This is a genomic window from Pseudomonas sp. efr-133-TYG-23 (assembly GCF_030209215.1).
Classification (GTDB): Bacteria; Pseudomonadota; Gammaproteobacteria; order Pseudomonadales; family Pseudomonadaceae; genus Aquipseudomonas; species Aquipseudomonas rhodesiae.
Genome location: NZ_JARVSL010000002.1, coordinates 227,246 through 272,304, shown reverse-complemented (window position 1 = coordinate 272,304; position 45,059 = coordinate 227,246). Strand labels below are relative to the sequence as shown.

43 protein-coding genes (1 of these 43 cut by a window edge) are annotated in these 45,059 nt (G+C 61.8%); 14 read left to right on the top strand and 29 right to left on the bottom strand.

Features of this window, described 5'->3' with window-relative positions:
- Positions 1–104: 104 nt before the first annotated feature.
- The 13 genes from QRN41_RS01960 to QRN41_RS01900 form a co-directional block, all read right to left on the bottom strand.
- Entirely contained in the window at positions 105–524 is a 420-nt protein-coding gene (locus QRN41_RS01960; protein WP_047881593.1) for a group I truncated hemoglobin, read from the bottom strand.
- On the bottom strand, positions 524–1,354 hold the full coding sequence (locus QRN41_RS01955) for a DUF3034 family protein (RefSeq protein WP_167417320.1): 831 nt from the start codon (positions 1,352–1,354) through the stop codon (positions 524–526). Before QRN41_RS01955 ends, QRN41_RS01960 begins: the two co-directional genes overlap by 1 nt.
- 37 nt (positions 1,355–1,391) lie before the next feature.
- Positions 1,392–3,743, bottom strand: a complete 2,352-nt coding sequence (locus QRN41_RS01950) for a putative bifunctional diguanylate cyclase/phosphodiesterase (RefSeq protein WP_167417227.1) — start codon at positions 3,741–3,743, stop codon at positions 1,392–1,394.
- The gene (locus QRN41_RS01945; protein WP_123480615.1) at positions 3,727–4,404 is read right to left on the bottom strand and encodes a methylamine utilization protein; all 678 of its coding nucleotides are present in this window, start codon (positions 4,402–4,404) and stop codon (positions 3,727–3,729) included. The genes QRN41_RS01950 and QRN41_RS01945 overlap by 17 nt, the downstream gene beginning before the upstream one ends.
- Positions 4,405–4,598: 194 nt before the next feature.
- Positions 4,599–6,935 (bottom strand): putative bifunctional diguanylate cyclase/phosphodiesterase, encoded by a 2,337-nt coding sequence (locus QRN41_RS01940; RefSeq protein WP_285421111.1) that lies wholly within the window; start codon positions 6,933–6,935, stop codon positions 4,599–4,601.
- A 210-nt stretch (positions 6,936–7,145) separates the two neighbouring features.
- A complete protein-coding gene (locus QRN41_RS01935; protein ID WP_034137133.1) occupies positions 7,146–8,324 on the bottom strand; it encodes an ABC transporter substrate-binding protein in 1,179 nt (392 codons plus the stop codon).
- On the bottom strand, positions 8,321–9,295 hold the full coding sequence (locus QRN41_RS01930) for a CobW family GTP-binding protein (protein WP_285421110.1): 975 nt from the start codon (positions 9,293–9,295) through the stop codon (positions 8,321–8,323). The genes QRN41_RS01935 and QRN41_RS01930 overlap by 4 nt, the downstream gene beginning before the upstream one ends.
- Complete coding sequence (locus tag QRN41_RS01925) at positions 9,292–9,591, bottom strand: hypothetical protein (RefSeq protein ID WP_034096069.1); 300 nt, start codon at positions 9,589–9,591, stop codon at positions 9,292–9,294. Before QRN41_RS01925 ends, QRN41_RS01930 begins: the two co-directional genes overlap by 4 nt.
- Before the next feature lie 13 nt (positions 9,592–9,604).
- Positions 9,605–10,354, bottom strand: a complete 750-nt coding sequence (locus QRN41_RS01920; protein WP_034111902.1) for an SDR family NAD(P)-dependent oxidoreductase — start codon at positions 10,352–10,354, stop codon at positions 9,605–9,607.
- Positions 10,355–10,837: 483 nt separating this feature from the next.
- Positions 10,838–11,599 (bottom strand): SDR family NAD(P)-dependent oxidoreductase, encoded by a 762-nt coding sequence (locus QRN41_RS01915; protein ID WP_123480618.1) that lies wholly within the window; start codon positions 11,597–11,599, stop codon positions 10,838–10,840.
- A 10-nt stretch (positions 11,600–11,609) separates the two neighbouring features.
- Complete coding sequence (locus QRN41_RS01910; RefSeq protein WP_040267372.1) at positions 11,610–12,950, bottom strand: MFS transporter; 1,341 nt, start codon at positions 12,948–12,950, stop codon at positions 11,610–11,612.
- A gap of 23 nt (positions 12,951–12,973) precedes the next feature.
- Positions 12,974–13,852: a polysaccharide deacetylase family protein gene (locus QRN41_RS01905; RefSeq protein ID WP_034096065.1), complete on the bottom strand. Its 879-nt coding sequence runs from the start codon at positions 13,850–13,852 to the stop codon at positions 12,974–12,976.
- A gap of 11 nt (positions 13,853–13,863) precedes the next feature.
- Positions 13,864–15,195, bottom strand: coding sequence for an amidase (locus QRN41_RS01900; protein ID WP_285421109.1), 1,332 nt, complete (start codon positions 15,193–15,195; stop codon positions 13,864–13,866).
- A 336-nt stretch (positions 15,196–15,531) separates the two neighbouring features.
- On the opposite strand from QRN41_RS01900, the gene QRN41_RS01895 reads away from it, so the two are divergent.
- The 7 genes from QRN41_RS01895 to cmoB all read left to right on the top strand — a co-directional run bounded on the left by QRN41_RS01895 (position 15,532) and on the right by cmoB (position 22,704).
- Entirely contained in the window at positions 15,532–16,521 is a 990-nt protein-coding gene (locus QRN41_RS01895) for a GntR family transcriptional regulator (protein WP_034137128.1), read from the top strand.
- A gap of 117 nt (positions 16,522–16,638) precedes the next feature.
- On the top strand, positions 16,639–19,059 hold the full coding sequence (gene lon / locus QRN41_RS01890; protein ID WP_034137127.1) for an endopeptidase La: 2,421 nt from the start codon (positions 16,639–16,641) through the stop codon (positions 19,057–19,059).
- A 190-nt stretch (positions 19,060–19,249) separates the two neighbouring features.
- On the top strand, positions 19,250–19,639 hold the full coding sequence (locus QRN41_RS01885) for a protease inhibitor I42 family protein (protein WP_034096061.1): 390 nt from the start codon (positions 19,250–19,252) through the stop codon (positions 19,637–19,639).
- 1 nt (position 19,640) lies between these two features.
- A complete protein-coding gene (locus tag QRN41_RS01880; RefSeq protein WP_034137126.1) occupies positions 19,641–20,288 on the top strand; it encodes a lysoplasmalogenase in 648 nt (215 codons plus the stop codon).
- Positions 20,289–20,450: 162 nt separating this feature from the next.
- The gene (locus QRN41_RS01875) at positions 20,451–20,855 is read left to right on the top strand and encodes a hypothetical protein (RefSeq protein ID WP_285421108.1); all 405 of its coding nucleotides are present in this window, start codon (positions 20,451–20,453) and stop codon (positions 20,853–20,855) included.
- 152 nt (positions 20,856–21,007) lie between these two features.
- The gene (gene cmoA, locus QRN41_RS01870) at positions 21,008–21,751 is read left to right on the top strand and encodes a carboxy-S-adenosyl-L-methionine synthase CmoA (RefSeq protein WP_285421107.1); all 744 of its coding nucleotides are present in this window, start codon (positions 21,008–21,010) and stop codon (positions 21,749–21,751) included.
- Complete coding sequence (cmoB, locus tag QRN41_RS01865) at positions 21,748–22,704, top strand: tRNA 5-methoxyuridine(34)/uridine 5-oxyacetic acid(34) synthase CmoB (RefSeq protein WP_094065380.1); 957 nt, start codon at positions 21,748–21,750, stop codon at positions 22,702–22,704. The genes cmoA and cmoB overlap by 4 nt, the downstream gene beginning before the upstream one ends.
- A gap of 140 nt (positions 22,705–22,844) precedes the next feature.
- Here the strand turns inward: cmoB and tadA are convergent, their stop codons facing one another.
- From tadA to lptF, 10 genes are all read right to left on the bottom strand, one after another.
- The gene (gene tadA, locus QRN41_RS01860) at positions 22,845–23,342 is read right to left on the bottom strand and encodes a tRNA adenosine(34) deaminase TadA (RefSeq protein WP_034096057.1); all 498 of its coding nucleotides are present in this window, start codon (positions 23,340–23,342) and stop codon (positions 22,845–22,847) included.
- Positions 23,342–24,724, bottom strand: a complete 1,383-nt coding sequence (locus tag QRN41_RS01855; RefSeq protein ID WP_285421106.1) for a multicopper oxidase family protein — start codon at positions 24,722–24,724, stop codon at positions 23,342–23,344. The genes tadA and QRN41_RS01855 overlap by 1 nt, the downstream gene beginning before the upstream one ends.
- 128 nt (positions 24,725–24,852) lie before the next feature.
- Positions 24,853–25,596, bottom strand: a complete 744-nt coding sequence (gene pdxJ, locus QRN41_RS01850) for a pyridoxine 5'-phosphate synthase (RefSeq protein ID WP_285421105.1) — start codon at positions 25,594–25,596, stop codon at positions 24,853–24,855.
- Positions 25,597–25,648: 52 nt separating this feature from the next.
- Entirely contained in the window at positions 25,649–26,338 is a 690-nt protein-coding gene (gene recO / locus QRN41_RS01845) for a DNA repair protein RecO (protein ID WP_285421104.1), read from the bottom strand.
- A gap of 141 nt (positions 26,339–26,479) precedes the next feature.
- Positions 26,480–27,382: a GTPase Era gene (era, locus tag QRN41_RS01840; RefSeq protein ID WP_016978271.1), complete on the bottom strand. Its 903-nt coding sequence runs from the start codon at positions 27,380–27,382 to the stop codon at positions 26,480–26,482.
- Positions 27,375–28,064, bottom strand: coding sequence for a ribonuclease III (rnc, locus tag QRN41_RS01835; protein WP_033902449.1), 690 nt, complete (start codon positions 28,062–28,064; stop codon positions 27,375–27,377). Before rnc ends, era begins: the two co-directional genes overlap by 8 nt.
- 146 nt (positions 28,065–28,210) lie before the next feature.
- Complete coding sequence (gene lepB, locus QRN41_RS01830) at positions 28,211–29,065, bottom strand: signal peptidase I (protein ID WP_034137120.1); 855 nt, start codon at positions 29,063–29,065, stop codon at positions 28,211–28,213.
- 5 nt (positions 29,066–29,070) lie between these two features.
- Positions 29,071–30,870 carry a translation elongation factor 4 gene (lepA, locus tag QRN41_RS01825; RefSeq protein ID WP_034137119.1) on the bottom strand — a complete coding sequence of 600 codons (1,800 nt, stop codon included), beginning with the start codon at positions 30,868–30,870 and terminating at the stop codon, positions 29,071–29,073.
- A 151-nt stretch (positions 30,871–31,021) separates the two neighbouring features.
- Complete coding sequence (lptG, locus tag QRN41_RS01820; RefSeq protein ID WP_285421103.1) at positions 31,022–32,101, bottom strand: LPS export ABC transporter permease LptG; 1,080 nt, start codon at positions 32,099–32,101, stop codon at positions 31,022–31,024.
- A complete protein-coding gene (gene lptF / locus QRN41_RS01815; protein WP_034111890.1) occupies positions 32,094–33,212 on the bottom strand; it encodes an LPS export ABC transporter permease LptF in 1,119 nt (372 codons plus the stop codon). Before lptF ends, lptG begins: the two co-directional genes overlap by 8 nt.
- Positions 33,213–33,497: 285 nt before the next feature.
- Between lptF and QRN41_RS01810 the strand changes: the two genes are divergently transcribed.
- The 5 genes from QRN41_RS01810 (at position 33,498) to rlmF (ending at position 40,026) form a co-directional block, all read left to right on the top strand.
- Positions 33,498–34,988, top strand: coding sequence for a leucyl aminopeptidase (locus QRN41_RS01810; RefSeq protein ID WP_285421102.1), 1,491 nt, complete (start codon positions 33,498–33,500; stop codon positions 34,986–34,988).
- Positions 34,989–35,048: 60 nt separating this feature from the next.
- Positions 35,049–35,477 carry a DNA polymerase III subunit chi gene (locus QRN41_RS01805; protein WP_034137116.1) on the top strand — a complete coding sequence of 143 codons (429 nt, stop codon included), beginning with the start codon at positions 35,049–35,051 and terminating at the stop codon, positions 35,475–35,477.
- A 7-nt stretch (positions 35,478–35,484) separates the two neighbouring features.
- A complete protein-coding gene (locus QRN41_RS01800) occupies positions 35,485–35,874 on the top strand; it encodes a DNA polymerase III subunit chi (RefSeq protein ID WP_167417238.1) in 390 nt (129 codons plus the stop codon).
- A gap of 123 nt (positions 35,875–35,997) precedes the next feature.
- Positions 35,998–38,844: a valine--tRNA ligase gene (locus QRN41_RS01795; protein ID WP_285421101.1), complete on the top strand. Its 2,847-nt coding sequence runs from the start codon at positions 35,998–36,000 to the stop codon at positions 38,842–38,844.
- Positions 38,845–39,006: 162 nt separating this feature from the next.
- Positions 39,007–40,026, top strand: coding sequence for a 23S rRNA (adenine(1618)-N(6))-methyltransferase RlmF (rlmF, locus tag QRN41_RS01790; RefSeq protein ID WP_285421100.1), 1,020 nt, complete (start codon positions 39,007–39,009; stop codon positions 40,024–40,026).
- Between the two features lie 102 nt (positions 40,027–40,128).
- On the opposite strand, the gene QRN41_RS01785 is transcribed toward rlmF, so the two are convergent.
- Both QRN41_RS01785 and QRN41_RS01780 read right to left on the bottom strand, forming a co-directional pair.
- A complete protein-coding gene (locus tag QRN41_RS01785) occupies positions 40,129–40,515 on the bottom strand; it encodes a hypothetical protein (RefSeq protein ID WP_285421099.1) in 387 nt (128 codons plus the stop codon).
- 285 nt (positions 40,516–40,800) lie between these two features.
- Positions 40,801–41,082: an HU family DNA-binding protein gene (locus tag QRN41_RS01780; protein ID WP_003188840.1), complete on the bottom strand. Its 282-nt coding sequence runs from the start codon at positions 41,080–41,082 to the stop codon at positions 40,801–40,803.
- 396 nt (positions 41,083–41,478) lie between these two features.
- Here QRN41_RS01780 and yejK point away from each other — a divergent pair, with 396 nt between their 5' ends.
- Entirely contained in the window at positions 41,479–42,483 is a 1,005-nt protein-coding gene (gene yejK / locus QRN41_RS01775) for a nucleoid-associated protein YejK (protein ID WP_010212893.1), read from the top strand.
- Positions 42,483–42,833: a glutaredoxin family protein gene (locus tag QRN41_RS01770; protein WP_034137113.1), complete on the top strand. Its 351-nt coding sequence runs from the start codon at positions 42,483–42,485 to the stop codon at positions 42,831–42,833. The genes yejK and QRN41_RS01770 overlap by 1 nt, the downstream gene beginning before the upstream one ends.
- Here QRN41_RS01770 and QRN41_RS01765 read toward each other — a convergent pair whose 3' ends face one another.
- The 4 genes in view from QRN41_RS01765 to QRN41_RS01750 are tightly spaced (at most 13 nt apart) and all read right to left on the bottom strand, a layout consistent with a single transcriptional unit that may run on beyond the window.
- Complete coding sequence (locus QRN41_RS01765; protein ID WP_285421098.1) at positions 42,834–43,811, bottom strand: FecR family protein; 978 nt, start codon at positions 43,809–43,811, stop codon at positions 42,834–42,836. It abuts the gene before it with no gap.
- Complete coding sequence (locus QRN41_RS01760) at positions 43,808–44,383, bottom strand: RNA polymerase sigma factor (protein WP_376782726.1); 576 nt, start codon at positions 44,381–44,383, stop codon at positions 43,808–43,810. The genes QRN41_RS01765 and QRN41_RS01760 overlap by 4 nt, the downstream gene beginning before the upstream one ends.
- Positions 44,384–44,396: 13 nt before the next feature.
- Positions 44,397–44,723 (bottom strand): DUF3325 domain-containing protein, encoded by a 327-nt coding sequence (locus QRN41_RS01755; protein WP_034137110.1) that lies wholly within the window; start codon positions 44,721–44,723, stop codon positions 44,397–44,399.
- Positions 44,724–45,059, bottom strand: partial view of a PepSY-associated TM helix domain-containing protein gene (locus tag QRN41_RS01750; protein WP_034137109.1) — the end only. 1,239 nt of this gene lie beyond the right edge of the window; the window shows 336 of its 1,575 coding nt (coding positions 1,240–1,575); its start codon lies beyond the right edge, outside the window; its stop codon occupies positions 44,724–44,726.

Sequence of the window (45,059 nt, the reverse complement as noted above, 5' to 3'; positions counted from 1 at the left end):
TCATACATGGACGCCCCCAGTATGCCAAGCACTCAATTCGTGAAAACACAGACGGCCATCGGGGGCAAGCCCCCTCCCACATTGGAATGGGGTTGGCGCTGGGATCAGTGCTCGATCACTTCGCCGCGCATGGGCGCCAGGCGGGCGAGCAGGCGGTTTTGCGTGGGCACTGGGATCCCTTCGCTGTCCATCGCTTTGATCAGATCCTCCACCAATGCGTTGAAATCACTGCGGCTGACGTTCTGGCCTTTGTGGCTCTCGGCCATGCTGTCGCCGGTGTAGGTGCATGGCCCGCCGGCTTCGACGCAGAACTGTTCGATCAGCTTGTTGCGCAGGCGCTGGATGTCGATACGCCGGAAGCGCTCGACGATGCGTTCGTCGCGGGCGATGTTGAGCAGCATGCCTTCGACGATGCGGGTGATGCCGGGCATGGCGCCGAGGTCGCGGTAGAGGCTGTCGTCCTTGGGCGGTTGCTGGGCGCAGGCGCTCAGCAGCACCAGCAGTAGCACGGGCAATACGCGCATCAGAAACTCCCCTGGACGGACAGGTAAGTGCCGTTCTGGTTATCCAACGTGGCGATTTCCCCCAGCCGTGCGTACGCCAGCACAAACGACACATGCTTGCTGGGGAAGTAAGCGAGGAACACGTCCGCCCAGTCGCTTTCTCCGGCGAAGGACAGGTTGTCGGGTTTCTCGCGGTACTCCACACCCAGCGCCCAGCGCGGGTTGAACAGCAGCGCCACCGAGCCTTCCTTTAGCAGGCTGCGGCGGTCGCGGCGGTCGCCGCCAAAACCGAGCAGGCCGGTTTCATTGGCGCGGCTGTAGCGCAGGCCGCCGTTGACCAGCACGTTGTAGCCAAAGGCCGCGCCCATGAACAGGCGGCTGGCGGCCAAGTAGCCTTCCACATCGCTGTCACGCTTGGCGCCGACCAGGCGCGGAATATCGAACGTGTTCTGATGCTTGTATTGCAGGCCCAACGAAACCTGGGGCAAGCGGTCGTAGATCACATCGCCGAACAGCCGCACTTTGACCCCCAGCACATCCTGGCCGAGGTGGTCGTCGGGCAGGTTCAGCTTGTGTACCAAGGTGCCCAGGTCAAAACGTTGCCGAGCGAAAGAGACTTCCACGCGGTTGTCGTAGGCCAGCGCCAACCCGGCGACATCGAGCCGGTAGTCCGGCAGGTCGACCGTGGTGGCAAACGCCGTGGCGCCCCATTCGTGTTGCTCGCCGTAACCGCTGAGCACCGCCCACGGGGTGATGCCGCCGCCCGCCGCGCCTTCCAGGCTGCTGGCGCCGCCGGTGGCGATCAGGCGACCGTTATCGGCCAGGGCGGCGGGCAGGCTCAGGCTGGCCATGCAACCGATCAGTAGAGAAAGACGCACGTCATAGCCCTCAATGCACCTGCGAAGTTTGCGCACTGAGAGGCAAGGCCACCCAGGCTTCGAAAGCGTCGGCGCTCAAGGGCCGACTGATCAGGTAACCCTGCGCCGTATCGCATTGCCAGCGCTCCAGCAGGCGCAGGCTGTGGGCGTACTCGACACCCTCGGCGACCACCTTGAGCCCCAGGTTATGGCTCATCTCGATGGTGGAACGCACGATCACTGCGTCTTCGCTGGTTTCGTCCAGGTTGCGCACAAACGACTGGTCGATCTTCAACTCTTGCACCGGCAGGCGCTTGAGGTGGGCCAACGACGAGTACCCGGTGCCAAAGTCATCCACCGACAGGCTGATGCCGCACTCGCGCAGCAGGTGCAGCACTTTCAAGGCCTTTTCCGGTTCGCGCATCACCGCGCTTTCGGTGATCTCGAACACCAGCTGTTCGGCCGGCAGCCCGTAGCGCCGCAACAGCGCCGAAACGCGGTGGGCCAGCTCATCGCCAAGCAAATCGTCGGCCGAGATGTTCAGCGACAGTTGCAGGTACAGGCCTCGGCGGTTCCATTCGCACAACTGGCGGATGCCCTCTTCGATCACCCACTGGGTCAGCAACTGGATGCTGCCCGAACGCTCGGCCAGAGGGATGAATTCCGCCGGCGAAACCATGCCGAACTGCGGATGCTGCCAGCGCAACAGGGCTTCAGCCTGACGCACATGGCCCAGACGAATATCCAGTTTGGGCTGGTAGTGCAGCAGCAACTGGCCTTGGCCGGGGGCGTGGCGCAGGTCGCGGATCAGGGTGATCTGGCGACGATGAGCAAGGTCGCGGCCCGGCTCGTACACCTGCAAGCGACCGGGCATTTGCGCGGCGTCCTTCATGGCAATCGCTGCGCGTTCCAGCAGGCTTTGTGCAGAGTCGCCATCGTCCGGGTACACAGCGATGCCCAAGCGGCAGTCGAGCGCCAGGTCGTGGCCGGCAATACGCTGGGGGCGCAATAGCAATTGCTGCAGCTTGTCGGCCAGGCCCACCGCCTCGTCACGACCGGCGCCATCAAGCAGCAGCAGGAACTCGTCGGCGATCAGATGCGCCAGGGTGTCCCGTGGGCGCAGCACGGCTTGCAAGCGTCGGCTGACATTGAGCAACAACTCATCCACGGCGTCCGGCCCGGCGGTTTCGCTGGCGGCGCGCAGGTTGTCGATGCCCAGGTAAATCAGCGCCATCGGCCGCTGGGTGGCAATCGCGCTGCCCAGGCGCTCCATGGCCAGCGCGCGGTTGGGCAAACCGGTGAGGCGATCATGCAGCGCGTTGTGGGCCAGTTGCTGTTCACGCTCGGCGATGCCGCTTTGCATCGCGTTGAGCGCCACGGCCAGGCGGCCCAGTTCGTCGCTGCGGGTCAGGATGACCGGGGTCTGGTAGTCGCCATGGCCAATGCGTTCGGCGGCCTGGGCCAAGGCTTGCACCGGACGCGACACGCCCCGCGCCAGCAGCAATGCGCCGACCAGCGACGCCGCCAACGCAACCAGTGCGATGGCCAGAATCTTTTCATCCAATGGCACAAAGGCTTGCATTGCCGAATCCAGCGGGCTTTGCAGCAAGGCCAGCACCTGGCTGTCGGCGTTGCTGGCCAACACCAGCGATTGGCTGAGAAAACGGTGTGCCAGATGCTCGGTGGTGGACACGCCCTCATGGGTGGACGCCCCCAGCATCAGACTGACGATACTGTCGCGCAGCACCTGGGGCTGAGTGCTGACCAGCGTCCCGGGCTGCTGGCGGTCGATGGCCAGGAACGACACTTCCAGATTGCTCAACGAACGCAGTTCATCGGCGAACGCCGTGTCCATGCTGAAGCCCATCACCACCCGCGCAATCGGCAACGGCGCCAACACCGGCGCTTCCACCAGCAGGTGCGGCGTGCCTTGCAGCGGCACGATCAACAACGCGGCCTGGCGCTGGCGGCGCATTTCGCGCAATGCCTGGTCGTAACGAAAGCTCGAACCCTCGGCGACTTCGTCGACGGTGCTGGCCAGGACTTTGCCGTCCATGCCCAGCAAGATCATGTCGCTGGCATTGATGCGTTTGCCATGGTTGAGCAGCACCGAGCGCATCGTCGCCGAATCGCCACTGGCCACGGCATCGCGAAAGCCAAAGTCGGCCGCCAGCAGTTGCACGCCATCGGCCAGGCGCCGGCCACGCACGTCCAGCAAACGCTCGAACACCCGCGTGCCCACCTGCAACTGGGCCAGCGCCTGGCCATGGACAGCCTGGCGGGTGGCCATCTTGACGCTGAAATACAGCGCGCCGATCACCACCAGCGACAGCAGGATCAGGACCGTGGCGACCCGCGCCTGGTAACTACTGCGCAGTTTCACGGGCAGCTCGATTGAAGGCGTCACCGAAGGCGGTCGGCGCCGGTGGCAGGTCTGCCGAGGCGGGTTGCAGGGTGAGCTGCACGCGGTGGCTCAGGCCGGCGGCGGGAATATGCAAGGTGCCGCCGTCCAGCGGCTGCATATCCGCCAGTTGCGGGTGCCACAGGGTGGCGTGGTAATCCCCCGGCGCCAATGGTTCCAGGCGCACACGGCCTTGGGCATCGCTGACACCGAAGTGAGGATCGTCGGTGACATAGATATAGCCGAGCATCCAGTCATGGATATTGCAGCCCAGCACCACCACGCCCGGTTTGTCGAACAGCAGTGGCGCGGTCGGCGTGCCTTCGTACAGGCGCAGTTCGAAACGCTTGGCGGCCGAAAATGAATACACCTGATGGCGAATATTGTCGCTATTGGGGAAGCGCACCTGGGTGCCGGTATGCACCGCCAGCACATGCGGGGCGAAGCGCTGGCCACGTTGGTCCATCTCCGCCTTGGGCGCGACGGCCGCCACAGCGGCCGGGCCTTGCAAAGTCACAACCGCATCGCTGACCGGGCTGCCATCGGCCTGCTGCACCAACACCTCAAGGGTGGCCGCCGAGACGGGCCCTGCCGCCGCCAGCAAGAGCATCATGCGAGATAACAGGTTTACACATCGGGCCATGGGAGATCCGGTAGAAAGCGGCCAGCCTTGGCGGAAAAGAACGGTTACGGCCATGATGCCGCAATCAAGGCAAAATGCCACTATTGAACACAGGAGGACGCTAAACCGTTGGTCGGTAAAAAACTGTGCAAACGGTCAGGCTCCGTAGAAGTTATCGACCATACCTAAAAAAGCTGTAGTCACCTGCAAGGTGTCTAGACCGCCGCGCGTTCGCGCCGCATCCACATCTCAAAAGCCATGGCGTTGAGCGGCCGGCTGATCAGGTAGCCCTGGGCGGTGTCGCAATTCCACTGCTTGAGCAGCTTCAGGCTGGGTTCGAACTCCACCCCTTCGGCCACCACTTTGAGCCCCAGGTTGTGGCTCATCTCGATGGTCGAACGCACGATCACGCCGTCGCCGCCCTCGTTGTCGAGGTTGCGCACGAAGGACTGGTCGATCTTCAGCTCCTGCACCGGCAGGCGTTGCAGTTGGGCGAGGGAGGAATAACCGGTGCCAAAGTCATCCACCGACAGGCTGATACCGCAGCCGCGCAGTTGCTCCAACACGCTAAGGGCCTGGCGAGGGTTGTGCATGATGGCGCTCTCGGTGATTTCGAACAGCAATTGCTCGGCTTGCACACCGTGCTGGGCAAGCAAAGTGGTCACGCGGATCGCCAGGTCGTCGTCGGCCAGGTCGTCCACCGAGATATTCACCGACAACTGGATCAACAGGCCGCGCCGCGCCCATTCGGCGATCTGGCGGATGGCTTCTTCGATCACCCAGTGGGTCAGGCTGGCCATGCTGCCGGTGCGCTCGGCCAGGGGAATGAACTCGGCCGGCGACACCAACCCCAAACTGGGGTGCTGCCAGCGCAGCAGGGCTTCGGCCTGGCGCACCTGGCCGTGCTTGAGGTCGAGTTTGGGCTGGTAACACAGGTGCAACGCGCCTTCGGTGGCGGCACGGCGCAAGTCGCGAATCAGGGTGATCTGGCGCTGATGGGCGAGGTCGCGGTCCTGCTGGTAGATCTGCAGATAGCCCGGCAGCATCGCCGCATCGTGGCGGGCGATGGCGGCGCGGCTGATCAATTCTTCCACGTGCTGGCCGTCATTGGGGTAGACCGCAATGCCGATGCTCACTTCGTGGCGCAGCTCGTCGTTGCCAATGCGTTGAGGCTCGGTGAGCAGCGCATAGAGGCGGTCGGCGCGGGCCACGGCGCGGTCGATGCCGATATTTTCCAGCAACAGCAGAAATTCGCTGCCGGACACCCGCGCCGCGGTGTCGCTCGCCAACAGGCTCATGGACAGGCACCGGCTGGCTTCGCGCAACATGTCTTCAACCCCCTCCGGGCCGAAGCCTTCGTTGATTGCGCGGTAGTTTTCGATGCCCAGGTACAGCAGCGCCACCGGCCGCCGCGCACTGATCGCACTGCCCAAGCGCTCCATGGCCAGGGCGCGATTGGGCAGCCCGGTAAGGGGGTCGTGCAGGGCGTTATGGGCCAGTTGCCGTTCACGCATGGCGATGCCGCTTTGCATGGCGTTGAAGGCGCGGGCCAGCAGGCCGAACTCATCGTGGCCACGCACCCGCACCGGTGTGCGGTAGTCACCGGCACCGATCCGCCCGGCGGCGTCCACCAAGGCATTGAGCGGCCGCGACACGCGTCGCGCCAGAAACAACGCGCCAGCCAACGACACCACCAACACCGCCAGGGCAATCCCGAGGAACTGCCGGTCCAGCGGCGCAAAGGATTCCAGGGCATGATCCAGCGGGCTTTGCAGCAACACCCGCACGTCATCGCCCTCACCGGTATTGGCCAGCGTCAGCACCTGGCTGAGCACACGCTCGCCGTAGAACCGATGGATATGCGCCTCGGGGTCCGGACGGGCCCCACGCAACAGGTTGATCACCGTGGCCTGATAAGCGTCGGGCTGGGTGCTGAATAATTGGCCGACATGCCCGTTGCGCATGCTGAGGAACGACACCTCCAGGTTGCTCATGGAGCGCAGTTCATTGGCGAACAAAGTGTCCATGGGAAAGCCCATGACCACGCGAGCGATGGGCGTTGTGTCGACGACTTCGTCCTGCACCAGCAAGTAGGGGCGCTGGTTCATGGCCACGATCAACATCTGCAGGCCACCGCGCCGGGCCCGACGCAGTGCCTCGGCATAAGGGAAGACCTGACCCCGCAAGAACCCCGGCAAGGTGCTGACCATCACCGTGCCGTCCAGGCCCAGCACCAGCACTTCGCTGGAACGGATGCCGCTGCCGTGACGCTCCAGCACATCCAGGATCGACGCCGAGTTGCCCTCGGCCACCGCGCTTACGAATGGGCCGTCGGCGGTCAGCCAGTCGAGGCCGTATTGCAGGCGCCGGCCCCGCAGGTCCAAGAGGCGTTCGAACACCTGGCTGCCGGTTTTCAGTTGGGCGCGGGCCTGGTTCTCCACGGCGCGGCTGGTGGCGGCCTGCACCGCAAAGTAGGTCGCGGCGACCACCACCAACAGCAGCAGCGCCAATACGCCGGCAATGCGGGTCTGGAACGTATGGCGCCACGTCATCGGCGTGCCCTCTGGCAGCGTTCGTCTGTTTCTGCCACTACGTCCATTTGTCATGTGCATTCCCTGCGACAGCTGACCTGGCGTCAAAAAATACCCGTCCATTGCAGGTATTTGTGTTGAGCAGATTAGCTCGGCGCAGGCGCTTGTCCACCCAATAAAACCGGGGACTTCACCGTCAGCTTATTGGCGACAGAGGCTTGGCTTTTCGGGTCAGGCCGGCCCTCGCGCGCGCATGAAATCGCCCCAGCGGCGCACCAGGTAGTTGTGCTCGTCCATCACCGCGTTCCACACCGCGATATGGCCCATGCGCTGTTCATAGGAGCCGCCGTCGCGCACCTCGCCCCGGTCGATCAGCGGCAGGCCATCGCTGCCCGGCAGTTCTTCACGGGCGGGCTTGCCGGCGTACCAGTAATCCCACTCGGCGGCGCTCAAATGGTCGCGCGTGCGGGCCGGGTTGCCGATGTAATACCCCTGACGCGCCATCACCGCACCGGGCCAGCCGGACAGCCACCAGTTGAGGTACGCGTAGGCGGCATCCAGCACCGGGCCCTGGGCATGGCGCGATAACGACAAACCGCCGAACCAGGCGCGATAGCCTTCGCGCGGCACCGCCAGGCGGTACTTCACACCGGCGCGATGCAGGCGCATCAAGGTTGGAGACCACAGGCTCTGGATATCGATACTGGGGCTGAGCATCAGTTGCGCGGCTTCTTCGTCGTCTGACCAGAACGCCGCGAAGTGCCCCTCCTTCTGCTTGCGCACCAGGATGTCGGCGAGCACGTCGATGTCCTCGATGCTCATATTGCCGATGTCGCGGAAACTGGCGAGCCCGGCGCCCTGCACCGCCAGCGCGGCATCCAGTGCGCCAATGGCGGCGTCGCTTTGCAGTGCGGTGCGCGCGCGCCACGCCGGGTCCAGCAGCCAGCCCCAACTTTCGTTGCCCCGGCAAAAGCCTGCGGGCAGACGCTCGGGGCGGTAGGCAAAACTGTCGGCGTTGTGGGTCAGGGGCAGCATGCTGATACGTTCGGTCACGGTGCTGCCGAGGCTGCCGTCGTGCTGCACGAACAGCCGCTCGCTGGGCACGCTGCCACTGCCCAGGCGGTCGTTGGGGCTCAGGCGCCCGCGCTTGGGCAAGTCGTTGATCTCGTGCCACAGCGCGATGCGGCGCGTGTCGATGGGCTGGATCGCCCGCGCCGGCCAGACGAAGTCGACGTTGTGAAACCATTGATCGTAAAGGTCGTAACTGTCGGGCTGCATCACCGCAATACGCTGGGCCTGCTCGACATCGTGCACCTGATAGACCAGGCGAATGCCAAGTTCCTGCTCGGCCCGCACGCGCAAACATTCGAGCAATGTCACCGAGGTGCCGAGGACGCGCAGTGTGATCATCGGGCCAACCGCCGGGAAAACACCTCGAAAGAACGACGCAACAGCGCAGGGTCGAGGCCGCGCAGGATAAATACCAAGCGCGATTGCCGGTCGCTGCCCGGCCACGCAGGCAGATGCACCGGCGCGTGCAGGCAATGCTGCACGCCATGAATGACGATGGGGGCGTTACTGGCGTTCACGTTGAGCAGTCCCTTGACCCTGAGGATTCGTTCGCCGTGGCATCTTAGCAGCATCGACAACCACACCCCGAACCCTACCCAGTCCAGCGGCTGCTCGAAGGTCAGGCAGCACACCTGCGCCGCGCCGTGGGAGGCGGTGGTGGATCGATGCAGTTGCCAGCGTTGCACTTCATCGGCGGGCGCGGCGCTGCGCAGGCCTTCGCCGAGCAGCAATTGGTCGCCGCTGTGAATGGCGTGGGAGTCGAGGATCGGCGTACCGGCGTTGAGCGCCTGCAAGTGCGCACGCAGCGGGGCGCAATCGCCGGCCAGGTCGGCCTTGCTCAGCAGCAGGCGGTCGGCGGCGGCCACTTGGGCCAGCCATTCCGGGTGCAGGCGTTCTTGCAGGGCGGCGTGGCTGGCGTCCACCAGGGTGATCACCAGGCCGATATGGAAACGCCCGCGCAGTTGCACGTCGTTGTTGAGTGTGGCGAGGATCGGCGCCGGGTCGGCCAGGCCGGTGGTTTCCAGGATCACGCGCTTGAACGCCGGGATTTCACCGCGTTCGCGGCGCTGCAACAGGGCCAGCAGCGCGTCTTTCAACTCGCCGCGAATCGAACAACACACACAGCCGCTGGGCAGCAGCACGGTGTCTGGGGCCACTTCTTCCACCAGCAAATGGTCGATGCCCACATCGCCGAATTCGTTAATCAGTAACGCGATGTCGCCCAGGCTTTCACCCTCCAACAGGCGCTTGAGCAAGGTGGTTTTGCCGCTGCCGAGGAAGCCGGTGATGACGTTCAGGGCCATGCTCATGGGGCGGACTCCAAGTGATCCAACAGCGTCGCATCGAGGGGGTCCAACGCACGGCCGAGCATGCTTTCGGCCGCTTGCCAGAGTTGATCCAGGCCGCTGGCCAGGGCTTGTTTGCCGGTGGCGCCGATCAGTAAATAAGAGGCGCCCTGGAAATCTTCGACCTTGAGCCGGAACACCGCCAGCACCTGATTGATCGCGGCGATGCGGCGCAGCCGTTCCCTGCGCCGGGGCAACTCGTCGCCCAAGGGGTCGCTCCAATGCAGGTCTTCGCCCAGCAGTCCGCAGAGTCCACACATCGCTATACCCCGCTCATGGCATGACGTCGCCGGCGTTCGGGCCAAGCGTCTGGCCGACAAACAGATTGCCGCCGGGCTCGCTGGCCAGCAGCACGGCGGTGGGCGCCACTTCATCGGCCAGGCCGAAGCGACCCAGGGGCAGCTCGGCGGCTTTGGCGCGTTTCCAAGCCTCGCTGATCCCGCCCACTAACGGCGTTTCGATTGGCCCCGGGGCGATGGCGTTGACCAGTACATTGTCCTTGGCCACTTCCAGGGCCAGGGACTTGGTGAAGCCGATCACCCCGGCCTTGGCGGCGGCGTAGTGAGTCAGCTCGGCGCCGCCCTTGATGCCCAGTTGCGAGGCCACATTGATGATCCGCCCCCAGCGCTGCGCCAGCATGTGCGGCAGGGCGCGCTGACTGGCGACGAACACGCTGGTGAGGTCGACGCGCAGCATGTCGTTCCACATTTCGAGGGTCAGATCGACACAACGCGCCTGGGTCAGCATGCCTGCGTTGTTGACCAGGATATCGATGCCGCCGAAGTGCTCGACACACCGGTCGACCCCGGCCTGAGCGCCTTCTAGCGTGCCGACATCGGCCACACACTCGACCACCTCGGCGCCCAGGTTGCGGCAGGTGATCGCGGTTTCGGCGAGGCTGGCGGCGTTGCGGTCGGCCAATAACAGACGCGCGCCTTCAACCGCATAAGCACGGGCGATGGCGGCACCAATGCCGCTGCCGGCACCGGTGATCACAGCGCGACGATCAGTAAGTTGGGGCATATCCATTCTCCAGAAACAAACAAAATTCCAATGTGAGAGGGGGCTGCCCCCGATTGCAGGGGGTCAGCCAGGACAGCTGTGTCTGACCCACCACCATCGGGGGCAAGCCCCCTCCCACAGTTGAAGCGAGTACATCCGTCAGGCCAGTATCATTCCAATGTGGGAAGGGCTTGCCCCCTACCACCGTTGAAGCGAGTACATCCGTCAGGCCAGTGACATTCCAATGTGGGAGGGGGCTTGCCCCCGATTGCAGGGGGTCAGCCAGGACAGCTGCGTCTGGCACACCCCCATCGGGGGCGAGCCCCCTCCCACAGTTGAAGCGAGTACATCCGTCGAACCAGTGGCATTCCATAGTGGGAGCGGGTACATCCGTCAGGCCAGTGACATTCCAATGTGGGAGGGGGCTTGCCCCCGATTGCAGTGGTTCAGCCAGCACAACTGTATCTGGCGCACCACCATCGGGGGCAAGCCCCCTCCCCCCCATCAGTCAGGCCAGCGTACGGTCAGGCCGCCGTCGATGACGATGCTCTGGCCGGTGAGGTAGCTGGACGCATCACTGGTCAAGAACTGCACCAGCGACGCCACTTCATCGGCGCGCCCTACCCGGCCCAGCGGAATAGCGCGGGCGGCTTTGGCCAGTCCTTCGGGGCCGAGGGAGTTTTTGGCGTCCAGGGACTGCGGCGTCTCGATCAGGCCCGGGATCACCGCATTGCAGCGGATGCCCAGAGGCGCCAGTTCCACCGCCAGCGAACGGCACAACCCCGGCACTCCAGCCTTGGCGGCGGCGTAGTGGCTGTGGTCCTGCCAGCCGTACACGCCGCCGGCAATCGACGAAATCGCCACCAACGCACCGCCCTCGCTCATATGCCGACTGGCGGCGCGAAAGGTGCGCATGACGCCGGTCAGGTCGACGTTGAGCATCTCGTCCCACAGCGCATCGGTCATGTCCAGCAACGGTGCGCGACGCAGCAGGCCGGCGTTGGCCACCGCGTAGTCGAGCCGACCGAAATGCTGCACAGCCTGCGCGGCCAAGGCGTCCACCGAGGCGGTGTCTCCCACGTCCAGCGGCAACATCAGGCAGACGCCACCGGCTTCTTGCACCAGGCTCACAGTGATCTGCGGGTCATGGGGATCAGCCGGAAAGTACCCGCCCACCACTGTCACGCCATTGCGCGCATAGGCCACGGCCAGGGCTTGGCCGATGCCGCTGGCGGCACCGGTAATCAAGGCAACTTTACGATTCATCGAATACTCCTTACTGCACGGTTTCCGGGCGGACATGGCGGGCGGCAAACATCAGCGCACCGGACAGGAAGCACGGCACCGCACCGAACCACAGCGCCGCGGTCTGCCAGTCGCTGCCCGCGGACAGCACTTGAGTGGCACCAAAGCCTGCGACCACCGCACCGATGGGCCCCATGGCATGGATGATCGCGCCGCCAGTGGCGCGAATGCTGGTGGGGAAACTTTCACTGATAAAGAACAGCGCCGCCGAGTACGGCCCGATCAGGAAGAACAGGCCCAGGCTGTACAAGCCCACCACCATGGCCATATTGCTCGGGCCGAACAGCATGCCGGCGAACGACAGACCGCCGAGCATCCAGCCCAGGCCGATCACATTGCGGCGGCCGATCTTGTCGCCCATCCAGCCATGGCTGAGGTAGCCGCAGTAACCCACCAGGTTCGACAGCACCAGGATGATCAGCGAATTCTCGAACGAGATGTGGTGCACGCTGACGATCACCGATGTGCCCAGCACACTGAACACCTGGATCGCCGCCCAGTTGAGCAACAGCGCGGCGCCGATCACCAGGGTGGCGCGGCGTGCCGGGCCACGGAACGCGGCTTTGAGCCCGGCCTTGCTGTGTTCGTCGTAGTCCACGCCGTAGGTGGCGGCGACGTTCTGCGCTTCGATCACCGCGCCACTTTTACGCAGTTCGCTGATGCGCTGATGGATCTGGAACTGCGGGCTCTCCTTGAGCTTGCGCGCCATGATTGCAATCACAATGGCCGGGATCGCCGCGAAGATAAAACACCCCTGCCAACCGATGATCGGCAGCAACAAGGCGGTCAACCCCGCCGCAATCAGTGCCCCTACCGGCCAGCCGCCCTGCACCAGGCTGTAGATGAAACCGCGCCGCTTGGTCAGTCGTGGGTCTTCCGACGCGCCATACAGCTCGGTGAGGTAGGTGGCATTGACGGTTTCTTCGGCATAACCCAGACCGCCCAACGAACGGATCAGAATCAACGGCGACTTGCCCCACGCCCCGCCGATCGCGGTCAGCGCCGAACACAGCGCCGAACCGGCCACGGTAAAAATAATCCCTTTGCGCCGCCCCAGTTTGTCGACGATAGGGCCGATGGCCAGGGCGACCACGGCGGTGCCCACCGCTACCCAGGTCGCGATCTCGGCTTGCTCCACTTCACCCCAGCCGAAGTGCCGGCCGATCTCCGGCAGCAAGGTGCCGAACAGAATGAAGTCGTACACCGCAAACACCCAGGCGAAAAACGCGATCCAGGTGGCGAAGCGCACTTCCTGGGACGTCAATTGCCGGGGTTTCCAACCGGTCAGGTCAAGCTTGTTGTAGATGGACATGGGTGGCGCCTCAAGGGGTGGGGTCAGGAACGCGGTTGGCGACGGATAAAGTCGTCGGCGATTTCATCGAACGTGACAAAACGCACGCCGGCATGGCTCTGGATGTGTTCGATCAAGCGTTCGAGCATCAGCAGCACTTGCGGGCGGCCGGATACGTCGGGGTGGATGGTCATGGTGAACACCGCGTGTTCGTGTTCGCGGTAGACCCAGTCGAACTGGTCGCGCCACATTTCTTCGAGGTGACGCGGGTTGACGAAGCCGTGGCTGTTGGGGGCTTTCTTGATGAACATCATCGGCGGCAGGTCATCCAGGTACCAGTTGGCCGGGATCTCTACCAAGTCGGTTTCTTCACCGCGCACCAGCGGTTTCATCCAGGTGTCGGGGTGCTGGCTGTAGTCGATCTTGGTCCAGCTGTCGCCCTTGCGTACGTAGTAGGGGTGGAAGTCGTTGTGCATCAAGCTGTGGTCGTACTTGATGCCTTTTTTCAGCAACAGCTCGTTGGTGACCTTGCTGAATTCCCACCACGGCGCAACGTAGCCGGTGGGGCGTTTGCCAGTGACTTGGGTGATCAGTTCGATGGACTTGTCGAGGACGATTTCTTCCTGCTCGGCGGTCATCGCAATCGGGTTTTCGTGGCTGTAGCCGTGCACGCCGATTTCGTGGCCGGCATCGGCGACGGCCTTCATCTGCTCGGGGAACGTCTCCATCGAGTGGCCGGGGATAAACCAGGTGGTGCGCAGGCCGTAGCGTTCGAACAGTTTGAGCAGGCGCGGCGCGCCGACTTCCCCGGCGAACAGGCCGCGAGAGATGTCATCCGGCGAGTCCTCGCCGCCGTAGGAACCGAGCCAGCCGGCGACGGCATCAACGTCGACGCCAAATGCACAAAGGATGTCTTTAGCCATGGTGTATCTCCTTAAACGTTAAGTACGGATTCGACGGACAACGCGGCGCGCAGCAGGCGCGCGTCCTCCCCCATCGGGGCGCTGAGCAGCATCCCGGTGGGCAGGCCCAAGGCATCGCGGCCGCTGGGCAAGGTCACGCCGGGCATGTCCAGCAGGCTGCCGGGCATGGTCAGGCGCAGGGTGGCGAGGTTGGTGGTGGCGAACAGGTCGTCGTCGGCTTCCAGAGGCGCCAGGGCCGGGGCGACGTGGGCGACGGTGGGCGTGATCAGGATCGCGCCGTCGAGGTCGTCGACCAGTTGGAGTTGCAGGCGTTGGCGTGCCTCGATCAGGCCGATCAACTGGCTGGCGGGCAGCCCGCGGGCGGTTTCGAGGCGGCGGCGCACCCGTGGATCGAGCTGCGCGGCGTCGGTGCTGTCGAGCAGGGCTTGGTGCAGGGCGAAGGCTTCGAAGGCGCCGAGCCAGCCATGTTGCTGGATCAGTTCCAGTGCGCCTTTGAAAGTCGGGCTTTCACGGGTTTCGATCAGCGCACCGGCGGCCTTGAGTTGCTCCACGGCGCGCAGCAGGTTATTGCCTACGGCCGGTTCAACGTGGCTCAGCACGCTGTGCTCCAGCACAAACCGCTGACCCTTTAGGCTGCGTGCGGTATGGGTGTGCGTGCGGCCGTGAAGGATATCGTCGAGGGTCAGGGCATCGCGCACGCTACGCGCCAGCGGGCCGAGACTGTCGAGGGTGCGAGCCAAAGGGAACACACCGTCGCGGTTATAGCGCCGACTGCTGCTGCGATACCCCACCAGGCCATTGAAGGCCGAGGGGATGCGGATCGAGCCGGCGGTGTCGGTGCCCATGGCGATCGGCACGATTCCAGCGGCGACGGCCACCGCCGAACCGGACGACGAACCACCGGGGATACGCGGCTGATCGCTGGCATGGGGATTGTGCGGCGTGCCGAAATGCGGGTTCAGGCCCAGGCCGGAATACGCCAGTTCACTGAGGTTGGTCTTGCCCACGCTGACCATGCCGGCGCGGCACAACAGGCCGACAACGGGCGCATCGAGCGCGGCGGCGGGGGCATTGCGACGGTAGGCGGCACCGGCGGTGGTGACGCTGCCGGCCATGTCAAACAGGTCTTTCCAGGCCAGCGGCACGCCGTCGAACGGGCTCAATGGCTGACCGGCACGCCAGCGGGCAGCGGCGGCTTCGGCTTCACGGCGTGCGCGGTCGGCGGTGAGGCTGATAAACACGCAGCTAGACCGCCGGGCCAGGTCAAGCGAGTGCTCCAGAGCTTGCACCGGGTCGCTGCGACCGTGGGCGAAATCCTCGGCCATTGATGAGGCATCTGACATCAGCGCAGTCCTTTTAAAACGTACATATTCATAAAATGTACATTTTACAAAGGCAGCTTTCGTGCCAGCCTTGGGTGATCTACTGGCGCTTTCCGGGTCGTTAACGCTAGAGATAGCGAACTAGAGCCCTTTCAGGGTTGCAGAATAATCCGACAAGCAGAGGAGAAGTGACTTAGGCTCAAATAATGTATCTTTTATTAATAAGTACATTTTGGTGCAGAAAAGTAACAACGATCCGCTTCAGGCCCCAAAAAAGTGCCCACAACGTGGCGCAGAGTGACACCCACATCTATGAGAGAATCCCCGGCCATCGTCCTACAGGCTCTTGAGAAATCGATGAAAGCAGCGTCTGCCTCGGCCTCACGTTACGCGATGATTCACCAGGTGTTGCGTGATGCGATCGTCAACGGCACTGCCCGCCATGGGCTAGTGTTGCTGGAAGCGCCCCTGGCCGAATTGTTCGGCACCAGCCGCGTGCCGGTACGCCGGGCGTTGGACCTGCTGCATGAAGAAGGGCTGATTTGCCGTTTCAATGGCCGCGGTTACCTGATCAATCCCGAAGGCCTGGCCATGGAGCCGCTGCGCCTGCCCTTGAGCGCTGCGCACCTGGGCTTGAACGGCGAAGATGAGTTGGTGGACACGCGACCGTTGGGCGAACGGATCGTCGATGAAATCGGCGCGGCGCTGTCCACCTGCATCGCCTTCGGCCATTACCGCCTGGATGAACAGGCGGCCGCCGAACACTACGGCGTCAGCCGCGCGGTGGTGCGTGAAGCGCTGATGCGTCTGCGCGACCGTGGCCTGGTGGAAAAGGAGCCCTACTCCCAATGGCTGGCCGGCCCATTGACAGCCCGGGAAGTGACCGAGGACTACGAACTGCGCGCCTGCCTGGAGCCCGAAGCCTTGCGCCAGAGCGCGCCGAACCTCGACCGCGAGGTGCTGCAAGCCATGCTGCAACGGGTACTGGAGGCCCAGAGCACTCCGCACTGCAGCCTGGAAGCCATCGAGCGCATCGAAGAGGACTTGCACCAGCACTGCCTGGCCGGTCTGCAAAACCGCAAGATCGCGGCGCTGATCCGCCAGGGCCAGAGCCCGATGATCATCAGTCGGATATTCCACGGTTTGCTGGGGATCGGCGCCGATCCGTCAATGCTTGCCGAACATCGCTTGATTCTCGAACTGCTGCTGCACGGTGCCTTCGATGCCGCCGCGCTGAACCTGCGCGAGCACTTGCAGCGGGCGCGACAGCGAATGTTGCAGCGCTTGAAAGTACTCTCGGTACTGCCAGAACAGCCGCTGCCTGCCTACCTTCATAAAATCAGCTGACCCCATGGCCGGAACGCCGCCGTAATTTTATGCAATATGTTGCTATCTCAACCCCACCATTGAAACCACCGCTACCTCGCCCCATCTAAGCACCATACTTCCTGATGCAGGTGCCCCATGAGCGACCAGCAAGAATTTCCCGATTACGACCTCAACGATTACGCCGACCCCGAAAACGCTGAATCCCACTCGTCCAATACCGGCCTGGCCCTGCCTGGGCAGAACCTGCCAGACAAGGTCTATATCATCCCGATCCACAACCGGCCGTTTTTCCCCGCGCAAGTGTTGCCGGTGATCGTCAATGAAGAGCCCTGGGCCGAAACCCTGGAACTGGTGAGCAAGTCCGAGCACCACTCCCTGGCCCTGTTCTTTATGGACACGCCGCCGGAAGACCCGCGCCACTTCGACACCTCCAGCCTGCCGCTGTACGGCACCCTGGTGAAGGTGCATCACGCCAGCCGCGAAAACGGCAAGCTGCAATTCGTCGCCCAGGGCCTGACCCGCGTGAGGATTCGCACCTGGCTCAAGCACCATCGCCCGCCGTACCTGGTGGAAGTCGAATACCCACACCAGCCGTCCGAGCCGACCGACGAGGTCAAGGCTTACGGCATGGCGCTGATCAACGCGATCAAGGAGCTGCTGCCCCTCAACCCGTTGTACAGCGAAGAGTTGAAGAACTACCTCAACCGCTTCAGCCCCAACGACCCATCGCCGCTGACCGACTTCGCCGCCGCCCTCACCTCCGCCACCGGCAACGAACTGCAGGAAGTGCTGGACTGCGTGCCCATGCTCAAGCGCATGGAAAAAGTGCTGCCGATGCTGCGTAAGGAAGTCGAAGTCGCGCGCCTGCAAAAAGAGCTGTCCGCCGAAGTGAACCGCAAAATCGGCGAGCATCAGCGCGAGTTCTTCCTCAAAGAACAGCTCAAAGTCATCCAGCAGGAACTGGGCTTGACCAAGGACGACCGCAGCGCGGACGTCGAGCAATTCGAGCAGCGCCTGGAAGGCAAAGTACTGCCAGCCCAGGCGAAAAAACGCATCGATGAAGAACTCAACAAACTGTCGATCCTGGAGACCGGCTCGCCGGAATACGCGGTCACCCGCAACTACCTGGATTGGGCCACGTCGGTGCCGTGGGGCGTGTACGGCAAGGACAAACTCGACCTTAAGCACGCGCGCAAGGTGCTGGATAAACACCACGCGGGCCTTGACGACATCAAGAGCCGCATCCTCGAATTCCTCGCGGTGGGCGCCTATAAAGGCGAAGTCGCCGGTTCCATTGTGCTGCTGGTGGGCCCGCCGGGCGTGGGCAAGACCAGTGTCGGCAAATCCATCGCCGAGTCCCTGGGCCGCCCGTTCTATCGGTTCAGCGTCGGCGGCATGCGTGACGAGGCCGAAATCAAGGGCCATCGCCGCACCTACATCGGCGCCCTGCCCGGCAAACTGGTGCAGGCGCTCAAGGACGTGGAGGTGATGAACCCGGTGATCATGCTGGACGAGATCGACAAGATGGGCCAGAGCTTCCAGGGTGACCCGGCGTCGGCGCTGCTGGAAACCCTGGACCCTGAGCAGAATGTCGAATTTCTCGACCACTACCTGGACCTGCGCCTGGACCTGTCCAAGGTGCTGTTCGTGTGCACCGCCAACACCCTGGATTCCATCCCCGGCCCATTGCTCGACCGTATGGAAGTGATTCGCCTGTCGGGCTATATCACCGAAGAGAAAGTCGCCATCGCCAAGCGCCATCTATGGCCCAAGCAGCTGGAAAAAGCCGGCGTGGCGAAAAACAGCCTGACCATCAGCGACGGCGCCCTGCGCGCGCTGATCGACGGTTACGCCCGTGAAGCTGGGGTGCGCCAGTTGGAGAAACAGCTGGGCAAACTGGTGCGCAAGGCGGTGGTCAAGTTGCTGGATGCGCCGGACAGCGTGATCAAGATCGGCAACAAAGACCTGGAAAGCTCCCTGGGCACGCCGGTGTTCCGTAATGAACAAGTGTTGTCCGGCACTGGGGTCATCACCGGCCTGGCGTGGACCAGCATGGGCGGTGCCACCTTGCCGATCGAGGCGACGCGCATTCACACCCTTAACCGTGGCTTCAAGCTGACCGGCCAGTTGGGTGAGGTGATGAAGGAGTCCGCCGAAATCGCCTACAGCTACATCAGTTCGAACCTGAAGTCTTTTGGCGGCGACCCGAAGTTCTTCGACGAAGCCTTTGTGCACCTGCATGTGCCGGAAGGCGCCACGCCGAAGGACGGCCCGAGTGCTGGTGTGACCATGGCCAGCGCCCTGCTGTCCCTGGCCCGTAACCAACCGCCGAAGAAAGGCGTGGCCATGACCGGCGAGCTGACACTGACCGGGCATGTGCTGCCAATTGGCGGAGTGCGCGAAAAAGTAATCGCCGCGCGGCGCCAGAAGATTCATGAACTGATCCTGCCGGAGCCCAATCGCGGCAGTTTCGAAGAATTGCCGGAGTACCTGAAGGAAGGCATGACGGTGCATTTCGCCAAGCGCTTTGCGGATGTGGCGAAGGTGCTGTTCTGATAGACCGTTAGCCCTTGCACTGGCCTCATCGGGGGCAAGCCCCCTCCCACAGGCTGATTTGTGAACATACTCAAGTGTGGGAGGGGGCTTGCCCCCGATGCCGTAAGTGGCCCCAACCTGTATCCACCCTGTAACACCTTGTCTTATCTTCGGTTATGCTCGGTCTTCGTCGCCAAACAACGGAGCCCTCATGACCGCTGCCCGCCTGCTTCTCCCCTTGAGCCTTGCCCTGCTGGCCGCCTGCGCCAGCGCTCCCAAGCAAAACGTCACCGTGGAAAACCAGAGCGCCTGCCCGCTCCAGCTGAAAACCGGGCAAAACCTGATCCTTACCCTGCCCAGCAACCCCACTACTGGTTACCGCTGGGCGATCCAGGATTCGGCCGGCGGCGTGCTGCGTGCGCTGAGCCCCGAGGTCTACAGCAGTAGCGAATCCGGGGTGATCGGCGGCGGCGGCCAGTCGACCTGGCGGTTCCAGGCTTTCGCGCCGGGTCAGGGTCGCTTGCGCCTGACCTCCCAGCAGCCCTGGGAGCCGGAAGCCGAACCCGTTGAAGCCTTCGACTGCGCCATTACGGTGAACTGATATGCCGTGGCTGATTCTTGCGCTGATGGGCGCCGGCACTTTTATCTACGGCCTGACCACCCACGCCACGCTGCTGTGCCTGCTGGTCAAACCCTTGCCGGTGCTGGCACTGCTGGGCTGGCTGCACGATGCGCCGCCCACCGACTATCGCCGCTGGATCAGCCTGGGGCTGATTTTCTCACTGGTGGGCGATGTTCTGCTGGCCTGGCCGGGGGACCTGTTTATCTTTGGCCTGGGCGCGTTTCTGTTGGCGCACTTGGCGTACCTCAAGGCTTACTTCAGCGATTGCCGCCGCTTGGCACCGCTGCCGTTGATCCTCGCGCTGGGCGTGGGAGCGGTGCTGTTGAGCCTCCTGATTTCCCATGGCCTGGGGGATTTGTTGATACCTGTGGTGGTTTATGCCCTGGTGATCAGCGCCATGCTCTGGCGCGCGCTGGCCCGCTTAGGCGGAGATGTGCCCAAGCGTTCGGCGCTGCTGGCCGCGGCGGGAGCCGCATCCTTTGTGTTTTCCGACACGCTGATCGGCATCAATCGGTTCGTGGTCGCGTTCGAGGCCGCGCCGTATTTGCTGATTACTACCTATTGGCTTGGCCAGTGGGGAATTACAGCCGCGGCATTCTCAGTAAGCGCCTCTAAGCGCACTCTTTAAACTCAATCAATAAAACACTCATTAGACAATTCAGCGCGAAACCTTATATCAAATCCGTCTATCAAACTGTCATAGTTGACAGTATTCCAATTTTCAAACCAAGAATAGATTACTTATACGTCCAACATGTAATGTTTATTCAGAAAATTGGAGACTAAAATCATGAGAAACCAAAAGAACGCAAATGGAGAATTTTCGGGTACTGTTTCCAAGAACGATGCGCCCACAGACTTCGTCGGCGAGAGCTTTTACTTATATTATGACGACAGGGAACTTGAGATCTATGCAGGGGATAAGGTTTCCGAAAATCGTTGGTCGTCAATAACCTTGACACTGGCCCCAAACATTGTTGCAGGCAAACATGTTTTAGATAACTTTTCCAGTTTCAGAAGCGCCATGGTAGTTCCAGCAGAACTTGATAGCCTTCAAAACTACGAAGGCACCCTTGATATCACACCTGATCATACTAATCGACATTACAAAGGCACACTTTCCCTCACTGCCAAAAGCAATGGTTCAGACACTTACAAAATAGACGCAACGTTTGATCTCCAAGAATCAACTTAGCTACCGTCATTACCCACCGCTTACGAAGACTGCACCCGCTAACGAGCCCGTGCAGTCTTATCTGAACCGATAATGGCTTTCAGACAAACCGCGCACTCCTCCTTCAACTTGGCTAAAATGCCGGCCTTTCCCCCAACGTCGCCGGAACAACCGTGAGCCAAGAACCCGATCGCCTGTTCGCCCAGCCCCTGCCCCAGGTGCCGGACTTCGCCTTTAACGAGGATGTAGTGCGGGTGTTTCCCGACATGATCAAACGCTCGGTGCCTGGGTATCCGACCATTGTCGAGAACCTCGGCGTGCTGGCCGCGCAGTTTGCCCAACCCCACAGCGTGCTCTACGACCTGGGCTCATCCCTCGGCGCGGTGACCCAGGCTCTGCGGCGCCATGTGCGCACCGAGGGCTGCTCGGTGATCGCGGTGGATAACTCGGCGGCGATGGTCGAACGCTGTCGCGAATACCTCAATGGCCAGGACTCGATGTTTCAGGAGTTGCTGCCGGTGCAGGTGGTCGAGAGCGATATCCTCGCGTTGCAGCTCCAGCCGGCTTCGGTGGTGGCGCTGAACTTCACCTTGCAGTTCATCGCCCCCGAGGAGCGCCTGGCGTTGCTCGGCCGCATTCGTCAGGCGCTGTTGCCGGGCGGCGCGCTGATCCTTTCGGAAAAGCTGCGCTTCAATGACCTGGAAGAACACGCACTGCTCACCGACCTGCATGTGGCGTTCAAACGCGCCAACGGCTATAGCGAACTGGAAATCGCCCAGAAACGCAGCGCCATCGAAAACGTCATGAAGCCCGACAGCCTCGAAGAACACCGCGAACGCCTGCTGGCGGCCGGGTTCTCGAAAGTCGTGCCGTGGTTCCAGTGTCTTAACTTTGCCTCGTTGATTGCCTTGCCATGATTGATCTGTCCCCCCTCGCCCGCCATCTGGTCGGCACGCCCCTGGCCGTTTGGGCCCAGGGCCTGCAGGCGCAACTCGACAGCAAAATGGAGAAAGGCCACGGCGACCTCGCGCGCTGGCAGAGCGCGCTGGACGCACTGCCGCCCCTCGCGCCCGACCACGTCGACCTGCTGAACGGCCTGACCCTGGACGCCGACTGCGACGACGCCACCCGCGCGCAGATGCACACCGCACTCATGGGCCTGAGCCCCTGGCGCAAAGGCCCGTTCCATTTGTTCGGCGTGCACGTGGACACCGAATGGCGCTCGGACTGGAAGTGGTCGCGGGTGGCGCCGCACCTGAACCTCAAGGGCAAGCGCATCCTCGACGTCGGCTGCGGCAATGGCTACTACATGTGGCGCATGCTCGGCGCCGGTGCCGACAGCGTGATCGGCGTGGACCCCAACTGGTTGTTCTTCTGCCAGTTCCAGGCGGTGCAACGCTACCTGTCCGAGCCCAAAGCCTGGCACCTACCGTTCCCGTTCGAAGACCTGCCGCCCAACCTGGAAGGCTTCGACACGGTGTTTTCCATGGGCGTTTTCTACCACCGTCGCTCGCCCATCGAGCACTTGCTGGCGCTCAAGGACACACTGGTCAAGGGCGGCGAGCTGGTGCTGGAAACCTTGGTGGTGGAAGGCGATCAGCAACAAGTGCTGGTGCCGGAAGATCGCTACGCGCAGATGCGCAACGTGTGGTTCCTGCCCTCGGTGCCGGCGTTGATGCTATGGCTGCGGCGTGCCGGGTTCAGTGATGTGCGGTGTGTGGATGTGAGTGTGACCACGGTGCAGGAACAACGTGGGACGGAATGGATGAAGTATCAATCCCTCAGCGATTTCCTCGATCCGGATGATCACAGCAAGACCATTGAAGGGCTGCCGGCGCCTATGCGGGCCGTCATCATCGCCAAAAAGTAAGCCCCCGTCCCGCTGGAAAAATAAAGCTCAAAATATGGGAGGGGGTTTGCCCCCGATTTCAGAGTGTCCGTCAGCATAGCCTTAGCTGACCCGCCGTCATCGGGGGCAAGCCCCCTCCCACATTTGATCTGCTGTGTTCTTTAGAGGGCGGGTTTGGCACGGCGGGCTTTGAAGAATTCGCTCAGCACCGTGCCGCACTCTTCAGCCAGTACACCGCCTTCAAACAACACCCGATGATTCAAAAAGCCCTGGGTAAAAAACTGCCCCTGGCTCTGCACGATCCCCGCCTTAGGCTCCAATGCGCCGTACACCACTCGTGCGATGCGTGAATGCACGATCAGCCCGGCGCACATGCTGCACGGCTCCAGGGTCACATACAGCGTGCTGCCTGGCAGGCGGTAGTTGCTGACGGCCTGGGCGGCGGCGCGGATGGCGACCATTTCGGCGTGGGCGCTAGGGTCGTTACCGCTGATGGGGCAATTAAAGCCTCGTCCGATGATTTCACCGTCTTGCACCAGCACTGCGCCGACCGGCACCTCACCCAGCGCTGCGCCTTGGGCGGCGAGGGCCAGGGCTTCACGCATAAAGTCCTGGTCCCGGCTGCGGTCGATGATCGCCGTGGGGCGAAACTGACGCATCACGCCACCTCAATGGCGGCCATCAGGCCGGTTTCCATATGGTCGATCACATGGCAGTGGAACATCCACACCCCAGGGTTATCCGCCACCAACGCCACCCGGGCGCGCTCGTTCTTGCCCAGCAAGTAGGTGTCGGTGAAATACGGGATCACCTTGTGGCGGTTCGAGGCGATCACCTTGAAACTCATGCCGTGCAGGTGGATCGGGTGCTGGTACTGGGTCATGTTCTTCAATTCGAAAATGTAGCTCTTGCCCTTTTCCAGCTTGGCGATCGGGCGGTCGGCGCAGGTCTTGTCGGTGATGTCCCAGGCCTGGCCGTTGATCTGCCACAGGCTCGGCGGCTTGCCGTTGTCCACATTGACCGAGACCGAACCGACCCACTCGAAATTGAAGTTGAGTTTCTCGGCATTGGCCAGGTCCGGCTCGCTGATCGGGTTGGCCGGCAGCGCCGGTGGCCAGTCGGTGGGCGCGTCGGTATTGGCCACTGAGCGGAAGGTGCCCAGGCGCACCGGGCCGTTGCGGATCGACAGTTCTTCACCCGCCGCCGGCGCCTTGACCGCCAGGCAGATACGCATGCCCGGGCCCAGCCAGTACTCCTTGCCCAGCGGGCGCGGTTCGATAGGGTTGCCATCCAACGCGTAGATGCGCGCTTCGACGTCGGGAATATTGATGCGATAAGTCAGGGTGTTATCCAGGTTGAGCAGACGCACACGGGTGATCTGCCCGGCCGGCAAGTCGATCACCGCCTGGGACACACCGTTGATCGTCGACAAGCGCCCGGCCGTACCGCCACGCGCCGCTTCGCGGGGGATGCTGAAGGCGACAAACGCGCCCTCTTCGTCCACGTGCCAGCTCTTGAGGCTCAGGGTGCATTCGTGTTTGAAACCGGTAGGCTCGCGCTCTTCGATGATCAGCGGGCCCACCAGGCCACGGCCGAGTTCTTCGCTGCTGTTGACGTGAGGGTGGTACCAGTAGCTGCCGGCGTCGGGCACGCGGAACTTGTAGTCGAAGTATTCGCCAGGCAGCACCGGCAACTGCGAGACGTAGGGCACGCCGTCCATTTCCAGCGGCAGGCGGATGCCATGCCAGTGGATGGTGGTGGCGACCGGCAAGTGGTTGATAAAGCGCACTCGCAACCACTCACCCTGGCGCACGCGCAACTCGGTGCCCGGCGCCGACGGGCCGAACGCCCAGGCCTCGGTCTTATGTCCCGGCACCAGCTCAACATCCAGCGGCGCCGCGATCAGTTCGTAATCGTGCCCCGCCTCGGCTTCGGCGACTTTCCCCAGCCAGTAGCGGTAGCCGCCACCGGCACCGACACCTACTACAGCCAGGCCTGCAAGACCACCCAGGATTTGTCGACGGGAAAAGGATCGGGACACAACAACCTCGCGTATCGGCCAGCAGGCGCATAGCCTGCAAAGGGCGGATACGATACACCCACACGGGCTAAACAGTAAGGGTTCTCATGTGGGAGGTAACGCCCTCCCACATTGCGGCTTGGCTGTTTTTAGTGCTTGGCGGCGGCCAGGATCAGGGCCTTCATTTCGGCAACCGCGCCTTTGAAGCCGACGAACAGCGCGTGGGCCACCAAGGCATGACCGATGTTCAGTTCGTTGATGCCCTTGATCGCGGCGACGGCCTCGACGTTGTGGTAGTGCAAACCGTGGCCGGCATTGACGATCAAGCCTTCATTGAGACCGCAGTTCACGCCTTCGATAATGCGTTGCAGCTCGTCTGCGACCTCCGTCGGCGTGGTGGCATCGGCGTAGCGGCCAGTATGCAGTTCGATGGCGGGCGCGCCGACGCGGCGCGAGGCCTCGATCTGGCGCAGGTCGGCGTCGATAAACAACGACACTTCGCTGCCGATCTTCGACAAACGCTGCACCGCGGCCTTGATCCGCGCTTCCTGGCCGGCCACATCCAGGCCGCCCTCGGTGGTGAGTTCCTGGCGGGTTTCCGGCACCAGGCAGATATGTGCCGGGCGGATGCGCTCGGCGAACGCCATCATTTCATCGGTGACGCCCATTTCGAAATTCATTCGGGTTTGCAGCACGTCCTTGAGCAGCAGCACGTCGCGTTCCTGGATGTGCCGACGGTCTTCGCGCAAGTGCACGGTGATGCCGTCGGCGCCCGCTTCTTCGGCGTCCAGCGCGGCCTTGACCGGATCGGGGTAGCGAGTGCCCCGGGCCTGGCGCAGGGTAGCGACGTGGTCGATGTTGACGCCAAGAAGAATGCGATTGCTGGTGGTCACGGAAGCGCTCCTGAAAAGGGGAAAGAAACGCTGCACAGCATACACGGGGATGTCAGGGCTTTCGAAACAACTCGCGACTGACCAGCGGCCGCCCGCCCAGGTGCACGGCCAGGGCCTGGCGCATCAGGCGCTTGGCGGCGGACAAGGCGCCGGGCGCGGTCCAGTCGGCTTCGCTCATGGCCAGCAGCTCGGTGCCCTGAAATAGACCGGGTTGCAGCAAGTAGACGCGCTCCAGCCCCGCGTCCACTTGCAGGCGATACATACCATCGGCGGCGATGGGTTCGCCGTGCAGGTCATTGTTCAGTTCAAAGCCGTAACCCAGATCGTCCAGCAAACGCCATTCGAAGGCGCGCAGCAACGGCTCCAACGGCCGACCTTCGGCCAGGGCCAGCAAGGTGGCGGCGTAGTGATCGAAGATCGCCGGGTGCGGATCTTCGGCCGGCAACAGGCGAATCAGCAGTTCATTGAGGTACAGGCCGCTGAACAGCGCATCGCCATTGAGCCAGGCGCAGGTGCCGACGCTTTCCAGGCGGCCGACGTTCTTCAGCTCGCCCTTGCCGCGAAACTCCACATCCAGCGCCACAAAGGGCCGCGCCAATGTCCCGGCCTTGCCCCGCGCACTGCGCAACACCGCGCGCAGGCGACCTTGCGGGGTGAGGAAATCCACCAGGGCGCTGGTCTCGCGATAGGCACGGCTGTGCAGGACATAGGCGAGTTGGCTGGGAGGTGGGGACTGGGACATGGGTTCTCTATCGTGAAAACAACATAAACCTAATGTGGGAAGGGGCTTGGCCCCGATGGCGGTGGCTCAGTCACGTATTTATTAACTGGTCCACCGCTATCGGGGGCAAGCCCCCTCCCACATTTTTTGCCTGCGGTGTACTTACAGGTCGCCGTAGCCGAGGGAGCGCAACGCACGCTCGTCATCGGACCAACCGCCTTTCACCTTCACCCACAGGTTGAGCATGATCTTGGAATCGAACAGCAATTCCATATCCTTGCGCGCCTCGGTGCCGATGCGCTTGATGCGCTCGCCCTTGTCGCCAATGATGATTTTCTTCTGGCCGTCGCGCTCGACCAGAATCAGCGCATGGATATGCAAGGTCTTGCCCTGCTGCTTGAACTCTTCGATTTCGACGGTGATCTGGTACGGCAGCTCGGCGCCCATCTGGCGCATGATTTTCTCACGCACCAGTTCGGCGGCGAGGAAACGGCTGCTGCGGTCGGTGATCTGGTCTTCCGGGAAGAAGTGTTCGTTCTCCGGCAGGTGCTCGGCGATCACGCGCTCCAGGGCATCGAGGTTGTGGCCGTGCTGGGCGGAAATCGGGATGATCTGGGCGTTCGGCAGTTGTTCCTGCAGCCAGCTCAGGTGCGGCATCAGCTCGGCTTTGTCTTCGATGCGGTCGGTCTTGTTCAGCGCGACGATCAACGGGCCGGTGACGTACTGCACGCGCTCCAGAACCATCTGGTCTTCATCGGTCCACTTGGTGCGGTCGACCACGAAGATCACCACGTCGACGTCTTTCAACGCGGCCGAAGCGGTCTTGTTCATATAGCGGTTAAGGGCTTTTTCGCCGCCTTTGTGCATGCCCGGGGTGTCGACGTAGACCGCTTGCACATTGCCTTCGGTCTTGATGCCCAGCATGTTGTGGCGGGTGGTCTGCGGCTTGCGCGAGGTAATCGCCAGCTTCTGCCCCAGGATGTGGTTGAGCAGCGTGGACTTGCCCACGTTGGGGCGGCCGACGATGGCAACATAGCCACAGCGTGTTGCGGTTGAATCAGTCATGGCCATTCTCCACGCCCAGGGCAATCAGTGCTGCAGCGGCCGCTACCTGTTCGGCAATACGACGGCTCACACCCTGACCTCGGCTTTTTTCGTTCAGTAAGGTGATTTCACATTCCACGAAGAACACGCGGCAATGGGGCTCACCCTGGATATCCACCACTTCGTAGCGGGGCAGTTCGCAGCCGCGCGATTGCAGGAATTCCTGCAGGCGGGTCTTGGGATCTTTGTTGGTATCGACCAGGGTCAGGCTTTCGATCTCGGAGGTCAGCCATGCGGTGACCCGCTCCTTGGCCGCTTCCATGCCCGCATCCAGGTAGATAGCGCCGATCAGCGCTTCGAGGGCATCGGCCAGGATCGATTCACGGCGAAACCCGCCGCTTTTCAATTCGCCGGAACCCAGGCGCAAGTACTCGCCCAGGCCGAAACCGCGAGCCAGTACGGCCAGGGTTTCGCCCTTGACCAGGCGTGCGCGCAGGCGCGATAGCTGGCCTTCACGGGCTTGGGGGAAGCGCTCGAAAAGGGCTTCACCGGCAACGAAATTGAGGATGGCATCACCGAGAAATTCCAGGCGCTCGTTATTGCGCCCTGCGAAGCTGCGGTGTGTGAGGGCAAGGACCATCAATTCCTGGTCCTTGAAGGTGTAGCCGAGCTGGCGCTCGAGACGACTGAGAGAAACGGTCACGGTTTATCCATAGTGAGTTGGTGGCACCGGCGGCCATCGACGATTGACGCAGTGTTCAAATTCAAATCCTGATGGGTGTTGCATGGGGCGCGAATTGTCCACGCCCCAGAAAAGCATTCGGCGCTGTGTTCACAGCGCCGCTTGTATTACTTGATCAGCCCGACCCGCGAGAAGTTCGGCAGGTGGCTGAGCTTGGGTTCCGGCCAACTCATCCAGACCGCGAAGGCCTTGCCGACGATATTCTGGTCGGGAACCATGCCCAGCAGCTCTTTGGGAATACTGGGGTCATCCCAGTAGCGGCTGTCATTGGAGTTGTCGCGGTTGTCGCCCATCATGAAATAGTGCCCGGCAGGCACTTTCCACTGGCCGTCAGGCTGGGCGCGATAGCGGCTCATCTCCTTACGGATCTCGTGCTCCACGGCACCGAGCTTCTCCTGATACAGCTCGGCGCTGCCCAGGCTGTTCGGTTCGGAACCGAGCAGTTTTTCGGCCACCGACTCACCGTTGATGAACAGGCGCTTGTCGCTGGTGTAACGGATCACATCGCCCGGCAGGCCAACCACACGCTTGATGTAGTTGACGTTCGGATCGCTTGGGTAGCGGAATACCATCACGTCGCCGCGCTGCGGGTCGCCGACTTCGATGACCTTCTTATCGATCACCGGCAGGCGGATCCCATAGGAAAACTTGTTCACCAGGATGAAGTCACCCACGTCCAAGGTAGGTTTCATCGACCCCGACGGGATCTGAAACGGCTCCACCAGGAACGAACGCAGCACCAGCACGATGAACAACACCGGGAAGAACGACTTGCCGTATTCAACCAGCAAAGGCTCTTTGTTCAGCTTCTCGATCACCACGCCATCGGGCTGGCTGACGCTGCCTTGATAGGACGCGATAGCCGCCCGCCGACGCGGGGCGAAGAACACCAGATCGAGCAACGCCAAGAGACCGCAGACGGCAACGGCGATGACCAGCAACAGCGGGAAATTTAGCGACATAGGACCTAACTATCCAACCTGAGCACCGCAAGGAAGGCTTCTTGTGGAACTTCCACGTTGCCCACTTGCTTCATGCGTTTTTTACCGGCCTTTTGCTTCTCAAGCAGCTTGCGCTTACGGCTTACGTCACCGCCGTAGCATTTGGCCAGTACGTTCTTTCTGAGTGCCTTGACGGAGGTTCGCGCAATGATCTGCCCGCCGATGGCGGCCTGGATCGCGACGTCGAACATCTGACGCGGAATCAGTTCTTTCATCTTCTCGGTCAACTGGCGACCTTTGTAATGCGCATTGTCCTTGTGCACGATCAGTGCCAAGGCATCGACCTTGTCGCCGTTGATCAGCACATCCAGTTTCACCAGATTAGCCGATTGGTAACGATCGAAATGGTAGTCCAGCGAAGCATAGCCGCGACTGGTGGACTTGAGACGGTCGAAGAAGTCCAAGACCACTTCGTTCATCGGCATGTCGTAAGTCACTTGAACCTGAGTGCCGAGGAACAGCATGTCGCGCTGAACGCCACGCTTTTCGATACACAGGGTAATAACGTTGCCCAAATGCTCCTGCGGAACCAGGATATTGGCCCGCACGATAGGCTCGCGCATGTCTTCGATCGACGACAGATCCGGAAGCTTGGAGGGGTTGTCGACGTAAATCGTTTCACCGGTTTTGAGCAGCAGCTCGAAAATAACGGTAGGCGCGGTGGTGATCAGGTCCAGGTCGTATTCGCGCTCCAGGCGCTCCTGGATGATTTCCATGTGCAGCATGCCCAGGAACCCGCAGCGGAAGCCGAAGCCCAGGGCGTCGGAGCTTTCCGGGGTGTACTGCAACGACGAGTCGTTGAGGGTCAGCTTTTGCAGGGCTTCGCGGAAATCTTCGAAATCGTCGGAGCTGACCGGGAACAGACCGGCGTAGACCTGCGGCTGGATACGCTTGAAGCCTGGCAGCACGTCCACATCCGGAGTGGAGCTGAGCGTCAGGGTGTCACCCACCGGCGCGCCGTGGATGTCCTTGATACCGGCGATGATGAAGCCTACTTCACCGGCTTTAAGATCAACGGTCGCGGTGTGCTTGGGGTTGAAGACACCGACGCTGTCCACCAAGTGGATCTTGCCGGTGGACTTGACCAGGATCTTGTCGCCCTTCTTCACGCGGCCGTGGCGCACGCGGACCAGGGACACAACGCCCAGGTAGTTGTCGAACCAGGAGTCGATGATCAACGCTTGCAGCGGATCTTCGATGTTGCCGGTGGGGGCTGGAATGGTGTGGACCAGGCGTTCGAGCACTTCGTCGACACCCAGGCCGGTCTTGGCGCTGCAGGTGACCGCGTCGGTGGCGTCGATGCCGATGATCTTCTCGATCTCTTCCTTGACGCGCTCGGGCTCGGCCTGCGGCAGGTCGATCTTGTTCAGCACGGGCATGACTTCCAGGCCCTGTTCGATCGCGGTGTAGCAGTTGGCGACCGATTGCGCTTCCACGCCCTGGCCGGCGTCGACCACCAGCAAGGCACCTTCACAGGCCGCCAGGGACCGGCTGACTTCGTAGGTGAAGTCAACGTGGCCGGGGGTGTCAATGAAGTTCAGTTGGTAAGTGATGCCGTCTTTGGCCTTGTAGTACAGCGTGACGCTGTGGGCCTTGATGGTGATCCCGCGTTCGCGCTCGAGGTCCATGGAGTCCAGGACCTGGGCTTCCATCTCACGCTCGGCGAGGCCGCCGCACATCTGGATGAATCGATCGGCCAGCGTCGACTTGCCATGGTCAATGTGGGCGATGATGGAGAAATTGCGGATATGACTCAAATCACTCACGGATCAACACTCAAAAAGGCTGCAGGCAGATTGCCCGCTGAAAAATAGCCGGGAATTGTACCTGATGCTCAGGCCAGGCGTCATCTTTGCTGACCAGAACAAAAATGCCCCGATCTCTCGACCGGGGCATTTTTTGTTCATAAGCGCGCGATCAACCGGCGCGGCGCAGCAGCCAGAACCCGGCCAAAGCGCAGATGGCGGTCGGCACCAGCACCGCAAATAGCGGCGAGAAGCCAAACACCAGGCTCGACGGGCCGAGCAGATCCTGGGCAATCCGGAAGGTGAACCCCACCAGTACGCCGGTGAACACCCGCTGGCCCAGGGTCACGGAGCGCAGCGGCCCGAAGATGAATGAGATCGCCATCAACACCAGCGCGGCAGTCACCACCGGCTGCAACACTTTGACCCAGAATGCCAGCCAATAACGGCCATTATTCAGGCCCTGGTCCTTGAGATAGTGGATATAGCTCCACAGACCGGAGATCGGCAGGCTTTCCGGGATCATCACCACGGTGCTGAGCAGTTCCGGCTTGAGGGCGATGTCCCACGCTTCGCTCGGTACGTTGATCACTTCGGTGCTGGCCTTGGTGCCCTGGCCGGGATTGCGGAAATAAGTGGTGGTGACATCGCTCAGTTGCCATTTTTCCGCGTCGTACTGCGCACGTTTGGCGAAACTGGACGACAATATATGACGTTCTTTATCGAAGGTGTAGCGCGTCACCCCGATCAACAAGCCGCCAGGCTGCACGGCGTTGATGTGGATGAACTCGTCACCCTGACGGTGCCACAGGCCATGCTTGGCGCTCTGCGCGTCACCCGAACCCTGGGCCAGGGCGCGATTGGCCTGGGCCGTGGACTCAGCCGGCGGCGCGATGTACTCGCCGATCAGCACGCTGCAGAGCATCAGCAGCAACATGGGCTTCATGACCGCCCATACGATCCGGCCGATGGAGACCCCGGCGGCACGCATGATGGTCAGCTCACTGTTGCTGGCCAGGCTGCCCAGGCCGATCAGGCAACCGATCAGCGCGGCCATCGGCATCATGTCGTACAGGCGGCGCGGAGCGGTCAGCGCCACGTAGCTCAGCACGTCGGTGACGGTGTAGGTGTCGCTGACGTTGCCCACTTCATCGATGAAGGCAAACAACGAGGCCAGGCCCAGGATGATGCCCAGTACCGCCAGGATGGCGATGAGTACGCTGCTACCAATGTAGCGATCGAGCTTAGCCACGAGCCAACTCCTTCTGGCCACGACGGCTCTTCATCTTCAAGCGTATAGGTTCCCAATAAAGCAGCCCCAGGCCGATCACCAGGAAAATCCCGTGTACCCACCACAGGCCCAGGACCGGCGACAGCTTGCCTTTTTCCAGGGAACCGCGGGCGGAAATCAGGATGGTGAGGTAAGCCATGTACAGCAGAATCGCCGGCAACAACTTGAGGAAACGGCCTTGGCGCGGGTTGACGCGCGACAGCGGCACCGCCATCAAGGTCACGATAAACACCAGCAGCGGCAAGGAAATACGCCATTGCAGCTCAGCGATGGAACGCAGTTCCTGGCTGCCGATCAATTGCGCGGTGGGGATGGCATCGCGGTCGGTGACTTCATCACTGACTTCCGGACGGGCCAGCATCACGCCGTACGTGTCGTACTTGATGGCCCGGTAATCGGCCTGGCCCGGGCTGCCGTCATAGCGGTAGCCGTTTTCCAGGATCAGGTAGCGGCTGCCATCGGGGCGTACTTCCTGACGGCCCGAATCGGCCACCAGCACAGAAATGCCACGGTCCTTCTTGTCCTGGCCCAGGCGCTTCTCGGAGATGAATACGCCGCCCAGGTTGGCGCGGTCTTCGGTCATGGTCTCGGTGTAGGTCACCCGAGTGCCGTCGCTGAGGGCCTGGAAGCGGCCGGGTTCGAGGGTATCGAACTCGGTCATCGCGTCCTGCTTGTTCAGCACCAACTGAAATTGCATGGCGCCCTGGGGAGCCAGGCTCAGGCTCAGCCAGGCGACGATCAGGGCGATGCCGGCGGCTGGGATCATGGTCATGCCCAGCAGGCGCTGCTGGCTCATGCCGGTAGCCGACAGCACGGTCATTTCGCTTTCAAGGTACAGACGACCGTAGGCCAGCAGAATGCCCAGGAACAGGCCCAACGGCAGGATCAGTTGCAGGAACCCTGGCAGACGAAAGCCCATGATCAGGAACAGCGAACCTGGGTCGAGCGCGCCGGAAGCGGCCTGAGCCAGGTATTTGACGAAACGACCACTCATGATGATGACCAGCAGCACCGCACTCACGGCACTCAGGGTCAACAGGACTTCGCGGGACAGATAACGGAAGACAATCAAACCAGACACTCCAGGGTTGTCAGGCTAAGGCGGCCAAACAAGCAAGCATACCGAGTCAGCCCCTTTTACACAGGGCCGGCTAAAAAGATGGCGCATTATCCTGTGATTGACCGCGCCTGTCACTGCGCAACCTCATGCACACGCACAAAGCGTGCGCCAAGGGTTGTCAGGCTCTGCCGGCGAGGTTCAAACTGCGGCCTTTGTCGCGGGTGGTTGACACGACTGCCACGCTTTAAAGCCTGGGTACAAACGCCAGGCTCATAGACCTTTATAAGGGACCCGAACATGGAATTGGTTGTAAAAAGCGTTAGCCCCGAAACGTTGAAGACCGCCACCCTCGTGGTCGCCATCGGCGAAGGCCGCAAGCTCGGCGTCGCCGCCAAGCAGCTCGATGAAGTGAGCGGCGGCGCCATCAGCGCGGTGCTCAAGCGCGGCGACCTGGCCGGCAAAGTGGGTCAGAGCCTGCTGCTGCAAAGCCTGCCCAACCTCAAGGCCGACCGCGTATTGCTGGTGGGCGTGGGTAAGGACGACGAGTTGGGCGACCGCCCGTTCCGCAAGATCATCAGCGGCATCCTCAGCACCCTCAAAGGCCTGGGCGGCAGCGATGCAACGCTGGCGCTGGATGAAATCGTCGTCAAGGGCCGTGACAGCTACGGCAAGACCCGTCTGCTGGCCGAATCCCTGGTGGACGGCGGCTACGTGTTCGACCAGTTCAAGAGCCAGAAAGCCGAACCCCGCGCCCTGAAAAAAATCACCCTGCTGACCATCAAGGCCGCCCAGGCTGAAGTGACCCGCGCCGTGACCCACGCCCAAGCCATCGCCAACGGCATGTCGTTCACCCGCGACCTGGGCAACCTGCCGCCGAACATCTGCCACCCGACCTACCTGGGCGAGCAAGCCAAGGCGTTGGGCAAGGAATTCAAAGGCCTGAAGGTTGAAGTACTGGACGAGAAGAAGATCAAGGACCTGGGCATGGGCTCGTTCTATGCCGTGGGCCAGGGCAGCGACCAGCCGCCTCGCCTGATCGTGATGCAATACAACGGCGGCAAGAAGTCCGAGAAGCCTTACGCCCTGGTGGGTAAAGGCATCACCTTCGACACCGGCGGCATCAGCCTCAAGCCTGGCGCCGGCATGGACGAGATGAAGTACGACATGGGCGGTGCCGCCAGCGTGTTCGGCACTCTGCGTGCCGTGCTGGAACTCAAGCTGCCGATCAACCTGGTGTGCATCCTGGCCTGTGCCGAGAACATGCCGAGCGGCGGTGCTTCGCGCCCAGGCGATATCGTGACGACCATGAGCGGCCAGACCGTGGAAATTCTCAACACCGACGCCGAAGGCCGTCTGGTGCTGTGCGACGCCCTGACCTACGCCGAGCGCTTCAAGCCACAGGCCGTGATCGACATCGCCACCCTGACCGGCGCCTGCATCGTTGCCCTGGGTTCCCACACTTCGGGCCTGCTGGGCAACAACGACGAGCTGATCGAGCAACTGCTCAGCGCCGGCAAGGCTGCCGACGACCGCGCCTGGCAACTGCCGCTGTTCGACGAGTACCAGGAACAACTGGACAGCCCATTCGCCGACATCGCCAACATCGGCGGGCCGAAGGCCGGCACCATCACTGCGGCGTGCTTCCTGTCGCGCTTCGCCAAGAACTTCAACTGGGCTCACTTGGACATCGCCGGCACCGCCTGGACCAGTGGCGGCAAAGACAAGGGCGCCACCGGCCGCCCGGTTCCGTTGCTGACGCAGTACCTGCTGGATCGCGCCAAAGCCTAAACAGTGCCCGTCCCGCCCTTGCGTCTATAAAGGGTGGGACGGGACGTTGCAGGAACCCACATGCCCCAAGTCGACTTCTATATATTGCCCAGCGCCGATCCCCTCGCGCGCCTGGACTTCGCCTGCAAACTCACGGAAAAAGCCTGGCGCATGGGCCATCGCATTTACCTGCATTGCAGCGATGCCGCCCAACGCGAGGAGCTCGATGCCCGTCTGTGGCGTTTCAAGGGTGAAAGCTTTGTACCCCATGGCCCCGCAGAAACCGAACCCGAAGGGCTGGTGGTACTGGGTTTGGGCGACAGCTGCGGCGCGCATCACGACCTGCTGGTCAACCTGGACCTGAAAGTACCGCCCTTTGCCCAGGCATTCGCCCGCGTGGCGGAGGTGGTGGTGGAAGATCCGGCTATTCGTCAGGCTGCGCGGGAGAGTTTCCGTTTCTACCGCGAACAGGGCTATCCTTTGCAAGATCACCGGCTACAACGACTTTGAGCACACGATGGACACTTTCAACCCGTTAAAAAAAGATGACCACCTGCTGGACGACCTTGAGTCGATCCGTCAGTTGCTGGGTGATGAAGGTTTGCAACCGCCACTGCTGACCGAGGCGGTCACAGGCGAGGTACAGATTCCGCTGTTGTTCGACATGGTCGGCGGCAAACCTGCCGTGCCTGAACCCGTCGCGCCAGCCCCCGTTGCGCAACCCGCTACCGCCACTGAAAAAACCCCCGACGCCTTGCTGCTGCACCTGGACAACGAACTGCGTGCCGCCGCACAACTGATCATGCAAGACGTGATCGACGACTTTGCCCCGCATATCGAAACCGAGATCAAACGTCGGTTGGATGCGCGGATGGAGCGGCTGATCGCCGCTGCTACAAACAACTAACCACAAGCCGCAAGTTAAAGCACTGCACTCCACTTGCAGCTTGTGGCTTATAGCTTGCAACTGCTTCACACCGCTATACTTGCCGGCTTTCCTGAATTAATGCCAACTAGGGTCCCGCCGCGCATGGATAAGACCTACCAGCCCCACGCTATCGAAACTTCCTGGTACCAGACCTGGGAGTCCGAGAATTATTTCGCCCCACAAGGTGCGGGCGAGTCCTACACCATCATGATTCCGCCACCGAACGTCACTGGCAGCCTGCACATGGGCCATGGCTTCAACAATGCGATCATGGATGCGTTGATCCGTTTCCGCCGCATGCAGGGCCGCAACACCCTGTGGCAACCGGGCACCGACCACGCCGGTATCGCCACCCAGATGCTGGTGGAACGCCAACTCGAAGCCACCGGCCAAAGTCGCCATGATCTGGGCCGTGAGAAATTCCTGGAAAAAATCTGGGAATGGAAGGATCAGTCCGGCGGCAATATCAGCCGTCAGATCCGTCGCCTGGGCTCGTCCGTCGACTGGAGCCGCGAGCGCTTCACCATGGACGACGGCCTGTCCGAAGCGGTCAAAGAGGCTTTCGTGCGCCTGCACGAAGACGGCCTGATCTACCGCGGCAAACGCCTGGTCAACTGGGACACCAAGCTGCACACGGCGATTTCCGACCTCGAAGTGGAAAACCACGACGAGAAAGGCTTCCTGTGGAATCTCAAGTACCCACTGGCCGACGGCGCCAAGACCGCCGAAGGCAACGACTACCTGATCGTCGCCACCACCCGCCCGGAAACCATGCTCGGCGATGCCGCCGTCGCGGTTAACCCGAACGACGCGCGCTACCAGGCGCTGATCGGCAAGTTCGTCGAACTGCCATTGGTCGGCCGCCGCATCCCGATCATCGCGGACGATTACTGCGACCCTGAATTCGGCACCGGCTGCGTGAAAATCACCCCGGCCCACGACTTCAACGACTACGAAGTGGGCAAGCGCCACAACCTGCCGTTGCTCAACATCTTCGACAAGAACGCCACTGTCTTGCCGGCCTGCCAGGTGTTCAACCTGGACGGCACCCTCAATGACAGCGTCGACGGCAAGATCCCGGCTGAATTCGCTGGCCTCGACCGCTTCGAAGCACGCAAGCAGATCGTGGCCGCCTTCGACGCCGCCGGCCTGCTGGTCAGCGTTGACGACCATGGCCTTAAGGTGCCGAAGGGCGACCGTTCCGGCACCGTGATCGAGCCTTGGCTGACCGATCAGTGGTACGTGTCCACCAAACCGCTGGCCGAGCCCGCTATCGCCGCCGTGGAAGACGGCCGTATCCAGTTCGTACCTAAGCAGTACGAAAACATGTACTTCTCGTGGATGCGTGACATCCAGGACTGGTGCATCAGCCGCCAACTGTGGTGGGGCCACCGCATTCCGGCCTGGTACGACGAGTCGGGCAAGGTCTACGTAGGCCGCGACGAAGCCGAAGTGCGCGCCAAGCACAACCTCGGTGCCGACGTTGCGCTGCAACAGGACAACGACGTACTGGACACCTGGTTCAGTTCGGGCCTGTGGACCTTCTCCACCCTGGGTTGGCCGCAGCAGACCGAGTTCCTGAAGAAATTCCACTCAACCGACGTGCTGGTCACCGGTTTTGACATCATTTTCTTCTGGGTCGCCCGGATGATCATGCTGACCATGCACTTGGTGAAGAACGAAGACGGCACGCCGCAAGTGCCGTTCAAGACCGTGTACGTACACGGCCTGGTGCGCGATGGCCAGGGCCAGAAGATGTCCAAGTCCAAAGGCAACGTCCTGGACCCGCTGGACATCATTGATGGCATCGACCTGGAAACCCTGGTGCAGAAACGCACCTCGGGCCTGATGCAGCCGAAACTGGCGAAGAAGATCGAGAAGCAGACCCGCGATGAATTCGCCGATGGCATTGCCAGCTACGGCACCGACGCCCTGCGCTTTACCTTCTGCTCGCTGGCGTCCACCGGTCGCGACATCAAGTTCGACATGGGCCGCGTCGAAGGCTATCGCAACTTCTGCAACAAGATCTGGAACGCCGCGCGCTACGTCCTGGACAAGGGCGAAGACTGCGGCCAGAACGGCGAAGCCTACGAGCTGAGCCTGGCGGACCGCTGGATCATCTCGCAGTTGCAGCGCACCGAAGCCGAGGTGACTCGCCAGCTCGATCAGTTCCGTTTCGACCTGGCGGCCCAGGCGTTGTACGAGTTCATCTGGAACCAGTATTGCGACTGGTACCTGGAGCTGTCCAAGCCGGTCCTGTGGGACGAAAACGCGCCGGTCGAACGTCAGCGCGGCACCCGCCGTACCCTGGTGCGCGTGCTGGAAGTGGCGCTGCGCCTGGCCCACCCGTTCATGCCGTTCATCACCGAAGAAATCTGGCAGCGCCTGGCGCCACTGGCGGGTATCGAAGGCAAGACCATCATGTTGCAACCTTGGCCGGTGGCCAATGAAGCCCGCATCGATGAAGCGGCCGAAAGCGATATCGAATGGCTCAAGACCCTGATGCTCGGCACGCGCAACATCCGCGCCGAGATGAACATCGGTCCGGGCAAACCACTGGCGGTGTTCGTTAAGAACGCCAGCGTTGAGGATCAGCGTCGCCTGAGCGAAAACGATGCACTGCTCAAGAAGCTGGCCAAGCTGGAGTCGATCACCGTATTGGCTGCCGATGCCGAAGCACCGCTGTCCGCCACCGCACTGGTCGGCGACATGGAAGTGCTGGTGCCAATGGCTGGGTTGATCGACAAGGGCGCGGAACTGGCCCGTCTCGACAAAGAAATCGCACGCCTGCAAGGCGAAGTGCAGCGAGTGGGCGGCAAGCTGTCCAACGCGGCATTCGTTGACAAGGCCCCGGCCGAAGTGATCGAGAAAGAACGCGCCAAGCTGGCCGAGGCTGAACAGGCCCTGGGCAAACTGGCGGAGCAGCATGCGCGGATTTCCAGCCTCTAAGGCTTGGTTCGCGTCGAGAAAGAGACCTTCGGGTCTCTTTTTTTGCCTGCATTTTCCCAATCCCTTGCTGGCAGCACTGCCACCGCCCCTCCCACATTTGACCAAGCTTTCCTCGGGAATGTGTGACAATGGCCGCCACTTTGAGCCAACACCAGAATCATCATGACCGCCCCCACTACGCCCAAACCTCCGCGCAAGAAGCCTAAATCCGCCGCCCCAGCCAAGCCCGTGGTGCCGCGCAAAGAGGCGACTCTGCACCCGCGCAACCGCCACACGGGCCGTTACGACTTCCCGGCGTTGATCAAGACCACGCCCGAACTGGCGCAATTCGTGATCACCAACCCCTATGGCAAAGAAAGCATCGACTTTGCCAGCCCGGATGCGGTGCGGGTGTTCAATCGCGCGTTGCTCAAGGCTTTCTACGGTATCCAGCATTGGGATATCCCAGCGGATTACCTCTGCCCGCCGGTACCGGGGCGTGCCGATTACGTGCATTTCCTCGCCGATCTGCTGGCCAGTGTCAACGACGGCAAGATCCCACGCGGCTCGATCGTCAAGGTGCTGGATATTGGCATGGGCGCCAACTGCGTCTACCCGCTGATTGGCTATATGGAGTACCGCTGGAACTTCCTCGGCTCGGAGGTCGACCCGATTGCCGTGGCCGCCGCCAAGGCCATCGTGCAGTCCAACGACCTGAGCAAGGTCATCCAGCTGCGCCAGCAGACCAACCCCAAGCAGATCCTGCTGGGCCTGCTGGAGCCGGGCGAGCGCTTTGACCTGACCATGTGCAATCCGCCGTTCCACGCGTCCATGGACGAAGCCACCAAGGGCAGCGAACGCAAGTGGCGCGCCCTGGGCAAGGCCGATCCCAAGCGTAAGTTGCCGGTACTGAACTTCGGCGGCCAGTCGGCCGAGCTGTGGTGTGAGGGCGGCGAGGCGCGGTTCGTGACGCAACTGATCGCCGAGAGCGCGCACTTTGCCCACAAGGTGTTGTGGTTCAGCACCCTGGTGTCGAAAGCGTCGAACCTGCCCGCCATCGAGACCGCGCTGAAAAAAGCCGGCGCGCTGGAGAGCCAGGTGGTGGAGATGTCCCAAGGCCAGAAACACAGCCGCTTCGTCGCCTGGACCTTCCAGACCAAGAACGAGCAGCAGATCTGGCGGACATCTCGATGGATGAGATAAACAATTGAGGATGACGCTAAGTTCACAGTGCCCGCGATAAATTTATTAAATGCGCCCTGCCCGGATCAAACGTTATTGATCGATAGGGCGCACTTGATAAATTCAAGAGAGGTTGCACAGTTGGCCGCCTACTGAAAGCAGCTCAATACCCACTGTTGTAGGTTTTGAGTGAAACTCAGTACCGCTCGCGTCGGTATACGAGTAACTCAGTGTCAATTCACCACGCCGCACTGGAGCGAGTAGCTCATTATAAGGTTTGAGGAATGTACGGCCATCGTGACCGGGCGTTACACTTAACATTACTTTTACGTCGGTCCCTCCTGAGGTCGAATCTGCAGTGGCATGCCAGTGAAATTTCATGTTCTGACTGATGCTGGGCACACGCACCCAGATACCATGAGCCGTATGTTCTTTTTTTATACTCTCACAGGTAATAGCGCCATTAACTAAGTAGAGAATTTCCGGGGCAGGTAACTTATCGGCGGACATGATGACCTCGCAATAAATAAGAGTTAATCGGCCCCCTCATATTTCGTGGGGCGTTGCTCCAAGGTTTTAGCCTAGGCAGCTTCGCTATTAACCTTGTTTGTCTTTCACCTCGCAACTGTCAACTTTGACAGTGGTGAACCTTCAAAAATCTGCTAAAGCGCTCCTGAAAACGCCACGATCCACGGTTATCAACCCCAAGGTATGCCGCCCACCGATTATGCTTTTCGACAGGCAACAAAAAACCGTGCCCGGATCGCTCCGAAGCACGGTTTTTTTTGCTGCGTCTTACTTGTTAACAGCGTCGGTCAGGCCTTTGGCCACAACCAGCTTGATAACTTTCTTGGCAGCGATTTCGATGGCAGCGCCAGTCGAAGGGTTACGGCCAGTACGGGCAGGACGCTCGGTCACTTTCAGTTTGCCAACGCCTGGCAGAGTGATTTCGCCGCCGTTTTCCAGCTGATCGGCAACAACCTGGCTCAGTTGGTCCAGCAGAGCGCGCACGGTGGTTTTCGGTGCGTCTACTGCTTCAGCCAGGTCAGCGATCAGTTGGTCTTTAGTAATAGCCATTGTGGTGTTCCTTCCCTATCAAATTCATATGGATTGCAGAGTGCAGTGTCAGCCGTCGAGCCCGACCGTCTAGGTCTGGCACCCCAGGCTATAACCGCGGAGATCGGGGTTATAGATGCTTGAAACGGGGATTGGTTCGACCTGACAAATGCTGAATGCACGCTTATCGCCGAGACTTGGCGTAAGACCGGGCAAAACTAGCACAGAGACGGGGAAATATCCGCTTCTACCTACCCATTTGGTCAGCTTTATCGCTCTAAACCGTGAAAAAAAGGCATATGCCCCGTCGGACGGTGTGCAAAACCCCCTTCGAGGCGTGTCTTGGCCAATGGGTGCGGTACACTGGGCAACTTTTCGGGGAGGCCAACCGCTCCCCTTCAACCAGCCGAGAAGCCTATGCCGATCCGTCATTGCATCGTCCACCTGATCGACAAAAAACCCGACGGCACACCTGCGGTTCTCCATGCCCGCGACTCCGAGCTTGCCGAGTCCGCCGCCATCGAAAACATGCTCGCCGACCTCAACGAGAGCTATAACGCCAAACAAGGCAAGGCCTGGGGTTTCTTCCATGCCGAGTCCGGCGCGCACCCTTTCAGCGGCTGGTTGAAGGAGTATTTCGATGGTGGCCAGGACTTCACCACGTTCAGCCGCACGGCGGTCGAGCACCTGCAGAAGCTGATGGAAGAATCCAACCTCTCCACCGGCGGCCATGTGCTGTTTGCCCACTACCAGCAAGGTATGACCGACTACCTGGCCATCGCCCTGCTGCACCACAGCGAAGGCGTGGCGGTGACCGACGAGCTGGACGTGACGCCCTCGCGCCATCTGGACCTGGGCCAGTTGCACCTGGCGGCGCGCATCAACGTGTCCGAGTGGCAGAACAACAAGCAGTCCAAGCAGTACATCTCGTTTATCAAAGGCAAGAACGGCAAGAAGGTCTCGGAGTACTTCCGCGACTTTATCGGCTGCCAGGAGGGCGTCGACGGCCCCGGCGAGACACGTACCCTGCTCAAGGCCTTCAGCGACTTTGTCGAGAGCGAAGATCTGCCGGACGAATCCGCTCGCGAGAAAACCAAGACCCTGGTGGATTACGCCAGCAGCCAGGCCAAACTCGGCGAGCCCATGGGCCTGGAAGAACTGTCCGGCCTGATCGATGAAGATCGGCCCAAGGCGTTCTACGACCACATCCGTAACAAGGATTACGGCCTGTCGCCGGAGATCCCGGCCGATAAACGTACCCTCAACCAGTTCCGCCGCTTCACCGGGCGCGCCGAGGGCTTGTCCATCAGTTTTGAAGCGCACCTGCTGGGCGACAAGATCGAGTATGACGAAGCCGCCGGCACCTTGATCATCAAGGGCCTGCCCACCCAACTGACCGACCAGCTCAAGCGCCGCAACTGATGCTCGGCGGGGTGTTCAAGAAAGTCCTGCTGGTGTTGCTGGTGGTGGTGGTCTTTCAGAACTGGGGCAAGATCGAGCGAGTGTTCAACCCGTCCCAGGTGGTGTCCGAGCAGGTTCGCGCCAATGCGCGCGTGGTGCTCTACACCACCGAATGGTGCGGCTACTGCAAGCAGATTCGCCGCTTCCTGGACCAGAAAGGCATTCCCTATCAGCAATTCGATATCGAAAAAGACGCCCAGGCGCGCAAGGCGTACGAGGCGCTGGGCGGCGGCGGGATTCCGTTTGTGGACGTCAATGGCACGCTGATTCGCGACTACCGGCCCGAACAGATCATGGCGGCGTTGAAATAATCAGCGCACCACGATCAGCCGTCCCAACAGGTTGTGTTGCTCGAAGCCCAGCACCGCCTGCAACGCATTCAGCACTGCCTGTGGATCTTTGCTCGGGAAACTGCCGCTGACGCGCTTGGCGCCCATCACGTCGTTTAGCAACAGGATGCGGCCTGGGTAGTAACGTCCAAGGTCCTCGACCACGTCGGCCAACGGCGCTTTGTAGTAATTGAGCCAACCATCGCGCCAAGCCAGGCGCGATGCGCTGTCGACGGCATGCAGGGGCTGGGCGATGCCATCGGCATAAGCGATCTGCTGGCCGGCGGTCAGTACCTGTTGCCGGCCTTGTTTCGACGCTGTCACCCCAACACGCCCAGCCAACACCGTCACCTGCGCGCCCGCCGGTTGCAGACGCACTTCAAATTGCGTGCCGAGCACCCGTGCTTCACCGCTGCCCGCCTCCACCACAAACGGCTCACCGGTGTGGCTCACGCTGAAAAAGCCGGCGCCACGCCGCAACTGGATATGCCGCTCGCCGTGGGTGAAATCCACCGCGATGGCGCTGTCGGCATCCAGGGTCACTTGAGTGTTATCCGCCAGGGTCACAGTCTTGACCTCCCCCGGCGCGCTCACATAGTCGGCCCCGAAGTCATCGACCCAGCGCGACGGCTGCCAGCCGGCGCCCATCGAAATCATCAGCAGCAGGCACGCGGCCATGGCCAGTGCGCCCGACCAACGCACCGCCCGCGAACGCTTCGAGCGGTTCATCGCATCAAGGTAGCCCTGCAGCGCTTGGGCCTCTTCATTCGCAAGCTGGCGTGCGGGCACTTCGCTCAACTCCCACAGCACTTGGGCCTGGGCATAGGCTTCGACGTGGGCCGGGTCGGCGCGCAACCAGCGGCTGAACGTGGCCTGATCGCCGCTGCTGGGCTGGTCGTGCAGCAGGCTCAGCCAGGCCAGGGCGGCTTTTTCCTGGTCGGGCGTGGGGGTGAGGTTCACGGTGCTTTCCCTGGCGTGCGTGGGGTCGATGGCTCGCGAAGGCTGGCCTTGCAGGCTTCGAGGGCACGCATCATATGTTTTTCCACGGCACTTTGGGACAACCCCATGGCCTTGGCGATATCAGCGTATTTGCGCCCGTGGATACGGTTGAGCAGAAAGATGTGCCGGGTGCGCTCGGGCAGGCTGCGCAGGGCCGCTTCGACATGCCGCAGATCATTGCCCGCTTCCAGCGCCGCCTGGGGTTCGCAGCCCTGGTGGTCATGCTGTTCCGGCAGCCAGCCTTCATTGCTACGCACCCGCGCCCCTTCGCTACGCAGGTGATCGATGGCGATATTGCCCGCGCAACGCAACAGGTAGGTGCTGAGTTCTTCGACCTGCACCAGGGGCCGACGCCAGAAGCGTAGGAACAGGTCCTGCACCAAGTCCGCCGCGGTGGCGCGACAGCCCACGCGGCGATTCACCAGGGCTTCCATCTGTGAACGCTGAGATAGGAACACCTGCAAAAAATGCGCGCGTCCACCCTGCGCATCGGCCTGGGGCGGGTCCTGGGAATCCGGTGGGGTGCCGATCATCATGCAAAGACGCTCAGAGGGTGGCGAAGGCTGCAACGGGACTGGCCAGCAGGCCCACGCCCGCCAGGATCAAGGCCAGCCTTGGCCGATACGGCAATAACAGCACCAGCAGCAAAGCGCTGAGCATCAACACCGCGCACCACTCCACCAAGCCTTGAGCCCAGCCGGCGACTGCGACCGCCGGCGCTATCGACAGCGTCAGCAACAACCAGCCCGCCACACGTAAGCCCAGGCGCCGAGCGGGCGACGGTTTACTGCGCAGCAGTTCGCCATGGTGACGGTCGGTGGCCAGGCACAACGCGGTAAACCCGGCGTAACACATCAACAACGCGATCAACATTCAGTGGGCCTCGCGCTTGAGAGTCAAGGTTCGTGGGCGCTCTGGCTTGGCCGCCGGCGCGCTGCGACGCTGCATCTTGCGGGCGGCCCAAGCGAGGAACAGGCCGCTGGCCAGACACGTCAGGTCGAACCCGGCCATGGCCCAATCGCCGCTGGCCAGTGACACCCCCAGGTGATGGGAAGTGGTCAGTGCATTGAGCACCGGGATTGCCATAAACAGCAGTGCGGCGACGCTCAGTTGCTCGACCCAGCCCTGGCGGCCTCGGCGCAGGATCGCGTGCAGCAGGCTCAAGCCCCAAGCGATGAAGAACGCCTGCACCTCCCAACTGGAACGCTC

Excerpts from the sequence above, each read along its gene's own strand:
- QRN41_RS01960 (WP_047881593.1), bottom strand. The coding sequence starts at position 524 with ATGCGCGTATTGCCCGTGCTACTGCTGGTGCTGCTGAGCGCCTGCGCC.
- QRN41_RS01955 (WP_167417320.1), bottom strand. The coding sequence starts at position 1,354 with ATGGCCAGCCTGAGCCTGCCCGCCGCCCTGGCCGATAACGGTCGCCTG.
- QRN41_RS01945 (WP_123480615.1), bottom strand. The coding sequence starts at position 4,404 with ATGGCCCGATGTGTAAACCTGTTATCTCGCATGATGCTCTTGCTGGCG.
- QRN41_RS01940 (WP_285421111.1), bottom strand. The coding sequence starts at position 6,935 with ATGACGTGGCGCCATACGTTCCAGACCCGCATTGCCGGCGTATTGGCG.
- QRN41_RS01935 (WP_034137133.1), bottom strand. The coding sequence starts at position 8,324 with ATGATCACACTGCGCGTCCTCGGCACCTCGGTGACATTGCTCGAATGT.
- QRN41_RS01930 (WP_285421110.1), bottom strand. The coding sequence starts at position 9,295 with ATGAGCATGGCCCTGAACGTCATCACCGGCTTCCTCGGCAGCGGCAAA.
- QRN41_RS01925 (WP_034096069.1), bottom strand. The coding sequence starts at position 9,591 with ATGTGTGGACTCTGCGGACTGCTGGGCGAAGACCTGCATTGGAGCGAC.
- QRN41_RS01920 (WP_034111902.1), bottom strand. The coding sequence starts at position 10,354 with ATGCCCCAACTTACTGATCGTCGCGCTGTGATCACCGGTGCCGGCAGC.
- QRN41_RS01915 (WP_123480618.1), bottom strand. The coding sequence starts at position 11,599 with ATGAATCGTAAAGTTGCCTTGATTACCGGTGCCGCCAGCGGCATCGGC.
- QRN41_RS01910 (WP_040267372.1), bottom strand. The coding sequence starts at position 12,950 with ATGTCCATCTACAACAAGCTTGACCTGACCGGTTGGAAACCCCGGCAA.
- QRN41_RS01905 (WP_034096065.1), bottom strand. The coding sequence starts at position 13,852 with ATGGCTAAAGACATCCTTTGTGCATTTGGCGTCGACGTTGATGCCGTC.
- QRN41_RS01900 (WP_285421109.1), bottom strand. The coding sequence starts at position 15,195 with ATGTCAGATGCCTCATCAATGGCCGAGGATTTCGCCCACGGTCGCAGC.
- QRN41_RS01895 (WP_034137128.1), top strand. The coding sequence starts at position 15,532 with ATGAAAGCAGCGTCTGCCTCGGCCTCACGTTACGCGATGATTCACCAG.
- lon (WP_034137127.1), top strand. The coding sequence starts at position 16,639 with ATGAGCGACCAGCAAGAATTTCCCGATTACGACCTCAACGATTACGCC.
- QRN41_RS01885 (WP_034096061.1), top strand. The coding sequence starts at position 19,250 with ATGACCGCTGCCCGCCTGCTTCTCCCCTTGAGCCTTGCCCTGCTGGCC.
- QRN41_RS01880 (WP_034137126.1), top strand. The coding sequence starts at position 19,641 with ATGCCGTGGCTGATTCTTGCGCTGATGGGCGCCGGCACTTTTATCTAC.
- QRN41_RS01875 (WP_285421108.1), top strand. The coding sequence starts at position 20,451 with ATGAGAAACCAAAAGAACGCAAATGGAGAATTTTCGGGTACTGTTTCC.
- cmoB (WP_094065380.1), top strand. The coding sequence starts at position 21,748 with ATGATTGATCTGTCCCCCCTCGCCCGCCATCTGGTCGGCACGCCCCTG.
- tadA (WP_034096057.1), bottom strand. The coding sequence starts at position 23,342 with ATGCGTCAGTTTCGCCCCACGGCGATCATCGACCGCAGCCGGGACCAG.
- recO (WP_285421104.1), bottom strand. The coding sequence starts at position 26,338 with ATGTCCCAGTCCCCACCTCCCAGCCAACTCGCCTATGTCCTGCACAGC.
- era (WP_016978271.1), bottom strand. The coding sequence starts at position 27,382 with ATGACTGATTCAACCGCAACACGCTGTGGCTATGTTGCCATCGTCGGC.
- lepB (WP_034137120.1), bottom strand. The coding sequence starts at position 29,065 with ATGTCGCTAAATTTCCCGCTGTTGCTGGTCATCGCCGTTGCCGTCTGC.
- QRN41_RS01810 (WP_285421102.1), top strand. The coding sequence starts at position 33,498 with ATGGAATTGGTTGTAAAAAGCGTTAGCCCCGAAACGTTGAAGACCGCC.
- QRN41_RS01805 (WP_034137116.1), top strand. The coding sequence starts at position 35,049 with ATGCCCCAAGTCGACTTCTATATATTGCCCAGCGCCGATCCCCTCGCG.
- QRN41_RS01800 (WP_167417238.1), top strand. The coding sequence starts at position 35,485 with ATGGACACTTTCAACCCGTTAAAAAAAGATGACCACCTGCTGGACGAC.
- QRN41_RS01795 (WP_285421101.1), top strand. The coding sequence starts at position 35,998 with ATGGATAAGACCTACCAGCCCCACGCTATCGAAACTTCCTGGTACCAG.
- rlmF (WP_285421100.1), top strand. The coding sequence starts at position 39,007 with ATGACCGCCCCCACTACGCCCAAACCTCCGCGCAAGAAGCCTAAATCC.
- QRN41_RS01785 (WP_285421099.1), bottom strand. The coding sequence starts at position 40,515 with ATGTCCGCCGATAAGTTACCTGCCCCGGAAATTCTCTACTTAGTTAAT.
- QRN41_RS01780 (WP_003188840.1), bottom strand. The coding sequence starts at position 41,082 with ATGGCTATTACTAAAGACCAACTGATCGCTGACCTGGCTGAAGCAGTA.
- yejK (WP_010212893.1), top strand. The coding sequence starts at position 41,479 with ATGCCGATCCGTCATTGCATCGTCCACCTGATCGACAAAAAACCCGAC.
- QRN41_RS01770 (WP_034137113.1), top strand. The coding sequence starts at position 42,483 with ATGCTCGGCGGGGTGTTCAAGAAAGTCCTGCTGGTGTTGCTGGTGGTG.
- QRN41_RS01760 (WP_376782726.1), bottom strand. The coding sequence starts at position 44,383 with ATGATCGGCACCCCACCGGATTCCCAGGACCCGCCCCAGGCCGATGCG.
- QRN41_RS01755 (WP_034137110.1), bottom strand. The coding sequence starts at position 44,723 with ATGTTGATCGCGTTGTTGATGTGTTACGCCGGGTTTACCGCGTTGTGC.